48 protein-coding genes (2 of these 48 running past the window's edge) are annotated in these 56,583 nt (G+C 75.0%); 23 read left to right on the top strand and 25 right to left on the bottom strand.

Features of this window, described 5'->3' with window-relative positions; genetic code table 11:
* From OUQ99_RS21690 to OUQ99_RS21665, 6 genes are all read right to left on the bottom strand, one after another.
* Positions 1-2,391: the 5' portion of an AAA family ATPase gene (locus tag OUQ99_RS21690; protein WP_267945636.1), read on the bottom strand. 1,317 nt of this gene lie to the left of the window's left edge; 2,391 of the gene's 3,708 nt are visible here — the first part of the coding sequence; it begins with the start codon at positions 2,389-2,391; the stop codon falls past the left edge of the window.
* 255 nt (positions 2,392-2,646) lie between these two features.
* Positions 2,647-3,630, bottom strand: a complete 984-nt coding sequence (locus OUQ99_RS21685; RefSeq protein WP_267945635.1) for a sporulation protein — start codon at positions 3,628-3,630, stop codon at positions 2,647-2,649.
* Between the two features lie 385 nt (positions 3,631-4,015).
* A complete protein-coding gene (locus OUQ99_RS21680) occupies positions 4,016-6,265 on the bottom strand; it encodes a heavy metal translocating P-type ATPase (RefSeq protein ID WP_267945634.1) in 2,250 nt (749 codons plus the stop codon).
* A gap of 277 nt (positions 6,266-6,542) precedes the next feature.
* On the bottom strand, positions 6,543-7,295 hold the full coding sequence (locus OUQ99_RS21675) for a cupin domain-containing protein (protein WP_267945633.1): 753 nt from the start codon (positions 7,293-7,295) through the stop codon (positions 6,543-6,545).
* Positions 7,292-8,197, bottom strand: a complete 906-nt coding sequence (locus tag OUQ99_RS21670) for a PmoA family protein (RefSeq protein ID WP_267945632.1) — start codon at positions 8,195-8,197, stop codon at positions 7,292-7,294. The genes OUQ99_RS21675 and OUQ99_RS21670 overlap by 4 nt, the downstream gene beginning before the upstream one ends.
* 16 nt (positions 8,198-8,213) lie before the next feature.
* A complete protein-coding gene (locus OUQ99_RS21665) occupies positions 8,214-9,329 on the bottom strand; it encodes a Gfo/Idh/MocA family protein (protein ID WP_267945631.1) in 1,116 nt (371 codons plus the stop codon).
* Positions 9,330-9,443: 114 nt separating this feature from the next.
* Between OUQ99_RS21665 and OUQ99_RS21660 the strand changes: the two genes are divergently transcribed.
* Positions 9,444-10,463 (top strand): LacI family DNA-binding transcriptional regulator, encoded by a 1,020-nt coding sequence (locus OUQ99_RS21660; RefSeq protein ID WP_267945630.1) that lies wholly within the window; start codon positions 9,444-9,446, stop codon positions 10,461-10,463.
* A gap of 33 nt (positions 10,464-10,496) precedes the next feature.
* On the opposite strand, the gene OUQ99_RS21655 is transcribed toward OUQ99_RS21660, so the two are convergent.
* A complete protein-coding gene (locus OUQ99_RS21655) occupies positions 10,497-11,330 on the bottom strand; it encodes an SDR family oxidoreductase (RefSeq protein WP_267945629.1) in 834 nt (277 codons plus the stop codon).
* 251 nt (positions 11,331-11,581) lie between these two features.
* Between OUQ99_RS21655 and OUQ99_RS21650 the strand changes: the two genes are divergently transcribed.
* Both OUQ99_RS21650 and OUQ99_RS21645 read left to right on the top strand, forming a co-directional pair.
* Positions 11,582-12,757 (top strand): MFS transporter, encoded by a 1,176-nt coding sequence (locus tag OUQ99_RS21650; protein WP_267945628.1) that lies wholly within the window; start codon positions 11,582-11,584, stop codon positions 12,755-12,757.
* Positions 12,758-12,985: 228 nt separating this feature from the next.
* A complete protein-coding gene (locus tag OUQ99_RS21645; RefSeq protein WP_267945627.1) occupies positions 12,986-13,588 on the top strand; it encodes a DUF1707 SHOCT-like domain-containing protein in 603 nt (200 codons plus the stop codon).
* Positions 13,589-13,657: 69 nt separating this feature from the next.
* On the opposite strand, the gene OUQ99_RS21640 is transcribed toward OUQ99_RS21645, so the two are convergent.
* The 4 genes from OUQ99_RS21640 to OUQ99_RS21625 are packed head-to-tail and all read right to left on the bottom strand — an operon-like array spanning position 13,658 to position 17,575.
* On the bottom strand, positions 13,658-14,419 hold the full coding sequence (locus OUQ99_RS21640; protein ID WP_267945626.1) for a triose-phosphate isomerase: 762 nt from the start codon (positions 14,417-14,419) through the stop codon (positions 13,658-13,660).
* Positions 14,416-14,877: a ribose-5-phosphate isomerase gene (locus OUQ99_RS21635; protein WP_267945625.1), complete on the bottom strand. Its 462-nt coding sequence runs from the start codon at positions 14,875-14,877 to the stop codon at positions 14,416-14,418. The genes OUQ99_RS21640 and OUQ99_RS21635 overlap by 4 nt, the downstream gene beginning before the upstream one ends.
* A complete protein-coding gene (locus tag OUQ99_RS21630) occupies positions 14,877-16,607 on the bottom strand; it encodes a dihydroxyacetone kinase family protein (protein WP_267945624.1) in 1,731 nt (576 codons plus the stop codon). The genes OUQ99_RS21635 and OUQ99_RS21630 overlap by 1 nt, the downstream gene beginning before the upstream one ends.
* Positions 16,604-17,575, bottom strand: a complete 972-nt coding sequence (locus OUQ99_RS21625; RefSeq protein WP_267945623.1) for a sugar phosphate isomerase/epimerase family protein — start codon at positions 17,573-17,575, stop codon at positions 16,604-16,606. The genes OUQ99_RS21630 and OUQ99_RS21625 overlap by 4 nt, the downstream gene beginning before the upstream one ends.
* 175 nt (positions 17,576-17,750) lie before the next feature.
* On the opposite strand from OUQ99_RS21625, the gene OUQ99_RS21620 reads away from it, so the two are divergent.
* The 7 genes from OUQ99_RS21620 to OUQ99_RS21590 all read left to right on the top strand — a co-directional run bounded on the left by OUQ99_RS21620 (position 17,751) and on the right by OUQ99_RS21590 (position 24,188).
* Positions 17,751-18,485 carry a GntR family transcriptional regulator gene (locus tag OUQ99_RS21620; RefSeq protein ID WP_267945622.1) on the top strand — a complete coding sequence of 245 codons (735 nt, stop codon included), beginning with the start codon at positions 17,751-17,753 and terminating at the stop codon, positions 18,483-18,485.
* A 209-nt stretch (positions 18,486-18,694) separates the two neighbouring features.
* Positions 18,695-19,660 carry a tripartite tricarboxylate transporter substrate binding protein gene (locus tag OUQ99_RS21615; RefSeq protein ID WP_267945621.1) on the top strand — a complete coding sequence of 322 codons (966 nt, stop codon included), beginning with the start codon at positions 18,695-18,697 and terminating at the stop codon, positions 19,658-19,660.
* A complete protein-coding gene (locus tag OUQ99_RS21610) occupies positions 19,657-20,217 on the top strand; it encodes a tripartite tricarboxylate transporter TctB family protein (RefSeq protein ID WP_267945620.1) in 561 nt (186 codons plus the stop codon). The genes OUQ99_RS21615 and OUQ99_RS21610 overlap by 4 nt, the downstream gene beginning before the upstream one ends.
* Positions 20,214-21,809, top strand: coding sequence for a tripartite tricarboxylate transporter permease (locus OUQ99_RS21605; RefSeq protein WP_267945619.1), 1,596 nt, complete (start codon positions 20,214-20,216; stop codon positions 21,807-21,809). Before OUQ99_RS21610 ends, OUQ99_RS21605 begins: the two co-directional genes overlap by 4 nt.
* 70 nt (positions 21,810-21,879) lie before the next feature.
* Positions 21,880-22,890: a 4-hydroxythreonine-4-phosphate dehydrogenase PdxA gene (locus OUQ99_RS21600; RefSeq protein WP_267945618.1), complete on the top strand. Its 1,011-nt coding sequence runs from the start codon at positions 21,880-21,882 to the stop codon at positions 22,888-22,890.
* A 255-nt stretch (positions 22,891-23,145) separates the two neighbouring features.
* Positions 23,146-23,916, top strand: a complete 771-nt coding sequence (locus OUQ99_RS21595) for a hypothetical protein (protein ID WP_267945617.1) — start codon at positions 23,146-23,148, stop codon at positions 23,914-23,916.
* On the top strand, positions 23,865-24,188 hold the full coding sequence (locus OUQ99_RS21590) for a hypothetical protein (protein ID WP_267945616.1): 324 nt from the start codon (positions 23,865-23,867) through the stop codon (positions 24,186-24,188). Before OUQ99_RS21595 ends, OUQ99_RS21590 begins: the two co-directional genes overlap by 52 nt.
* 78 nt (positions 24,189-24,266) lie before the next feature.
* Here OUQ99_RS21590 and OUQ99_RS21585 read toward each other — a convergent pair whose 3' ends face one another.
* From OUQ99_RS21585 to OUQ99_RS21560, 6 genes are read right to left on the bottom strand one after another with little or no spacing between them, the layout of a single operon-like run.
* Positions 24,267-24,887 (bottom strand): bifunctional 4-hydroxy-2-oxoglutarate aldolase/2-dehydro-3-deoxy-phosphogluconate aldolase, encoded by a 621-nt coding sequence (locus OUQ99_RS21585; RefSeq protein ID WP_267945615.1) that lies wholly within the window; start codon positions 24,885-24,887, stop codon positions 24,267-24,269.
* A complete protein-coding gene (locus OUQ99_RS21580) occupies positions 24,884-26,341 on the bottom strand; it encodes a mannitol dehydrogenase family protein (RefSeq protein ID WP_267945614.1) in 1,458 nt (485 codons plus the stop codon). Before OUQ99_RS21580 ends, OUQ99_RS21585 begins: the two co-directional genes overlap by 4 nt.
* The gene (locus OUQ99_RS21575) at positions 26,338-27,279 is read right to left on the bottom strand and encodes a PfkB family carbohydrate kinase (protein WP_267945613.1); all 942 of its coding nucleotides are present in this window, start codon (positions 27,277-27,279) and stop codon (positions 26,338-26,340) included. Before OUQ99_RS21575 ends, OUQ99_RS21580 begins: the two co-directional genes overlap by 4 nt.
* Positions 27,276-28,487 (bottom strand): D-mannonate dehydratase ManD, encoded by a 1,212-nt coding sequence (gene manD / locus OUQ99_RS21570; RefSeq protein ID WP_267945612.1) that lies wholly within the window; start codon positions 28,485-28,487, stop codon positions 27,276-27,278. Before manD ends, OUQ99_RS21575 begins: the two co-directional genes overlap by 4 nt.
* On the bottom strand, positions 28,484-29,557 hold the full coding sequence (locus tag OUQ99_RS21565) for an L-idonate 5-dehydrogenase (protein WP_267945611.1): 1,074 nt from the start codon (positions 29,555-29,557) through the stop codon (positions 28,484-28,486). The genes manD and OUQ99_RS21565 overlap by 4 nt, the downstream gene beginning before the upstream one ends.
* Positions 29,554-30,936, bottom strand: coding sequence for an MFS transporter (locus OUQ99_RS21560; protein WP_267945610.1), 1,383 nt, complete (start codon positions 30,934-30,936; stop codon positions 29,554-29,556). The genes OUQ99_RS21565 and OUQ99_RS21560 overlap by 4 nt, the downstream gene beginning before the upstream one ends.
* Before the next feature lie 127 nt (positions 30,937-31,063).
* Here OUQ99_RS21560 and OUQ99_RS21555 point away from each other — a divergent pair, with 127 nt between their 5' ends.
* The 3 genes from OUQ99_RS21555 (at position 31,064) to OUQ99_RS21545 (ending at position 34,103) form a co-directional block, all read left to right on the top strand.
* Positions 31,064-31,795, top strand: coding sequence for a GntR family transcriptional regulator (locus OUQ99_RS21555; RefSeq protein ID WP_267945609.1), 732 nt, complete (start codon positions 31,064-31,066; stop codon positions 31,793-31,795).
* Between the two features lie 271 nt (positions 31,796-32,066).
* The gene (locus OUQ99_RS21550; RefSeq protein WP_267945608.1) at positions 32,067-32,996 is read left to right on the top strand and encodes an alpha/beta hydrolase; all 930 of its coding nucleotides are present in this window, start codon (positions 32,067-32,069) and stop codon (positions 32,994-32,996) included.
* 237 nt (positions 32,997-33,233) lie between these two features.
* Positions 33,234-34,103: an NAD(P)H-binding protein gene (locus tag OUQ99_RS21545; RefSeq protein WP_267945607.1), complete on the top strand. Its 870-nt coding sequence runs from the start codon at positions 33,234-33,236 to the stop codon at positions 34,101-34,103.
* Between the two features lie 170 nt (positions 34,104-34,273).
* Here OUQ99_RS21545 and OUQ99_RS21540 read toward each other — a convergent pair whose 3' ends face one another.
* Both OUQ99_RS21540 and OUQ99_RS21535 read right to left on the bottom strand, forming a co-directional pair.
* Entirely contained in the window at positions 34,274-35,548 is a 1,275-nt protein-coding gene (locus OUQ99_RS21540; RefSeq protein WP_267945606.1) for an ArgE/DapE family deacylase, read from the bottom strand.
* Between the two features lie 32 nt (positions 35,549-35,580).
* Entirely contained in the window at positions 35,581-36,897 is a 1,317-nt protein-coding gene (locus OUQ99_RS21535) for an MFS transporter (protein WP_267945605.1), read from the bottom strand.
* 215 nt (positions 36,898-37,112) lie between these two features.
* On the opposite strand from OUQ99_RS21535, the gene OUQ99_RS21530 reads away from it, so the two are divergent.
* Positions 37,113-38,279 (top strand): helix-turn-helix domain-containing protein, encoded by a 1,167-nt coding sequence (locus OUQ99_RS21530; protein ID WP_267945604.1) that lies wholly within the window; start codon positions 37,113-37,115, stop codon positions 38,277-38,279.
* Between the two features lie 33 nt (positions 38,280-38,312).
* On the opposite strand, the gene OUQ99_RS21525 is transcribed toward OUQ99_RS21530, so the two are convergent.
* A complete protein-coding gene (locus OUQ99_RS21525) occupies positions 38,313-39,488 on the bottom strand; it encodes a helix-turn-helix domain-containing protein (protein ID WP_267945603.1) in 1,176 nt (391 codons plus the stop codon).
* 273 nt (positions 39,489-39,761) lie between these two features.
* Here OUQ99_RS21525 and OUQ99_RS21520 point away from each other — a divergent pair, with 273 nt between their 5' ends.
* From OUQ99_RS21520 to OUQ99_RS21495, 6 genes are all read left to right on the top strand, one after another.
* A complete protein-coding gene (locus OUQ99_RS21520; protein ID WP_267945602.1) occupies positions 39,762-41,144 on the top strand; it encodes an MFS transporter in 1,383 nt (460 codons plus the stop codon).
* On the top strand, positions 41,141-41,551 hold the full coding sequence (locus tag OUQ99_RS21515; RefSeq protein ID WP_267945601.1) for a RidA family protein: 411 nt from the start codon (positions 41,141-41,143) through the stop codon (positions 41,549-41,551). Before OUQ99_RS21520 ends, OUQ99_RS21515 begins: the two co-directional genes overlap by 4 nt.
* The gene (locus OUQ99_RS21510; RefSeq protein ID WP_267945600.1) at positions 41,544-42,173 is read left to right on the top strand and encodes an RraA family protein; all 630 of its coding nucleotides are present in this window, start codon (positions 41,544-41,546) and stop codon (positions 42,171-42,173) included. The genes OUQ99_RS21515 and OUQ99_RS21510 overlap by 8 nt, the downstream gene beginning before the upstream one ends.
* Before the next feature lie 73 nt (positions 42,174-42,246).
* A complete protein-coding gene (locus OUQ99_RS21505) occupies positions 42,247-43,902 on the top strand; it encodes a thiamine pyrophosphate-dependent enzyme (RefSeq protein WP_267945599.1) in 1,656 nt (551 codons plus the stop codon).
* Between the two features lie 63 nt (positions 43,903-43,965).
* Positions 43,966-45,267 carry a M20 family metallo-hydrolase gene (locus tag OUQ99_RS21500; RefSeq protein ID WP_267950439.1) on the top strand — a complete coding sequence of 434 codons (1,302 nt, stop codon included), beginning with the start codon at positions 43,966-43,968 and terminating at the stop codon, positions 45,265-45,267.
* Positions 45,264-46,631, top strand: coding sequence for an NAD-dependent succinate-semialdehyde dehydrogenase (locus OUQ99_RS21495; RefSeq protein ID WP_267945598.1), 1,368 nt, complete (start codon positions 45,264-45,266; stop codon positions 46,629-46,631). The genes OUQ99_RS21500 and OUQ99_RS21495 overlap by 4 nt, the downstream gene beginning before the upstream one ends.
* Before the next feature lie 98 nt (positions 46,632-46,729).
* On the opposite strand, the gene OUQ99_RS21490 is transcribed toward OUQ99_RS21495, so the two are convergent.
* The 5 genes from OUQ99_RS21490 to OUQ99_RS21470 all read right to left on the bottom strand — a co-directional run bounded on the left by OUQ99_RS21490 (position 46,730) and on the right by OUQ99_RS21470 (position 53,276).
* Entirely contained in the window at positions 46,730-47,326 is a 597-nt protein-coding gene (locus tag OUQ99_RS21490; protein WP_267945597.1) for a GNAT family N-acetyltransferase, read from the bottom strand.
* Positions 47,327-47,700: 374 nt separating this feature from the next.
* Entirely contained in the window at positions 47,701-49,638 is a 1,938-nt protein-coding gene (locus tag OUQ99_RS21485) for an FAD/NAD(P)-binding protein (RefSeq protein WP_267945596.1), read from the bottom strand.
* A 162-nt stretch (positions 49,639-49,800) separates the two neighbouring features.
* A complete protein-coding gene (locus OUQ99_RS21480; protein ID WP_267945595.1) occupies positions 49,801-51,120 on the bottom strand; it encodes a winged helix-turn-helix domain-containing protein in 1,320 nt (439 codons plus the stop codon).
* 174 nt (positions 51,121-51,294) lie between these two features.
* The gene (locus OUQ99_RS21475; protein WP_267945594.1) at positions 51,295-52,236 is read right to left on the bottom strand and encodes an MBL fold metallo-hydrolase; all 942 of its coding nucleotides are present in this window, start codon (positions 52,234-52,236) and stop codon (positions 51,295-51,297) included.
* Positions 52,237-52,352: 116 nt separating this feature from the next.
* The gene (locus tag OUQ99_RS21470; RefSeq protein WP_267945593.1) at positions 52,353-53,276 is read right to left on the bottom strand and encodes a LysR substrate-binding domain-containing protein; all 924 of its coding nucleotides are present in this window, start codon (positions 53,274-53,276) and stop codon (positions 52,353-52,355) included.
* A 213-nt stretch (positions 53,277-53,489) separates the two neighbouring features.
* Between OUQ99_RS21470 and OUQ99_RS21465 the strand changes: the two genes are divergently transcribed.
* The 3 genes from OUQ99_RS21465 to OUQ99_RS21455 all read left to right on the top strand — a co-directional run.
* Positions 53,490-54,278 (top strand): enoyl-CoA hydratase/isomerase family protein, encoded by a 789-nt coding sequence (locus tag OUQ99_RS21465; RefSeq protein WP_267945592.1) that lies wholly within the window; start codon positions 53,490-53,492, stop codon positions 54,276-54,278.
* Positions 54,279-54,328: 50 nt separating this feature from the next.
* Positions 54,329-56,065: an acyl-CoA synthetase gene (locus tag OUQ99_RS21460; RefSeq protein ID WP_267945591.1), complete on the top strand. Its 1,737-nt coding sequence runs from the start codon at positions 54,329-54,331 to the stop codon at positions 56,063-56,065.
* Between the two features lie 136 nt (positions 56,066-56,201).
* On the top strand, positions 56,202-56,583 hold the 5' end (the start) of the coding sequence (locus OUQ99_RS21455) for an MFS transporter (RefSeq protein ID WP_267945590.1). 941 nt of this gene lie beyond the right edge of the window; the window shows 382 of its 1,323 coding nt (coding positions 1-382); it begins with the start codon at positions 56,202-56,204; the stop codon falls past the right edge of the window.

Here is a 56,583-nt window from a genome sequence, read left to right as displayed (position 1 = left end):
CGCCTCGTCGACGAACAGCACCCCGCCCAGCGCGCCGCGCACCACACGCTCCACCTTCGGCGCCGTCTGCCCGATGTACTCGCCCACCAGGTCGCCGCGTGAGACGTCCACCAGGTGCCCGGACGACAGCAGGCCCAGTTTCGCGTAGACCGCGCCGAGCATCCGGGCGACCATCGTCTTGGCCGTGCCCGGGCTGCCGGTGAACACCATGTGCCGGGCCGGCGCGGACACCGGGACCCCGGAGGCGGCGCGCAGCCGGTCGGCCTCGGCCTCGGCCGCGTACAGCCGCACCTCCCGCTTGACCGTCTCCAGGCCGACGAGCGCGTCCAGCTCGGCCAGCGGGTCCTCCGGAACCCTCGACGTCCCCCGTCCGACGGGGACCGCGGCGACCGACTCCGGGGTCTCGGGCAGGTCCTCGGCCAGTAGGCGGCGCAGCCGGTCGGTCTCGCCGTCCGAGGCGTCGGAGCCCGCCCCCAGACCCGCCGGAGAACCGGCGGGCGAGGCCGCCACCCGGACCGCCTGCCGCGACAGGGCGCGGTCCAGCAGCATCCGGGCCGTGCGGGCGCCGGCGGAACCGCGGCCGCGCGCGAGGCGTTCCAGCAGCCTCCCGGCCCCGGCCACGGTTTCCGGGTCGGCCTCCAGGCCCCCGTCCTCCACCATGGCGGCGAAGATCGCGGTGAGCTCCCCGCCGGTCGGATCGCCGAACGACAGCCGTCGGCCGATCCGGGCGGCCAGCCGTGGGTGGGCCGACAGCAGGCGGCCGAGGGACTGCTCGGTGTCGGCGAACACCACCACCAGTTCGTCGGCGTGCTCGTCCATCTTGCGCGCCAGCGCCGCCAGCGCTTCGGCACCCGGGTTGCGCCCGCTCTCGGACCCGGCCAGCGCCGCCGCCTCGTCCACGAGCAGCACGCCGCCCAGGGCGCCGCGCACCACCTGTGCGACCCGCTCGGCCACGCCGCCGGAGTGGTCGGCCACCAGGTCGGCCCGTCCCACCTCGGTCACCCGGCCCGTGCGCAGCAGTCCCGCGTCCGCGTAGAGCGACCCGATGATCCCGGCCACCGTGGACCTGCCCGTGCCGGGGGACCCGGCGAACACCATGTGCCTGCCGGGGGCGGCGACCGACAGCCCGGCGTGTGCCCGGCGGCGCGCGGTCTCGGCCTCGGCGGCCACGGCCCGGACCTCCCGCTTGACCTCCTCCAGGCCGACCAGCGCGTCCAACCGCTCCAGCGGGGTGGGGCCGAGGGCCGGGTCCGCGGTGCGCGGCCGCGAGGCCTGCTCCGGCCCGTCCGCGCCGGGCAGCCCCGGAACGGTCACGGGCGTGCTCGGCGGCCGGCAGTAGCGGCGCAGGTCGGTCTGGAACCCGCTGACCGGAAGGGGGCTGCTGAACCGGTTGGACTTGCGCACCTCGTTGCCGCTGGAGCTCAGGGCCAGCGCGCAGCGCGTGCCCATGTCCAGCCAGGTCCGGCAGGTGTCGGCCTCCCCGGCCACGACGCCCTGCCACAGCCAGGTGCGCACCCGGTCCTGCCACGCGGACAGGTCGAACGCCTTCCTGCGCCCGGCGAAGTCCGCCGACAGCTCCCGGTACTCGCCGGGGTCGAGGAGGGAGCTGGTCATCGGCGGCAGGCCGTACAGGCGCAGGCCCAGGCACAGGTCCACCAGGGTGTCGGACAGCGACGGGACGTCGTGTGCGACCGCGGCCAGCCGCGCGTGCGCGGGGGCGAACCTCTCGTGGGCCCAGGCCAGGAACCGCGCGGGCGGCGCGAACTCGGGGATGCGCTGGAAGTGCTCGGCGTCGATCGCCGCCGCCCAGGTGGTCCGCAGGTCGCGGGGGCTCGCCGACATGTCGAACTCCAGGTCGGCGGGGTGCGCGGCACGCCGGTCGAGCAGGTCCCGCCAGGCCCGGCGGCGCTCCTCCCAGGGCTCGACGCCCTCGGCCGCGTCCAGGACGTCGCCGATGAGGGCGAAGGCGGTGCGGCGGTGCTCCCGCTCCTTGGCCACCTCGATCAGGCCGTAGCACGGCGGCATGGTCAGGGTGTCCAGGAGCCACTGGTGGGGCTGCGACGTCAGGTTGTCCGCGGTGGAGTGGCGGCCGATGAGGATGGAGGGCATGCGCGAGCTGCTGCCGCCGACGACCCGCAGCGGTCCCTGGAGGGTGACCAGGTGGTCGACGACGTCGCCCCGGAGGCGCTTGTGCCGCTGCTGCTCCGTCCCGGAGGGCTGCCCGGGCGGGAACTCCCGGCCGCGCGGGTCCTCGATGACCAGGTCGAACAGCTCCACGAGTTCGTCGACGAGCCGGTTCGGCACCCGCCACGGCCCGTACTCGTAGATGTCGAGGACGGGTTCGTCGGTGAGCAGCAGTTCCAGATGCTCGGGCAGACGGATCGCCGACACACGGACTCCTTCGGGGGAGGGGGCGGGACAGGCGTTGACGCCGTGTGAGGATACGGTCCTGGTTACCGGGGACGACAGACATTTTCCGCCTGTGCCGGGGCGGCGACCCCGCCCGCGGCCGTCCGTGCGGCACCGCCCGGACGGGAGCGCCCGCGGCCCGCTGCGGCTGTACCCCCCGAGGGCACGGTCCGGCCCTCCGCGGTCCCGCGCGGGCGGGGGAGGGACCCCCGCCCGCGCGTGCTCACCGGGGCCGGGTCACTCCTCGTCGGACTCCTCTTCCTCCTCCTCGGCCTGCTCCTCCCCGTCGGAGTCCTCGCCGATCCCGTCCACGACCTCGGACACCACGTAACCCGCGGCCAGGCCGCCCACGACACCCGCGGCGGCCCCGCCGACGACGCCGAGCATGCCGCCGCCGCGCTCCTCCTCCTCGTGGTACCGCTCCCCGTAGCCGTGGTGCTGTCCGCCGAACAGCTCGCGGTGGCGCCCGAGCGACTCCTCGATCCAGGAATCCAGCGTCCCCGCCCAGTCCAGGCGGTCGGCGTCGTCGTGCCCGACACGGAACCCGCTGTGCACCTCCCCGCCCTCGGAGAACATCCCGCCGCGGCGGTCGAACTCCACCACCGCCGACACGCCCTCCGGGTCGGGGACGAGCGCGATCTCGACCTCGCCGATCTCGTGGGCGTACCGCTCGGAGGGGTGGAACTCGAACTCCTGGAAGAACGGGTACTCCTGCGCCGTCCCCGCCAGGTAGCCGCCCTCCACACCGGTGGACCCGAGCCCGAACCCCAGCTGGGCCAGACCCTCCAGCACGCGCTCCTGTACGGGCAGCGGATGGACGTGCAGCCGGTCCAGGTCGCCCTTGTCGGAGGCGCCGTCGACCACGACCTCGGTGCGCAGGCCCACCAGGACGCCCGGCAGGGGCCCGCCCCCGGCCTCGGTGAGCGGTGTCTGCCACGGGATGCCGAAGGCGAAGGGGACGGACAGGGTCTCCCCGGCGGCCAACCGGACCCCCGAGGCCACCGGGACCCGGGCGAACTCCACGCCCTCGTGCTCGTCGCCGTCCTGGGCGCTGACGACCAGGGCCAGGACGATCTCCGCGATCTCGGCGTCCCCGTCCCCGCCGCTCAGCTCGACGCGCCCCTCCAGGGCGGAGCCGGGACGGGTGTGGGGGTTCTCGACGACGGTGTCGATGCTGAGCCCGCCGATGCCGAAGGCCGCGAGCAGACGTTTGAAGACCATGGATTTCCTTCCGGGAGGGCCGCGTGCGTGGGATCGCCCGCGGGCGCGGGCGCCGAACGGCTCGTCACGTCCTGCGAACGCGGGGCCTCCCGGCCCGGTTCCGCCGGGGGAGCGGCGCTTCCGGGGACCGCCGCTTCGGGGACGTCCCAAATGGGAACGGGGCGGCGGCCGGGGCGCGCGGACCACGCGCGACCTGGGCGCCACCCCGTTCCCGTGCGGTGGGAAGACGGTGGAGGAGCCGGACCGGAAACCGCGGCGCCCGGAGCCCTCCCGGACGGCCGTGCCGGCAGGAGGGCGGACGCGCCCCCGCGGCCCCGGGGGTTCCGGGCGCGGACCTGATCCCGCCGGAGCGGTCGGCCGCCGGCCGGGCGTGCCGGGCCGACGCCTACGCCCCGATCCGCTCACGCGCGCCGGCCGACCGGAGCAGGGCCTCCGTGCTCGCCTCCGGACGGAGGTCGAGCCGGCGCAGCAGCTGCGCGTTCAGGGCGACCACGACCGTCGACAGCGACATCAGCACGGCGCCCACGGCCATCGGCAGCACGAATCCGACGGGGGCGAGCACACCCGCGGCCAGCGGCACCGACACCAGGTTGTACCCGGCGGCCCACCACAGGTTCTGCCGCATCTTCCGGTACCCCGCCCGCGACAGCTCGATCACCGACAGGACCGAACGCGGGTCGTCACTGGCCAGGATCACCCCGGCCGAGGCGATCGCGACGTCGGTCCCCGCGCCGATCGCCAGCCCGACGTCGGCCCGGGCGAGCGCCGGGGCGTCGTTGACGCCGTCCCCGACCATGACGACCTTGCGCCCCTCGTGCTGGAGCTCGGCGACCTTGGCCCCCTTGTCCTCGGGCCTGACACCGGCGAAGACCTGGTCGATGCCCAGTTCGGCGGCGACGGAGTTCGCGACCGCCTCGGCGTCCCCGGTGATCATGACGACCCTGACGCCGAGCGAGTGCAGGGCCTGCACCGCCTGCCGGGACTCCTCCCGGACCTCGTCGGCCAGGGCGAGCGCGCCGACGACCTCCCCGTCGGACAGCACGTGCAGGATGATCGCGCCCCGGTCCTTCCAGGTGTGCGCGACCGCCATCTCCTCGGCGCCGTGCGCCTCCAGCATGCCGGGACCGCCCACGTCGACCCTTCGGCCCCGGACGGTGCCGGAGACGCCCACGGCGGTGGAGGCGCGGAAGTCGGTGGCCCGGGGCACGTCGACGCCCCTGCGGCGCGCGGCGGCCACGACGGCCCTGGCGAGGGGGTGTTCGCTGTCGGCCTCCACGGCGGCGGCCAGGGCCAGGAGCTCGTCCTCGCCGAGCCCGGCGCCGGGGGCGATGTCGGTGACGGTGGGCTCGCCCTTGGTCAGGGTGCCGGTCTTGTCGAAGAGGACGGTGTCGGCGGTGCGCATGCTCTCCAGCGCCATGCGGTCCTTGACCAGGACGCCGCCCCTGGCGGCCCGCTCCGTGGCGATGGAGACCACCAGCGGGATGGCCAGGCCGAGGGCGTGGGGGCAGGCGATGACCAGCACGGTGATGGTGCGGACCAGGGCGTCGTCGGGCGACCCCAGGACCGACCAGGCGATGAGGGTGAGGACCGCCGCTCCCAGCGCGAACCAGAACAGCCAGGCCGCGGCTCTGTCCGCGAGGCGCTGCGCGCGCGACGAGGAGCTCTGGGCGTCGGATACCAGGCGCTGGATGCCGGCGAGCGCGGTGTCCTCGCCCACGGCGGTGACCCGCACCCGCAGCGCCGTGTCCGTGGCGACGGTTCCGGCGACGACGTGGTCCCCGGGTCCCCGGCTCACGGGGCGGGACTCGCCGGTGATCATCGACTCGTCGACGTCCGCGGTGCCCTCCGTGACCAGGCCGTCCGCGGGGACCCGTCCGCCGGGGCGGACGACGACCGTGTCACCGAGGACCAGGTCGGCGGGGGCGACGGTGACCACCTCGTCGCCGACGACCTTCTCCGCCTCGTCGGGCAGCAGCGCGGCCAGGGACTCCAGCGCGGACGAGGTCTGCGCCAGCGAGCGCATCTCGATCCAGTGGCCGAGGAGCATGATCACGACGAGCAGGGCCAGCTCCCACCAGAAGTCCAGCTCGTGGGAGAGGACGCCCAGGCTCGCCCCCCAGGAGGAGAAGAAGGCCACGGTGATGGCCAGGGCGATCAGCAGCATCATGCCCGGCCGGAGAGCCCTGATCTCGTCGACCGCGCCCGTCAGGAAGGGGCGGCCGCCCCAGAGGTACATGACGGTGCCGAGCACGGGTGAGACCCATCCGGCGCCGGGGAACTCCGGAACCGGGTAGCCCGCGATGGAGGCGAACATCGTGCTCAGGCCGACCGTGGGAACGGCCAGGACCAGCATGATCCAGAACAGCCGCCGGAACTGGCCCACGTGGTCGCCGTGGCCCGCGTGCCCGGAGTGCCCTCCGTGTTCCGAGTGGTCTGAGGGTCCTGCGTGTCCACTGTGGTCGGAGTGGTCGGACCCGGGGTGCCCGCCCTGTCCGTGCCCCGCGGGGGCGGCGTCGGCCGGGTGGTCGGAGTGGTCCGTGCGGGGTGTGCGGTCGTCGGGGGCGGCGTGCCCCGGGTGTTCCGAGGGGCCTGTGCGGTCGTGGTGCGGGTCGTGTTCTCGCGGTGTCTCGTCCATGGCGCCCACGGTATACCCCTAGGGGGTATGTGACAAGGAAAATGATCCCGTGTTCCACCGTGTCGTTCCGGCCCGTGCCGTCCCGGAGGGGCCCGGGCCGGGCGGTCGACCGGACCCCACGGCCTCCGCCCGTACGTCCATCCGGGCCGGGGCCCGCGCCCCGCCGGGGCCGCCGTCCCGGCTCGCGGAACCCGGAGGGCCGGGCGCGTAACCCGCGGCGCCCGCCCGGCCCCGGGGCGGGGGAGCGGCGGCCCCGCCGCACCGGCGGCGCGCCTGGTCAGCGCGCCGGGCCGTCCGCACCGCCGGAGGGTCTCGGCCGCCGCTTGCGGAGCCGGCCGCACATGCCGAAGTGCCGCGGCCCGGGAAGCGGTTCGGTGCGCACCACGGCCGCCTCCGCCATGGCACCGGGGTCGCCCCGCTCCAGCGAGGCCAGCTGCCGCCGGGTCAGCTCCGCCTCACGCTCCACCCCCTCGCGCCAGATCTCCCGCCACGCCTCCACCCGGGGGCGGACGATCTCCGCCGCGAGCCGGTGGAACTCCCGGAGGGCCTCCCCACCATCCTCCCCGGGCGCGGCGACGAGTTCCAGGTACCCCTCCACGGCGAGGTCGCGCCGGGCCCGGGCCAGCGCCGCCCGCTCCTCCTCCGGGGCGTCCTGGGAGAGGCGGGCGGCGGCCTCGTAGGCCGCGCGGTCGGCCAGCACCGCGCGCGGGAAGGTGAAGACGGCGTCACCCGCCTCCGGGAGGCCCGCGTTCTGCATGACCGTGGTGATCTCCAGTCCGCCGTGGTTGACCAGGCGGTGCACCGTGCCCGGACCGAACCACAGGACCGTCCCGGGGGCCAGGGCGTCGGCGGCGCTCCCCTCCGGGGTGACGGTGTGGACCTCCCCGCGGCCGGCGACCACGACGTACGCCTCGGACGAGGCGGTGTGCACGTGGGGCGTGCCGCCGTGGAGCCCGTCCGCGGCCTCCCAGTCGTAGACCCGGAGGTTGCTGACGGCCGCCCCTCCGGGGAACCCCGGGACGGCGCTCACGGCGCGAACTCCGCCGCGAGGGCCCCGACCTCGTCGGAGGCGCACATCCGGTCGACGAACACCAGCCGGTGGCGCAGGTCCAGGACGCGGCCCGGTTCGAGGACGACCGTCTCGTCGAAGGACGGCGAGGGGCTGAACACGGGGAACGGCTCGGAGCGCACGAACCACCGGATGGGCGCCGCGCCGCTCGACGTCCCCGCGAAGCAGAGGACGGTAGCCCCGCCGTCGATCTCGTCGTGCTGTCCGGTCAGGGCGATCCAGTCGGACCGGGTGCCCATGACGTCGCCCCCGGTGATCCCCGTCGCGCTCACCACGTCGCACCCCGTCCACGACCGGGGACCGCGCCAGAACAGCCCGGTGTAGCCTGCGGCGTCGCGGCCGTGCGTGGTGGGGCTGCCCAGTTCGAGGGCGCTGCCGCGCACGTTGGTCAGCGAGGTCGCGAAGTCCAGGGCCCAGATCCCCCGGGCGGGGTCCGCGGCGTGGAAGCGGTGCGTGCGCCTCTCCCCGATCCACCGCTCTCCGGTCGAGGTCGTCCAGGCGAGGCTCTCGGTGAACGCGGCCTCGCCGTCGCCCTCGACCACGGCCTCGAAGCGCTCGTGGCGGATCGTCCCGACGTTGTCGAGCCGCTGGTAGCCGCTGCCGCGCACGAAGGTCGGCCCGCCCCAGAAGTTCTGCCCGGAGACGTGGGACCAGGTCATCTGCAGGCCCTTGTGCCAGCGGTGGTCCCACGGCCGCACGGCCGTCAGGGGGGCGCCGCCGAGGGTGCGGAGCGGGTGGAGGAAGGGTTTGGGGGCCTCGACCGCCGGGGCGTCGGGCCGCAGGACGTAGCGGGCGATCTCGGTTCCCGCCGCCGTGACGGTGAGCGCGTCGGGGTCTCTGGACAGGGTGATCGTGTCGGGCACTGGTCCTCGCCTCGGGTCAGGTGAGGGCTGCCGCGGCCCTGGCCGCGTCGCCCCCGTGCATGGAGTGGTAGAAGCTGTCGTCCGGGGTCAGGTCCTGGCGCCGCACCGTCCCGCCGAGGAAGGCCGACCGGTACATGCCCGCGACGAGTTCGAGGGCCCGGCGCCCGTCGTGGCCGCCGGCGCGGGGCCGTTCGCCGCGCTCCATCGCGTCGAGGAGCGCCGCGAGCTGGATCCGGTGGGAACTCGGCACGTCCTCCTGCGGCTGCCAGGACGCGCCCGACCCGGCCCGCGCGGCGTGCGGCGCGGGGGTCCAGCGCCAGTGGGTGTTGTCGTAGCCGTAGAGGTGCTCCAGCTCGACCGTGGCGTCCTCGAAGTCGAAGCGCAGGTAGCTGGTCTCCCGAGGCGAGAGCAGGCTGTTGACCACGGAGAGCGTGGCGCCGGACTCCAGCCGCACGATCGCCGACGACACGTCCTCCGTCCGGGTGGACCGCGCGAGGGTGGACATCGAGGCCGTCACCTCGGACCAGTCGCCGAGCAGCGAGAGCGCGAGGTCCATCTGGTGGATGCCGTGGCCCATGCTCGGGCCCCCGCCCTCGGTCTCCCACCGGCCGCGCCAGGGGACCTCGAAGTAGGCCGGGTCCCGGTACCAGAGCGTGTGGCACACCCCGACGAGGGGGCGGCCGAGGGTGCCCTCGGCGATGTGGCGGCGCAGGCGCTCGGCGCCGGATCCGAAGCGGTGCTGGAACACGTAGCTGGCGAAGGGGCCGGTCCCGCCCCCCTCGTGGGCGACGACCTCGTCGTACTCCGCGAGGGAGAGGGCGGGCGGCTTCTCGCACCACACCCAGGCCCCGGCGTCCAGGGCGGCGACGGCCGCGCCCTTGTGCGCGGAGGGCGGTGTGCAGACGATCACGAGGTCGGGGGACTCCGCCGCGAGCATGGCGTCGACGTCCGTGTACCTGCCGGGGACGCCGTGCTCGTCCGCCGCCGCCTCCACGCGTGCTCCGTCGAGGTCGGCCAGGGCGGTCACGTCCACCCGGTCGCCCATGGCGGCGAGGGCGGGGAGGTGCCTGCCGGTGGCTATCGCGCCGCTGCCGACGACGGCCACGCGGATCGGGGGTCTGGAACCGGTCACGGGTGCTCCTGGGGGGTCGGAGAAATAGTGAACGTTCACTTTTTGTGGCCCGGCCTAAGGTATGAGCGTTGGCGCCGCGCGTCAAGACCCTCTCCGCCCGCGAAAGAAGGCCAGATGTCCACGTCCGGGACGCCGCGTCGGCCCACCATCATGGAGGTCGCCCGCCTTGCGGGGGTCTCCCACCAGACCGTCTCCCGGTACCTGCGCTCCGAGGGCGGGCTCAAGGAGTCGACGCGGGAGCGCGTGGGCGCCGCGGTCAGGGAGCTCGGCTACCGGCCCAACCTCATCGCGCGGTCGATGCGCACCCGGCGGACCGGGCGCCTCGCGGTCCTGCTGCCCGGCCTGGGCTCCTTCAGCCCCGACCGCATGCTCGTCGGGGCCATCGCCGCCGCACGCGCGGCGGGGTTCGCCGTCGAGGTGCAGAGCGTGGACGGCGGTTCCGGCGCGCGCGCCGAACGGGTGCTCGAACTCGCCGACTCCGGGCAGGTGGAGGGCATCCTGTCCCTGGCCCCGGTCGTCCACGAGGGCGACCGGATGCCGGCCGGGGAAGTCCCCGTGGTCGTCTGCGCCGGGTACGACGACCAGATGCGCGGTATCGGCGAACTCGCGGACGGGTCGGTCGTCGCCGACCTCGTCGCGGGCCTGGCCGCGGTGGGGCACCGGCGGTTCCTGCACGTGTCGGGCTCGTTGCGGTTCGCCTCGGCCCGGGGGCGCAAGGAGACCTTCCTCCGGACGGTCGAGCGCCTCGGCCTGGAGTCCCACGGCGTGGTCGACGGCGACTGGTCGGCCGAATCCGGCCGCGACGCCGTGCGCTCCCTCGCCGAGGACAGCGGGGTCACCGCGGTGATCGCGGCCAACGACGTGGTCGCCGCGGGGGTGGTCCGCGGAGCCCTCGAACGCGGCTGGGGCGTGCCGGACGACCTCAGCGTGACGGGGTGGGACAACAACCCGGTGGGCGCCTACCTCTCCCCGGCGCTCACGACGGTCGACGTCGACCGGGAGCGGCTGGGCCGCGACGCCATGGAGCGCCTGGTCGCCTCGGTCCGGGGGGCCGAGCCCGCGCTGTCGGACGGGCCGCTCAACAGGATCGTCTGGCGCGAGTCCACCGGTCCGGTGCCGCCGCGGTCCCGGTAGGGCCGCGGCTGGCGGCGCCGCGCCGCGGACCGCTCAGCGGAAGGCGGCGGCGTTCTCCGAGGCCCACCGCTCGAACGGGGCCGCCGGGGAGCCGGTGACCAGCTCCACCGTGTCGTGGATCCTGAGCAGCTCGTCGTTGGTGTCGCCCCCCATCAGGTCGAGCACCGCGGACGCGGTCTCGTCCCCCATGGACGGGGCCATCGCGCGGTGGGCCTCCTCGCGACCGGTCTCGACGAGGGCCAGCTCCCGGCCCAGGGCGGCGGCGACGGCCGCCAGCTGCTGCCGGGCCGTGACGCGCGCGGGGCCGGTCAGCGGGTACGTCCTGCCCCGGTGTTCCGGCCCGGTGAGCGCATGGAGGGCGACCGCCGCGATGTCCCCGGGGTGGACGGCGGGCAGCCCCGTGTCCGCGTACGGGACGCGGACCTCCCCGTGTTCGCGGATCGCCTCCGCCCACCAGAGGGCGTTGGACGCGAACTGCGTCGGCCGCAGGATCGTCCAGTCCATCCCCGACGCCCGCAGGGACTCCTCCGCTGCGAGGTTCCGGCCCGCGGCGGGCAGGTGCGGATGGGTCCGGACGGTGATGGAGGACACGAGGACCACGTGCTCCACGCCTGCCCGGCGGGCGGCCCCGACGACCTCGGCGTCGTCCCCCAGCCCGGCCGGGAGGAACAGGGACCGCACGCCCTCCAGGACCGGCCCGAGGGAGTCCGCGTCGGCGAGGTCCCCCTCGACCGCCTCCACGCCCCCGGGGAGGCCCGCGTTCGCGGCGTCACGTGTGAGGCCGCGCAGCCGGCCCGCGCCGCGTTCGGCCAGCTCCCTCAGGAGGACCCGTCCGATGTTCCCGGTGGCTCCGGTCACGAGGATCATGTGTGCGCTCTTCTCTTCCGCCGGGGTGTCCCGGGAGATGCTAGAACCTCGACCTTGGTTGAGATCAAGGGCGACCCCGGGCCCGCCGGAGCCCCGCGGGCGCGGGTGGAGCGGCCCGGGCCCGGGGCCGCCCGCCGGTACGCGAGGGGTGTCATGGGATGATCCGCTCACACCTGGGATTTCTGTGTCTCTTGGGATTATTGGGACTCTTGGTGTGCATGGAATGAAAGCGGTTGTCTGAAGGGGGCTTCATGGGGGTCGGGCGGTCACCGGGACAGGCATGGCTGTGGCCGCTCCTGGCAAGCGTGGTGCTGACCCACACCGCCCTCAACCTCGCCCGGCCGCTCATCTCCTACCGGACCATCGCCATCGGCGGGGACGCGGTGGCGGTCGGCCTGGTCACGGCCGCGTACGCCCTGCTCCCCCTGCTCATCGCGGTCCCCCTGGGCCGGGCCACGGACCGCTCCCGGCGCACCGCCTGGATCGTCGGGCTGGGGGCGCTCATCCTGGCCGTCGGCTGTGTGTTCCTGGCGGTCACGACGGGCCTGGTCTCCCTCGCGGTCGCCAGCACGGTGGTCGGCGTGGGCCACCTGCTGTGCATGGTCGCGGGCCAGGGGCTCATCGCGCGGTTCTCCCCGCCGGAGAACCTGGACCGCGACTTCGGCTGGTTCACGGCCGCCGCGTCGCTGGGCCAGCTCGTCGGCCCGCTGATCTCCGGCGCGGTCCTCGCCGACGCCTCCGGTCCGGCCCTGCTCTCCGCCACGTCGACGGCGCTCGTGATCGCCTGCGCCACCGCCGTCCTGGGCTTCCTGCCGATCCTCTTCCTGCTGCGCCTGCGCTCCCCGGCCCCCTCCGGGGGCGTCGCCCCCGGGCCCGTCCCGACCCTGTCCCTCCTGCGCAGGCCCGGTATGCCGTCCGCGCTCCTGGCCAGCCTGGCCCTGCTCTCGGCGGTGGACATCCTCACCGCGTACCTCCCGCTGATCGCCGAGAGCCGGGGCATCCCGCCCGTGCTCGTGGGGGTTCTGCTGAGCCTGCGGGCGGGAAGCTCCCTGCTCTCGCGGCTGATGCTCTCCCGGCTGCTCACGCGCTGGTCGCGCAAGCAGCTGATCGTGGCGAGCACCGCCGTGGCGGCGCTCGCCCTGGCGCTGGTCGCGGTGCCGAACGGCGGGCCGGTCGCCCTGGGGGCCGTGCTCGTCGCGGGCGGGTTCCTGCTGGGACTGGGGCAGCCCCTGACCATGGCGGAGGTCGCCACCGCGGCGCCGAAGCAGGCGAAGGGCGCGGCCCTGGCCCTGCGCATCTGGGGGAACCGGCTCGGCCAGGTGGCCATCCCCGCCGCCGCCGCGGCGATGGCGGGGACCGCCGGAGCGCCCGGGGCGCTGCTGTTCTCGGCCGCGGTCCTGTTGGCGGCGGCGGTCACGGCCGCCTGAGCGGGGCCCGCGGCGGAAAGCGCGTCCCCGACCGGGTCGCCCCGCGCGGCACCGCCCCCACGCCTGCCGGGGACGACGAGCGGGCGGCGGACGGAGTGCCGCCGCACGTGCGGGCCGCCTCCGCCCGTGTGCGCGAGGGCGCCCTCGCGCACCCGCGGGCACTCCCGGCGGTCCGGACAGCGGTCGGCATGTGTCGTCCCGGTCCGCCGCCTGTCTATCCTTGTGGCCATGACCTCCCAGCCTTCGGAACCCTCTCCGCGCCCCGCCCCCACAGGAGGGCTCCGCGCCTCCCACGACGACCGGGAAGCGGTGGTGGAGCAGCTGCGCGACGCGGCGGCCGAGGGCCGCATCGACCTCGACGAGCTGGACTCGCGCCTGGAGCAGGCGCTGAGCTCCAAGACCCACGCGGAGCTGGCTGTCCTGACCGCCGACCTGCCGAGGCCGGAGTCCGCCGTGGACCTGCCGCCGCTGGAGCTCAACGGCGGCATGCACGGCGCGTCCCGGGGCCCGGGACGCTGGGAGGTCCCCGGGCACGTGATCGCCCACGGAGGCATGGGCGGCGTGAAGATCGACTTCTCCCGGGCCGAGTGCCGCCTCCCGGAGGTCGTGGTGGAGGCGTACGGTGAGGCGGCCGGTGTCACGATCGTCGTCCCCGACGGCTGGGCCGCGGAGACCGGCGGGATGAACCCCGGGCTCGGCGGCCTGAAGGACAAGACCACCCCCGACCGGCTTCCGGGAACCCCCTTGATCCGCCTCACCGGTTCCGGCGGCATGGCGGGGGTGGTCATCCGCCACCCCAACCGCTGGGAACGGCGCAAGCTGCAGGGCTGACCGGGATCCGGGAAGAGCCCGGGGCCCACGCCGGTCTCCTGGCGCGGGTCCCGGGCCCGCCGGCGGCCGTCACGCCCTCGCGCCCGCGTGCCGCCGCCCGGCCTCCAGGATCCGCAGGTACCCCTCGACCTCCCAGGCGGCCCGGCCCACGAAGAGGCCTCCCACCCCGGGCACGCCGAGCAGGCCGGCGGCGTTGTCCGGGGAGACGGAGCCGCCGTACAGGATCCCGCCCACCCGGCCGCCCCACTCGGCGGCCAGCGCCTCGTGCACCGGGGCCACCTCCTCCGGGCGCGGCTCACGGCCGTGCTCCCCGATGGCCCACACCGGTTCGTAGGCGATCAGGGCCCGCTCCAGGCCGTCGGCCAGGTCGGCGAAGGCCGCCTCCGCCTGGCGGAGCACGTGCCCGACCGATCCTCCGCGCTCGAACACCTCCGCGCTCTCCCCGCAGCACACCAGCGGTGTCAGTCCGTGGCGCAGGACCGCACCGACCTTGAGGCGTACCGTCCCGTCCGTCTCGGCGAAGTGCGCCCGCCTCTCGGAGTGGCCGATCTCGACGATCCGCGCGCCCGCGTCGGCTGCCTGGGGGACGGAGAGCTCGCCCGTCCAGGCGCCCCCGTCCGCCCAGTGGGCGTTCTGGACGCCCGTGCGGACGGGGGACCCGTCGAGGACCGCCGACACCTCGGCCAGGGCGGTCGCCGGGGGGATGACGAACGCCCGCACCCCGGGCACGCCGTCGCCGAGCGCCGAGCGCAGGCGCGTCGCGTAGGCGACCGACTCGGCCCGCGTCTTGTTCATCTTGAAGCTGGTGCCGATCCAGAGGGGGTGCGTCACGGGCCCTCCGCCCCGGGCTCGTAGGAGCACAGGGCGCGCACCTTCTCCGCGGAGGGGGAGGACGCGTCGAAGGTGTAGGTCAGCCACTCGCGCACCAGCCTGCGGGCGAGCTCCCGGCCCACGACCCTCTGCCCCAGGCAGAGCACCTGGGCGTCGTTGGAGAGCACGGACCGCTCCACGGAGAACGAGTCGTGGGCGGTCACGGCCCGCACCCCCGGCACCTTGTTGGCGGCGATGGCCACGCCGAGGCCGGTCCCGCACACCAGGACGGCGCGGTCGACCCGGCCGTCGGCGACGAGCCGGGCCGCCTCGACCGCCACGTGCGGGTAGTCGGTGTCCTGGCCGGGGCCCACCCCGACGTCGATCACCTCCGTGACCGCCGCGGTGGCGGCGAGGTCGTTCCTGAAGGCCTCCTTGTAGTCGAAACCGGCGATGTCGGAACCGACGGCGACGCGCATCAGTGGTTCTCCTGTCCGAGGTGGGGTGTGAGTGCGGTGAGGACGAGTGCGAGGGAGACCGCGCCCGGGTCCGGGGTGCCGAGGCTGTTGTCGCCGTGGGCGCGCGCCCGGCCCAGGCGGGCGGGGATCGAGGCGGTCGCCTCCGCCGCCAGCCGCGCCGCCTCGGCCGCCGCGGCCCACGCCCGGGCCAGGCCGGGGCCGCCGGCCTCCGACTCCAGCCGGTCCGCGAAGGGGACGGCCGCGTCGACGAGCGTCTTGTCGCCGGGCCGGGCCCCGCCGAGCCGCACCACGGAGTCGACCGCGGCCCGCGCGCCCGCCGCGACCCGTGCCCGGTCGGCCCCGCCGCTGTCGCCCAGCGCCGAGCCGAACGCGGTCAGCGCCGCCCCCCAGAGCGCTCCGGACGTGCCGCCCGCCCGCTCCGACCAGGCCGCCCCGGCCCGGGCCAGGACCGTGCGGGCGCCCGCGCCGAGTCCGACGGCGTGCTCCGCCGCGGACAGGGCCGCCTCGGAGCCGCGCCGCATGCCGATCCCGTGGTCGCCGTCGCCGGCCACGGCGTCCAGCTCGCCGAGCCTGCGCTCGTGGGCGGCGACGGTGTCGCGCACGGTCCCCAGCGCCGAGGCGATCCGCGCCCCGAGTTCCCGCGAGGGCCCGTCGCCCGGGACCACCGGGGGAGTGCTGCGGGACTCGGTCGGGTCGTCGGTCCGGGGCGGGCGCGGCGGCAGGTGGCCGCGGCGGAAGGCCGGGGTCACGGCCGGAGCCGCCCACAGCCGCTCCAGCTCGGGGTCGAGGAACATGAGGGTGAGGGACAGCCCCGCCATGCCCAGGCTGGTGACCTGCTCGTCCACCACCGGGGCGATGACGGAGAGGCCCTCGGAGGAGAGGCGGTCGGCCACCCGGCGGTGGACGACGTACAGCTCCTCGTACTTGGTGGCGCCGAGCCCGTTGAGCACCAGCGCCACCCGGTCGGACCCGTCGACGGCTCCGGCGGCGGCGCCGCGCTCGGCCAGGATTCCGTCCACCAGGAGGTCGGCGACCTCGTCGGCGGTCGGCAGGGGGCGCTGCTCGATGCCGGGTTCGCCGTGGATGCCGAGTCCCACGCCCATCCGGCCGCCGTCGACGGTGAACAGGGGGCGCTCCGCCCCCGGGAGGGTGCAGCCGCCGAAGGCCACGCCCAGGGACCGGGTGGCGGCGTTGGCCCTCAGCCCCAGCCGGTGCACCTCGTCCAGGGTGTGTCCCGCCTCGGCCGCCGCGCCCAGGACCTTCAGGACCGGCAGGTCGCCGGCCACGCCCCGCCGCCGCGCGGTGTCGTGCGCGGGCCCCGACGCCACGTCGTCCGTGACGGCGAGCACCCGGACGTCCACGCCCTCGGCGCGCAGCTGCTCGGCGGCCTGGCCGAAGTGGAGCACGTCGCCCGCGTAGTTCCCGAAGCCGAGGACCACGCCGCCGCCGTTGTGCGCCGCGCGCGCCACCGAGCAGATCTGGGAGGCCGAGGGCGAGGAGAAGACGTTGCCGCACGCGGCGCCGTGGGCGAAGCCCGGCCCGACCCATCCCGCGAACGCGGGGTAGTGTCCGGTGCCGCCCCCGAGGACGGTGGCGACCTGGCCCTCGGGGGTCGCGGACGCGCGCACGACGCCCCCGTGCACGGCCCGGACCTCGTCCGGGTGGGCCGCGGCGAACCCCGCGAGGGACTCGTCGGCGAAGTCGGCGGGGTCGTTGACGAGGAGGGTCACGGCCGTCCCTCCCCGCGGGAGGCGTCGGCCGGGGGGAGCTTGGCGGCCAGGAGCCGCCGCAGGTAGTCCCTGTTGCGCGCGGACACGCCGAGTCCGTCACCGCCGTAGTGCTCGGTGCAGATCGGGCCCTCGAACCCCGCCCGCAGCACCAGTTCGACCGCGCGCCTGTAGTCGATGACCCCGCCCTCCAGGGGGGCGGGCACCGTGAAGTAGGCGCCGGTGGCCGGGTCGAAGTCGCGGTGGTAGTTCTTGACGTGCCAGTAGTCGACGTACGGGAGCACCGGGCGCAGCAGCTCCTCCCAGGGCCGGACCGGCCGGTGCAGGCGGACCAGGTTGCCGAGGTCGGGGTTGAGCCCGACGTCGGGCAGCCCGATGTCGCGGACCAGGCGCACCGCGCTCTCGGGGGTGCCGAGGTAGGTGTCCTCGTACATCTCCAGGGACAGGCGCAGCCCGTGGTGCGCCGCGCGCTCGCCCACGGCGCGCAGGCGTTCGACGGCCAGGGCCCAGGTGCGCTCGTCGCCCTCCGGGTCGGCGGCTCCGGGTTCGTGCCAGAACCACAGGGCGTCGCGCTGGGCCGGGGTCAGCGGCCGGTGCAGTCCCGCGCAGACGACGGTGGCGCCCAGGTCGGCCGCGGCGTCGACGGTGCGGAGCAGGTAGGCGAGGTTGTCCTCGGCGACGGCCGGATCGGGGTCGATCACGCTGCGCCTGGTCACCGAGACCGCCGAGATGCCGAGTTCGAGGCTCTTGAGGGTGTGCGCCAGCTCCTCCCGCCGGGAGGCGGAGAGGTCTCCGGGGCGCAGCCAGCTGTCGGTGAGGTCCACGTGGTCGAACCCCTCGGCGGCGACCTCGCCGAGCACGGCGGCCCAGGTCGAGGCCGGGGCGTCCTGGACGGATCCGCCCTCGGGGGAGGAGCCGGGGAACTGGAGGAGCGCGGCGCCGATCGGCCAGTCCTCTGCGGTGTGGGGCATGCTCGTCTCCGGGGGGTCGCGGGCCGGGAGGCCGTTCGGTCCGGGGGCGGTGGCGGACGCCGAGCGAGGGCACCACCTCTTCCGCCTTGGAATCATAGAACCTATAGGATATTTCCGATACTGGACAGTCCCTGTTTCGCGAGAAGGCGCGCCCCCGGGCTAGGATCGGGAGGAGATGAACGACAGAGAGACCACCTCCCCCGCCGGGGCTACGCCCGCCAAGAGCGCCGTGGTGGCCCGCCGTGCCCTGCGCGACGGCGTGTACGACGCGATCCTGGAGAAGCTCCTGGACGGCTCGGCGCCGCCCGGGAGCTCCCTCGGCATCGACCCGCTCGCCCGCGAGCTGCAGGTCTCGCCGACCCCGGTCCGCGAGGCGCTGGTGCAGCTGGAGCACACCGGCCTGGTGTCGAGGGTCGCCCTGAAGGGCTACCGCGTGGCCCCTCCGCTCTCGCCGGAGCAGCTGCGCGAGCTCTTCGACATGCGCGGGATCCTGGAGGTCGCCGCGGTGGAGCGCGCCGCCGAGCGCGCCGAGGACCTGCTCCCGGAGCTGCGCGTGGCCCACGCCCAGCACGTCCTGGCCGCCCACAACGTGCGGCAGCGCAGGGGGGACGGCGAGCGGCCCCCCGACTACGCCGACATGCGCGAGTACTTCGCCGCCGACTGGGAGTTCCACCTGACGATCATCAGGGCCGCCGGCAACCGCTTCCTGACCGAGGCGGCGGAGTCCTTGAACACCCACGTCCACCGGCTCCGCCAGACCGCCCACCACGGGATCCTGGACATGGACCAGGCCCTGAGCGAGCACGCCGCGATCCTCGCGGCCTTCGAGTCCGGGGACCGCGAGCTCCTGCGCTCGACCATGCGGGACCACCTGTCCGCCGTGGCCCACCGGGTGTCCGTCGACGGCTGACCGGAGCGGTACGACACCGTCGCGGCCGGGGGGCGCGTTCCGTACGGAACGCGCCCCCCGGCCGCTTCACATTCCGTTCACTTTGTTTCGCCCTCTTGTCAACACCAGTTCAGAGCCCTAGCTTGTTCCCATATCCAATAGGATCTTCGATGTTGCGCAGGTTGCGCCTCGGAGAAGTCCGTCCACCCCCCGGACGCAAGAGGGCCGACATGAAGCCACCACTGCGCATGGCACTGGCCGCGTCGAGCGCCTGCACCCTGCTCGCGGGGTGCTCGATGCTGAACACCACCCCCGCGATCCCCGACGACTGGACCCCCCGGGGCTCGGTCTCCGCACTCGTCGCCTTCGCCCCGGGCGGGGGCAGCGACCGCTCCGCCCGCGTCGTCGCCGAGTCGCTCAACGACCTCGACGCGGATTTCAACGTCAACGTGCAGAACCGGGAGGGCGGCTCGGGCGCGGTCGGCTGGGCCACCTTCCTGGCCGAACAGGGCAACGGCAACGCGCTGCTGGTCGCCGAGAGCGCGCTCAACACGCTGCCCCTCGTCTACGACGTGCCCTTCACCTACCGCGACTTCACCCCCCTGGTGATGTTCGCCGAGGACTCCCGCATGGTCGTCGCCGACGCCGACGCACCCTACGAGACCTGCGCCGACCTCGTCGAGGCCGGCCGGGACGCGCCCGTCAGGACCGGCTCCAGCGGTCGGACCGGCGCCGACGCCCTGGTCACCGCGGAGTTCGAGAGGAACGGCGGACAGTTCTCCGTCGTGCCCTACGGCTCCACCGGCGAGGTCCTGACCGCCCTCATGGGCGGGCAGATCGAGGTGGCTCCCGCCAGCGCCGCCTCGGTCAGGCCCTACCTGGAGAGCGGCGACTTCAAGGCCCTGTGCACCCTCACCCCCGAACGCTACGACGACCCGCTCATGGGCGGGGTCCCCACCGCCCTCGAACAGGGCCTGGACGCCGAGGTCACCATCTGGCGCGGGGTCCTCGCCCCCGACGGCATCTCGCGGGTCCAGCGCGACTACTGGGTCGACGCGATCCTCGACGCCATGGACTCCGACCTGTACCGGGACTACATCGAGGACGACCTCCTCCTCCCCGCCGACCTCGCGGGCGAGGAGTTCGAGGACTACCTGGACGACTACGACGCGCAGATGCAGGAGGTGTTCCGATGAGCGGCCCCGCGACCGGCGCGCCCCGGGGGGAGACGGCCCCGGCCCGGGCCAGGCCCTCCGTGCTCGCCACCCACGCGGTCCTCGCCTGTCTCGGCGGGTTCTTCTTCCTCGGGTCGTTCTCCTACCCGTGGACCACCGTGGAGGACGGCACCGTCGGCCCCGGGGCGCTGCCCCGCGTCGCCGGACTGGCCCTCCTGCTGATCGGGCTCGCCATGCTGCGCCGGGAGGCGCGCACCGGGACGGTCCTGGAGGGCGACGGCCACGTCGAGGAGGAGACCGAGCGCACGGACGCGGAGCACAGGACGGTCCGCCGCAAGCTGGCCGTCGTCTCCGCCGCGCTGGTGGCCACGGCGGTGCTGATCCCGTTCCTGGGCATGCTGCCGACCCTCGCCGCCCTGACCCTGTTCCTGACGATCTCCGTCGAACGGCTCCGGTGGCCGGTCGCCCTCACCGCCTCCCTGGGGGTCCTGGTCGTGTGCTACCTGCTGTTCGGCGTCCTCCTGCGGGTCCCCCTGCCGCTCGGCGTGTTCGACCCGGCCCTGTGGGGTGCGGTGTGATCGACAACCTCACCCTCGGCTTCGCCGCGGCGCTCACCCCCGAGAACCTGCTGTGGTGCTTCGTCGGCGTCCTGCTCGGCACCGTCATCGGCATCCTCCCGGGCCTCGGGTCGGCCACGGGCGTGGCCATCCTGATCCCCGTCACCCTCACCTTCGAGCCCCTGACGGCGCTCATCATGCTGGCCGGCATCTACCACGGCTCGCAGTTCGGGGCCACGATCACCGCCATCCTGGTCGCCACCCCGGGCGAGGCCTCGTCGGTGGTCTCGACGTTCGACGGCTACCGCATGGCGCGCGCCGGCCGGGCCGGACCCGCGCTGGCCATCTCCGCCCTGGGCTCCTTCGCGGCCGCGTTCATCGCCCTCGTCGCCCTGACCACGCTGGCGCCCGTCTTCGCCGACGCCGCCCTCGGGTTCGGGCCGCCCGAGATCCTGGCGGTCATGGCCCTCGGACTGTGCACCATCATGGTCTTCTCCGGCCGCAACCTCATGATGGGCGCCGCCCTCGGACTGGCCGGCATCCTGGTCTCCAGCGTCGGCGTGGACGTCGGGTCGGGGACGCCCCGGTACACCTTCGACCAGGTCTCCCTCTTCGGAGGGCTGCCCTACGTCGAGGTCATGATCGGCCTCTTCGCCATCGGGGAGCTCCTCAACCAGCTGCACCGGGGCATGGCCACACCGATCCGCGCCCGCTTCCGCGACCTCCTCCTGACCAGGGAGGACATCAGGCGCTCCGTTCCCGCCACCGCGCGTGGAACGCTCGTCGGCTTCGTCCTGGGCTGTCTGCCGGGCGCCGGGACCACGCTCGCCTCCTTCATGGCCTACGGGGTGGAGAAGCGCTTCTCCAGGAACCGCGACCAGCTCGGCACCGGCGCCATCGAGGGCGTCGTGGCCCCGGACGCCGCCACGAGTTCGGGCTCCAACGCCAACTTCATCCCCACACTGGTCCTGGGCGTGCCGGGCGGGGCCACGACGGCGGTCCTCCTCGGCGCGTTCCTGGTCTACGGCATCCAACCGGGCCCGCTGCTCTTCGAGGAGCAGCCCACCCTGGTCTGGGGCCTGCTGGCGTCGTTCTTCATCGGCAACGCCCTCCTGCTCCTGCTGAACCTGCCGCTCGCGCCGGTCTTCGCCCAGCTCCTGCGCATCAGGTACTCGGTCCTCTACCCGCTCATCATCGTCACGAGCCTGGTCGGGGCCTACTCGGTCAAGAACAGCATGCTGAGCGTGTGGATCGTGGTCGTGTTCGGCTTCGTCGGGTACGCGATGAAGCGCATGAACCTCCCCGTCGCGCCGTTCGTCCTGGGCCTGGTCATCGGTCCGCTGTTCGAGACGGCGCTGGTCCAGACGTCGGCGCTCGGCGAGGGGGAGATCCTTCCCCTGCTCGCCTCCAGCGGCCCCGCGGTCGCCATCCTCGCGCTGGCGCTCGCGCTCGTCGTCGGCCCCGCTGCGGTGCGCGCCGTCCGGAGCCGGACACGGGCGCGCCGCTCCCCGGAGGCGTCCGCCGGGGCGGGAGGCGGAGCCCCCGACGCGGGGGCCGGTCCGGCCCCGGGCGGGGAGGAGGTCCTGGACGCTCCCCGGCGCCCGGACGACTGACACGACGACCCGGGCCCGGACCGGGCCCGCCCCCGAAGCACAGAGCACGAGCCCCACCGGAAAGGCAGCCATGACCACCACCCCCATCACGCGCCCCCGCGTCGCGATCACCCTCGGGGACCCGGCCGGCATCGGCCCCGAACTGATCGCCGGACTGCTGTCGCGGCGGGAGAACACCGAGGCCGCCGACATCGTCCTGGTCTCCGACGCGGCCGAGCTGAGGGCGGCGGGAGAGGACGCCGGGGCGCCCGTCGCCTACGGTGACGCGCCCGGCACGGGACTCCCCGTCCTGTACGACAACGGCGCCGCCCGGCCGCCCGGGACGGCCGACGGCTTCGAGCGCGGCAGGGCCACCAGGAACGGAGGGCTCTGGGCGCTCGCCAACCTCTCCACCGCCCTCGACATGGCGAAGGACGGCACGGTGGACGCCATCCTGTTCGCGCCCCTCAACAAGTCCTCGCTGCACCTGGCGGGGATGACCGAGAACGACGAGCTGCGCTGGTTCGAGGAGGTCCTGGGGGTGGAGTCCTTCACCTCCGAGCTGAACGTGCTGCCCGGCCTGTGGACCGCCCGCGTCACCTCGCACGTCTCCGTCGCCGAGGTCGACGCGGGCATCACCCGCGGCAACGTGGTGGAGGCGGGCCTCCTCCTGGACCGCGTCCTGCGCGGATCGGGGTTCGAGGCCCCGCGGATCGGCGTGTGCGCCCTCAACCCGCACGCGGGGGAGAACGGGAGGTTCGGCCGCCACGAGATCGACGTCATCGGCCCCGCGGTGGGAGACCTGGCGGCCCGGGGCGTGGACGCGACGGGCCCGTTCCCGTCGGACACGATCTTCCTGCGGGCCAGGGCGGGCGAATTCGACGGGATCCTGACGATGTACCACGACCAGGGGCAGATCGCCATGAAGCTGATGGGCTTCGACGGCGGGGTCACCATCGCGGGCGGCCTCCCGGTCCCCATCTGCACCCCGGCCCACGGCACCGCGTTCGACGTGGTCGGCAAGGGCGTGGCCGCCACCGGGTCGGTGCAGAACGCCTTCGACCTGGCGGTCGCCCTCGGAGGACGGAGGTCTCCGGCCTGAACCCCGGTCCGCGGACGCCCCGGCCGTCCGCGGCCGGGGCGTCCACGGCTGCCCGCCGGCTGTCCCGCCCCCGGCAGGTCCGCCGCCCGCCGACCGGCTGGTATCGTGCCGAACCCGCTGATCCCCCCGGAACCGGGCACGCGATCGGGACGTGCGCGGCGCAGCGGACCACCGAACCACCGAACCGGCGCGGCGGCGGCCCCACCGGGTCGCGCCCCGGCCGTTCCGGTGCGAGAGACGAGGGACGGGGCCGACATGGCGGGCAGCGCGGAGGACCGGGTCGCCCCGGTCCCGGGGGAGGACGAGGCCCCGGGCCTGCTGGGGGAGGCGCTGGCGACCACCGTCCGCCTCCGGCGCCCCCTGTACGGCTCCGCCCTGGCCGTGACGGCCCTGGCCGCCTGCGGAGTGGCCGCGATCGCCGTCCTGGGCCTCGCCCTGACCTGGGACGCCTTCGAGCTCCTGCGGGAGCGCGTGCGGTCCAACCAGGAGGCGGAGGTCCCCCCGTTCTCCGCCACGGGCGACATCGACGTCGCGTTCACGCTGAACGGGATGCTCGTGGTGTCCCTGCTGCTCCTGCTCGCGGCCGCGGTCCTCACCCTGCTGTACACCGCGCACGCCGTCGCCGTGCGGGACGCCCGGTCCGGCCGCGGGACCCCTCCCGCCGACGGCCTGTGGCGGCGCGCCCGTCCGTACATGCTCCGCGTCCTCGCGACGCAGCTGGCCGTCGGGCTGGGCGTCGTCGTCGCCGTCCTGGTGGGGGCCTTCCTGTTCGACTCCCTGGCGAGCGGCCTGATCCCCGGAATCGAGCGGCCGGGCGCCCCCTTCACCGGCTTCGGCGCGGCGGACTGGGCGGTGGGCCTGGGCCTGCCCCTCGCCGCCGGGGGCGTGGGTCCCTACCTCGTGGTCCGCCTCTCCCTCGCTCCCGCCGCCGTGGTGTTCGAGGACGTGCGGACGGCAGGGGCGCTGCGCCGCTCGTGGAGGCTGACGGGCGGCGCGCGGGCGGGGCCCTCGGCCTCTGGCTGCTGATCGCGGCGGCCGTCGCGATCGCGTTCACGCTCCTCCTGGTCGCGGCCTCGCCCCTCGCCGCCCCGGCGGGGGAGGCCATGATGCGGCTCAGCGACGGGAACAGGTTCACCACCGCGACCCTGGTCCACTACCTCCCGGCCGCGATCGCGCTCGTCCTGCTCCCCCTGGCGGTCGTGCCGCCGGTGGGGGCCGCGCTCCCCGTGCTCTACGCGCGCCTGCGCGCCCGCGAGGAGGGGCGGGCCCCGCACCCGGTCCCGCCGCCACCGTCCTGAGGCCCCCGGAGGGGTCGTCCGCGGCGGCGGAACCGCCGGGACGCCGGCCGGAGACGCCGCCTCCGGCCGGGCAGCGGGTCAGCGGAGCGCGGCCGCTCCGGCGGCGAGCCGGGTGACGCGCTCCCAGTCCCCGTCCCGGACCGCGTCCGGCGGGGTGAGCCAGCTCCCGCCCACGCACGCCGCGTTGGGCGCCGCCAGGTAGTCGGGGGCGCTGTCGGCCGTGATCCCGCCGGTCGGGCAGAAGACGACGTCGGGGACCGGCCCGGCCACCGCCCGGAGGAACCCCGGACCCAGGACCGAGGCGGGGAAGGCCTTCTGCGCCAGGAACCCCTCGTCCCGGGCCGCCAGGACCTCGCTCACGGTCGCCACCCCGGGCAGGGCGGTGATCCCGCTCCGGGCGAGGTGCCGCAGCAGGCCCGGCGTGGTGCCCGGGGTGACGAGGAAGTCGGCCCCGGCCTCGACGGCGTCGTCCGCCTGGCGGGGCGTGAGCACCGTCCCGACCCCGACGAGCATGCCGGGCACCCCACGGGCGACCGCGCGGACGGCGGCGAGGGCCCCGGGGGTGCGCAGGGTGAGCTCGACGATCCCCACACCGCCCGCCAGGAGCGCCTCCGCCAGGGGGACGGCCCGGCCGGGGTCCTCGACCGTGACCACGGGGATGACCGGAGAGCGGTCCAGGACGGTTTCCGTCGGCGTCACAGCGCGATCTCCTTGCCCAGCGCGAGGGTGTCCGCGGAGTCGATGACCCCGTACCAGTGGGCCACGAGCCCGGTGAAGAGCCCGTCGGCGACGAGCTCCCCGGGGAAGATCCCCGCCTCCATCAGCCGGGGGACCACGTCCGCCGCGCGCCTGCGGTCGGGCAGCAGTCCGGCCAGGGTGGCGGCCAGGGGGTCCTCCACCCGGGGGCCGGCCGCGGCGACGTGGTGCATCCAGGCCGCCACCGCCAGGGCGCTCCAGCGGGGCTCGTCTCCCCGGTCCAGCACCGCCCGGACCGTGGGGAGCAGGCGCGGCCCGATCTTCTGGGAGCCGTCGGCCGCGACCTTGGCGGTCGTGTGGCCCAGGGCGGGGTTGGCGAACCGGGCCAGGACCGACTCCGCGTAGGCGGGGCCGTCGAGGCCGTCCGGCAGGCGCAGCGAGGGCAGGGCCTCCTCGTGGACGAGCCGGTGCGCCGCCTCCGCCGCGACGGGGTCCGCCGCGCACGCGGCGATGGTGCGGTGCCCGAGGGCGAGCCCCAGGTAGGCCAGCAGCGAGTGGCCGGCGTTGAGGACGCGGAGCTTGGCCTCCTCCCAGGGGCGGACGTCGCCGGTCAGGAGAGCCCCCGCGCGCTCCCACGGGGGGCGGGCCGCCGCGAAGCGGTCCTCGACCACCCACTGGCGGAAGGGCTCGGCGATCACGGCGGCCTCGTCGCGCAGGCCCAGGGCCCCCTCGACCAGGTCGAGGTCCTCCGCGGTGGTCGCCGGGACCATCCGGTCGACCATCGTGTCGGGGAAGGAGACCGACTCCGCCGTCCAGGCCCGCAGCCGCTCGCCCTCGGCCCCGGGCAGGGCGTCGGCGAAGTCCGCGACCAGCGACCCCAGGCGGTCCCCGTTCCCGGACAGGTTGTCGCAGGAGACCACGGAGACCGGGCCCGCGTCGCGGAGCATGCGCAGCTGGAGGCCCCGCGCGATCCGGCCGACCGCGGTGAGCGGGGGAGCGCCCTCCAGGTCCGCGCGCACCGCCGGGTCCCGCACGTCCAGGCGCCCGGTCAGGGGGTCGGCCCGGTAGCCCTTCTCGGTGACGGTGAGGGTCACGACCCGGGTGCCCGGGGCCGCGACGCGCTCCACCACGGCCAGGGGGTCGCGCGGCCCGGCGAGCGTCTCGGTGACGGCGGAGACCACGCGGGAGGCCCCGCTCCCCGGGCCGCGCTCCGTGACGGTGAACAGCCCGTCCTGCGGGGCCATCTGCTCCCACACGCGTGCCGAGCGCCCGGTCACCGCGCTGATTCCCCAGGAGGTGTCCCCGGTGGCCAGCATGGCGTCCTCGGTGTAGACGGCCGTGTGGGCGCGGAAGAAGGCCCCCGCGCCGAGGTGGACCACCCCGGTGCGCAGGGCGCCGCGGTCCAGGGACGGGGAGCGCCCGGAGCGGACGAGCGAGTCCAGGGTCAGTCTGCTCATCGCCGTGCTCCCGTCCGCGCGGCGTGGGCGCGCGCCTGCTCCAGGGTGGGGAGCAGCCCCGTCCCGCCGCGGCCGCCCACGTTGAGGCTGGCGGCGGCCGCGGCGAGCCGGGCGGCGTTCGCGAACCCGTCGCCCAGGACCATGCGCGCGGCCAGGGTTCCCAGGAACGCGTCCCCGGCGCCGGTCTGGTCCAGGACCACGGGCGCCGGGACCGCGTCGACCCAGGTCTCGCCCTCCGCGGTGGCCAGGTGCACGCCGCGCGAGCCGCACGTCACCGCCACGTGCCGGGTCCCCGACTCCAGGAGGCGCCGGGCGGCCTCCGCCGGGGAGGCGCTCCGCAGCAGGGACGAGGTCTCCCCCGGATGGGAGGGGGTGACGAGGTGGGCGAGGGGCGCGAACTCGGCCAGGACCGCGGCCGCGGCCTCCCGCGTGGTCAGCGCCGGCCGGTGGTTGGGGTCGAACACGAACCTGCGGGCCAGGCGCGCCGCGGCCCGGACGGCCTCGTGCGCGCTCCCGGAGACGGCGCAGGCGATGCCCGAGGCCACGACCGCCCCGGCGGCGGCCAGGGCCTGTTCGTCCAGGTCGGCGGGGCACAGCGTCGATCCGACGCTCCCGCTGCGGGCGTAGGAGAACGCCCGCTCCCCCTCGGGGTCGCTGTGGACCAGGTAGACGCCCTGCTGTCCGGGACGGAAGCGCAGCAGCGCCGTGGAGACCCCCAGTTCGGCGACGCGGTCGGCGATCGACCGCCCCAGGGGGTCGTCGGTCAGGACCGCGGCCAGGCCGGTCCGGGCGCCGGCCCGGGCGGCCGCCGCGGCGACGTTGAGGGCGTCGCCGGACACCCCGAGGCGGGCGGGGACCCCGTGGGCCACCGGCTCGTCGGTGGCCACCTCCAGGAGGATCTCCCCCAGGACGACGACGTCGAGTTCGTGAGCGCTCACCAGTCGTGCACCGTTCCGTCCAGACGCCGGTTGACCGGCAGGTACCGGGGGTCGTAGGGGTGGCGGGAGGCCGCCTCCTCGTCGAACTCCACGCCGAGGCCCGGCGCCTCGCCCGGGTGCATGTACCCGTCGGAGAAGGTGTAGCCGGTGCGGAACACCTCCTCGAAGGGGCCCGTGTGGCCCATGTACTCCTGGATACCGAAGTTGGGGATGCTCAGGTCGACGTGCAGCGCCGCCGCCATGGCGACCGGCGACAGGTCACCGGCGCCGTGGGACCCCGACCGCACCCCGTACAGGTCCGCCAGCGAGAACACGCGGCGCAGGTGGGTGATGCCCCCGGTGTGGGAGACCGAGGTGCGGATGTAGTCGATGAGCCGTTCGGTGATCAGCTGCTGGCAGTCCCAGACCGAGTTGAAGACCTCGCCGACCGCGACGGGGGTGGTGGTGTGCTGCCGGATCAGGCGGAAGGCCGACTGGTCCTCCGCCGGCGTCGGGTCCTCCATCCAGAACGGCCGGTAGGGTTCGAGCGCCGCGCCCAGGCGGCCCGCCTCGATCGGGCTGAGCCGGTGGTGGACGTCGTGGAGCACGTGCGTGCCGTAGCCGAACTCCTCGCGGATGTGCCGGAGCATCTCCGGCGCGAAGTCGAGGTAGAGCGAGGTCTCCCAGGAGTCCTCCTGGGGCCGGTTGGCGTTGGCGGGCTCGTACACCCGGCCGCCGGCCCCCGCGATGCCGTAGGTCTTGTCCAGCCCGGGCACCGCCGCCTGGACGCGGATCGCCTTGTACCCCAGGTCGAGGTGGCGCTGGAAGTCCTGGGACAGGTCGTCGAGCGAGGATCCGCTGGCGTGGCCGTAGACCATGACGCCGTCGCGTGCGGCGCCGCCGAGCAGCTGGTAGACGGGCATCCCGGCGGCCTTGCCCTTGATGTCCCACAGGGCCACGTCCACGGCCGCGATCGCGGTCATCGTGACCGGGCCGCGCCGCCAGTAGGCGCCCTTGTAGAGGTACTGCCAGGTGTCCTCGATGCGGCGCGCGTCGCGGCCGATGAGGAGCGGGCACAGGTGGTCGCGCAGGTAGGAGGCGACCGACAGCTCGCGCCCGTTCAGGGTGGCGTCGCCGACGCCGGTGACGCCGTCCTCGGTCTCGATGACCAGGGTGACGTAGTTGCGGCCGGGCGAGGAGACGACGACGCGCGCGTCCGTGATCTTCACAGGAGGTCCTTCCGGGGGTGTGCGGGATCGGTGGGGTCGGGGTCCGGGCCGAACCGCAGCATGACCTTGCTGCTTCCCGAGGCGGGGTCGGCGGCGACCCGCATCGCCTCCTCGGCGCGGTCCAGGGGGAAAGTGTGGGTCATCAGCGGGCGGACGTCGAGGCCCTCGGCCATCGCGGTGAGGGCGTCGTCGATCTCGTGGGAGAAGCGGTAGGAGCCCTTCCACGTGATCTCCCTGGTGACGAGGTCGCCCAGGACCGCGGCGGCCTCCGTGCCGGGGAGGTTGCCCACCTGGACGACCGTCCCGCCCCGGGCGGTCGAGCGCAGCACGGGGCCGAGCGCCCCCGGCGCCCCGGACGCCTCGATGACGATCTCGGCGTCCTCGGGGAGCGGCTCGCCCAGCGAGACGTCGCGGAGCCCGTCCGCGCCCATGGCCCGGGCGACCGCCAGCGACGCGGGACTGATGTCGGCGACGGTGACCCGTCCGGCCCCGGCGTGCTTGAGGGCCGCGGCCACGAGGCAGCCGATGGGCCCGGCGCCGTTCACGGTGACGTCCCTGCCGGCGACGTCCCCGGCTCGGGACACGGCGTGCAGGGCCACGGCCAGGGGCTCGGCCAGAGCCCCCTCGCGGGTGCCGACCCCCGCGGGGAGGGGGCGCAGCTGGTCGGCGCGCACCGCCCTGAACTCGCTGAAGCCGCCGTCGGTGTGCGGGTGGAACGCGGCCGATCCGAAGTACCGCACCCGCGGGTACAGGTTGGTGCGTCCGGCCAGCCTCTCGGGCATGCGCCCGTCGCCGACGAGTTCGGCCGGATGCACGGTGACGGGCAGGCCCTCCTCGACGCCGCTCACGCCGGGGCCGACGCGGGCGACGCGTCCGGCGATCTCGTGTCCCAGGACCAGGGGGTCGCGCAGGACGGCGGTGCCGGAGCGCCCGTGGCGCCAGTAGGCGAGGTCGGACCCGCAGATCCCGCCCCATTCGACGGCGACGACCACGTGCCCCTCCGGGGCGACGGGGTCGGGGCGCTCGTCGACCCGCAGGTCTCCGGCCCCGTGGACGGTCACGGCCCTCATACGGCGTCCTCCAGTCGGACCAGGTCGCGTCCGCGCACCTCGGGCATGAGGTACGTGGAGACGAGCGTGATCAGCGAGTAGGCGATGATCATGGCGGCCAGGGGCCACCAGGACCCGGTCACGGCGGTGAGCGTCGCGGCGAGCACCGGGCCGATGGCCGTGGCGAGGACGCCCCCGATCTCCTTGGCCAGGGCCAGCTGGGTGAAGCGGGTGCGCGCCCCGAACAGCTCGGCCATGGTGACGCTCTCCACGGAGAACAGGCCGAGGACCGAGAGGTTGAGCCCGACGACCATCGCGACGGTCACGAGGACGACGTCGCCGGAGTTGATCATCAGCATCATGGGCACGGCGAACAGCATGCTCGCGATCGTCAGGCAGAAGTAGAGGGGGCGGCGGCCGAAGCGGTCGCCCAGCACACCGACCAGGGGGACGGTGACGAAGCCGAGCAGGGAGCCGTACACGATGGCGGAGGTGCCGACCGAGCCGTCCATCAGCAGGGTGGCGCTGAGGTAGCCGACCAGGAACGTCTGCACGATGCCGGAGTTGCCCGCCTGGCCGAAGCGCAGGCCCAGGGCGATCAGGAAGGCGCGGCCCTTGCGCTGGTGGAGCGCGGCCTCCAGGGTGCTCTTGTCCTTCTCGACGGCGGTGGCCGCGAGTTCCTCGCGGGACATGGCCACGCCGTCGACGATGTCCTCGCGCTGCTCGAAGACGGGGCTCTCCTTGACGGAGTGGCGGATCCACAGGGCCAGGAGCAGGAGGAGCGCACTGGCCAGGAACGGGATGCGCCAGCCCCAGGCCAGCAGTTCGGCCTCGGAGAGGGCGAACACCAGGACGGCCCAGATCGCCGAGGCGGCCAGGGTGCCGGAGTTGGTCCCCAGGCACACCAGGGAGGCGATGAACCCGCGCCGCCGGGCGGGCGCGTACTCCGCGAGCATCACCGTGGCGCCCGCGATCTCGGCGCCCGCGCCGAAGCCCTGCGCCAGCCGCAGGCCCACGAGCATGATCGGGGCCAGGAGCCCCACCTGCTGGTAGGTCGGCAGGGCGCCGATCAGCGTGGTGGAGACGCCCATGAGCGCGACGGTGATGAACAGGACCTTCTTCGGCCCCAGGCGGTCGCCCATCCGGCCGAAGTAGACCGCTCCGGCGAGGCGGGCGACGTACCCGACGCCGTAGGTGCCCATCGCCGCGATCAGGCCGACCGCCGGGTTGAGGTCGGGGAAGAAGATCTGGTTGAAGACCAGGGCTGCGGCCAGGGAGTAGAGCTGGAAGTCCATGAACTCCATGGCTGTGCCGAGCCATCCGGAGACCGAGGCCTTCGTGAGGTCCCGTGTGCTGCGTTCGCCCTGCCCCACGGGGGTGGGAGGCGCCTGTTCGGTCATGGGAGGTTCCTTCGTCGGGCGGCTTCGACCTGCGGTGACATCGCCGGGAAACCGGATGTGAACGTCGTCGCAACTGGCATACAAGCACTGGTATACCAGTGGAGTCAATGGCGGTAGACTTCCGGACATGGCTGACGACACCCGATCCGGGGGACCACTGCTGTCCGCGCGGGACCGCACCTTGGACACCCTCCGTCGCGCGGTCATCACCCTGGAGCTCAAGCCCGGGGCGCCGCTTTCCGAGAACGAGCTCGCCGCCGAGCTCGCGGTGAGCCGCACGCCTGTGCGCGAGAGCCTCATCCTCCTGCGGGAGGAGGGCCTGGTGGAGGTGTACCCGCAGGTCGGGAGCTTCGTCTCGCTCGTGGACCCCGAACGCGTCGCCCAGGCGCAGTTCATCCGGGAGGCGGTCGAGTGCACCTCCCTCGCCCAGGCGCGGCCCCCCTTCTCGCCCGAGCACATCGCCGACCTGCGGTCCAACCTCCAAACGCAGCTCGACGCCGAGGCCGCGGGGGACCACGACCGGTTCTTCGAGCTGGACGAGGAGTTCCACCGGGCCCTCCTGGCCCTGGCCGGGCACGAGAGCGCCTGGGGGACGGTGAACGCGGCCAAGGCCCACCTGGACCGCGCGCGCAGGCTGAGCCTGATCGACACCCGGCCGATGGGGGTGCTCGCCGAGCAGCACACGCAGGTGGTGGACGCGATCGAGGCGGGCGACCTCGACGACGCGGTCCGGGCGCTCCGCTCGCACCTGCGCGCCGTCTTCGAGGACGTCGAGCGCATCCGGGCGGTCTCGCCCGAGTACTTCTCGGACGGGCGCCCCCGGCGCCCGGTCCGGCGGAGCGTGTCCTCGCTGAGGTAGGGGCGCTCCCGCGCCGAACGGGGGACGCGAGGTTCCCGCCCCGGCGCCGCACCCCCGGCACCCCGGTCCGCGCGACCGCACGGCATCCCCGTCCGGAGCGGACCGCGCCCGCCGTACCCCGGCCCGCGGGGGTCCCGCGCCCCGGGAGCGGGTACGCGGAAGGGGACGGATCCCTGAGCCGGTGACCGGTCGCGGGCCCGGCGGACGCGGGCAGTAGGTTGGCGGTGACGAGGCGGGGCCGCGTGGGAGCGGCGGTCGACGGGAGCGGTCCATGGAACTGGCGAAGGTGCACCCCGAACTGCGGCAGGCGGTGAAGCGGGTGCCCGCCCTGCCCCTGCACCGGCCCCGGCTGCGCAACCTGCTCAGGGCGGCCCAGCGCGGCCTCGGCCGCGACGCGGTCGTCGACGGCGTGCGGTTCCGGGACCTGTCCGAGGAAGGCGTCGACGTGCGCGTCTACGAGCCGGAGGCCGGCGCGTCCGGCGCCGGGCTGCTGTGGATCCACGGCGGGGGGCTGGTCATCGGCCAGCCCTCGCAGGACGACCGGTTCTGCTCCACCGCCGCGCGCGACACGGGCCTGGTCGTGGTCTCGGTCGACTACCGGCTCGCGCCGGAGCACCCCTTCCCGGCCGCGTCCGACGACTGCGTCGCCGCCTGGGACTGGTTCCAGCGCTCGTGCGAGCGGTTCGGGGTGGACGCGGACCGGATCGTCGTCGGCGGGCAGAGCGCGGGCGGCGGACTCGCCGCGTGCCTGGTGCAGAGGCTCCACGACCGCGGCGGGGTGCAGCCCCGCGCGCAGCTGCTCGGCTGCCCGATGCTCGACGACCGGACCGCGGCCCGGAGCGAGCTGGACGGCGAGCGGCACTGGGTCTGGAACAACCGCCTGAACCGGTTCGGCTGGCGCGCCTACCTGGGCCGGGAGCCGGGAGGAGAGGCCGAGCCCTACGCGGCGGCCGCCCGGCGCGACGACCTCCGGGGCCTGCCCCCGGCGTGGATCGGCGTGGGCGACATCGACCTGTTCTTCGAGGAGGCCACCGGCTACGCGCGCCGGCTGCGCGAGGCGGGGGTGGACTGCGAGCTGGAGGTCGCCCCCGGCGCGCCCCACGGCTTCGAGGCCTGGGCGCCCGATGCCCCCGTGTCCGAGGACTTCTCCCGCCGGAGCAGGGGATGGCTCGCCCGGGTGGTCTCGGCCGGGAACGCGTAGCGCGCTTCGGCCCCGGAGCGCGAAGGCCCGCGGCCCCGGAACCGCCGCCGGAGTCCGCCCACGGGCGGTCCGGGGCCGCCCGCCGGCCTCCGCCCGGCCTCCGTCACGGCCGGGAGCCCCGGGGCCGCCGGACCGATCCGCCGGCCTCCCGTGTTGTGGCCGGATTCCGGCCGCAACCCCTCGTACCGTGCGAGGCGAACCGCGACCCCGCGGAACACGAGCACGAGGAGACACCTGATGCGCATCGCCGTGACCACCCCCACCGGCACCGTGGGCCGCCACGTCGTCAACGGCCTCGTCCGGGCCGGAGCGCGGCCGCTGCTGCTCATGCGCGACCCCGCCCGCCTTGCCCCGGCCCTCGCCGGCCTGGTGGAACCGGTCGCCGTGGACCAGGGCGACGAGGCCGCGGTCGTGGCCGCGACCGCGGGCGTCGACACCCTGTTCTGGGTCGATCCGCCCACCCGCACGGACGACCCGGTCGCCGCGTACGCCCGCTTCGGTGCGCACGCCGCGCGCGCCGTCACCGCCAACGGGATCCGCCGCGTCGTCTTCCTGAGCAGCGTGGGCGCGGAGCGCCGCTCGGGCGCGGGGGAGATCGACGGGCTGGCCCGCACCGAGCAGCTGCTGGACGACACCGGCGCGGACGTGGTGCACCTCAGGTGCGGCTTCTTCTTCAGCAACCTGCTGATGGAGCTGGACTCCATCCGGTCCGGCGCCATCCGGGTCGTGCTGCCGGTGGACCACCCGATGCCGTGGGTCGCGCCGCGCGACATCGCCGAGGTGGCCGTGGGCCGACTCCTCAACCCCGGGTGGGCCGGCCGGGTCGTCCAGGCCGTGCACGGCCCCGCCGACCTGTCCTGGGAGCAGGCCGCGGCGGTCGTCGCCGACGTCACCGGCCGTCCCGTGCGGGCGGAGCGCATCGCCGACGAGCGGATGCGCGACACCCTCGCGGGGGCGGGCCTGGGCCCCGGCCTGGTCGAGGCGGTGATGGGCATGTCCACCGGGCTGCGCGACGGCTTCAGGCCGGAGCAGTCGCGCACCGCGGCGACCACGACGCCGACCACCCTGGCCGCGTGGTGCCAGGACGAGCTGCGCCCCCTCCTCTGAGGGGCCGTCCCGGGCGCGCCCCCGAAGGACGGCGGAGGTGCGCCCGGAGGCCGTTCCCACCCACGGCGGAACGGCCTCCGCAAGGGCGGCCGTCCCGGGCGTGCCCGGAGGCCGCGCGTGTCCGCCCGCCCGGGCCGCCCGCCGACGCGGGCGGCCCGGGCGGGCGGGTGCTACGCCTGCGCGGTGCCGCACCAGTCGGCGATGAACAGGGCGATGCTCTTGGTGATCCGCCGGACGGACTCCACCTCCACGCGCTCGTCGAACCCGTGGATGGCCTCGGAGACGGGACCGTAGACGAGGGTGGGGATGTCGCCGTAGAGCGTGAAGACGCGGCCGTCCAGGTAGCCGGGGGTCGTGAAGCTCCGGAGCTCGGACCCGAACACCCGCTCGTGGGACCGGGCGAGCACGGCCTCGGCCTCACTGCCCTCCTCCAGGACGTAGCCCTCGGCGTAGAACCCGGTCCGGGTGGCCACGGCGGAGATCGGGTGGCCCTGGGCGTCGGACGTGACGGACTCCAGCGCGCCGGTCAGCTCCTCCCACGCCTGGTCGGCGGTGACGCCCGGGTAGAGGGCGGCCCGCACCTCGATCTCGCACCAGGCGGGCACGCTGGACGGCCAGTCGCCGCCCCTGATCGTGCCCAGGTTGAAGTTGATCGGGTGGTCGAGGTCCTCGAAGTGGCGGTGGGAGCCCCGTTCGGCGTTCCACCGCTCCTCCACGCGGCGCAGCTCGCCCATCACGTGGTGGGCGGCGTCGATGGCGTTGAAACCGGAGCTCATCTCGCGCGGGTGCGTGGGGACGCCCGCCACGCGGACCGTGAACCAGATGACCCCCGTGTTCGCGCGGACGAGCATGTCCTCCTCGGGCTCGGGGATGACGACGGCGTCCGCCGTGTACCCGCGCATGAGCGCGGACAGCGACCCGTTGCCCGTGCACTCCTCCTCGACCACCGACTGGAAGTGGATGGGCGCGGCGGGGGAGAGGCCCGCGGCGCGGACCGCGTCGAACGCGAACAGGTTGGCGACCAGGCCCGCCTTCATGTCCCCGCTGCCCCGGCCGTGGAGCCAGCCGTCGATGACGGGGGCGTCCCACGGGGAGCGCGACCACGCCTCCTCCGGGCCCTCGGGGACGACGTCCACGTGCCCGTTGAGGATGAGGGACCGCCCCGTGTGCTCGGTCGGCCGGTAGGTGCCGACCACGTTCGTCACGCCCTCGTAGGAGACCGTGCTCGGCCCGTAGCCCACGTGCTCGGAGAGCTGTGCGGCGTCCAGCTCCCACCGGTCCATCGCGAAGCCGCGCCGCTCCATCTCGGCGTACAGCAGGTCCTGGGCGGAGCCCTCGCGGGTGCGCAGGGACGGGTGGCGGACCAGTTCGGCCGTCAGCTCCAGCTGGGCGTCGAAGGCCGCGTCGACCGCGTCGCAGATCCTGCGGGCATCGTCGGCGTGCATGGGGTGGTTCCTCTCGTTCGGGGCGGTGCGGTTCAGGAGACGATGGACTTGTCGGTGATGCGCAGGCGCTCCCCGTAGGCGCCGCCGACCGCCGAGAGGAGCGCGATCACGACGAGGATGAGCGCGGCGGACCAGGAGGCGTTGCCGGAGGCTGCGAGGAAGGCGGTGGCGATCAGGGGCAGGAACCCGGTCAGCGCCCCCGCGAGGTTGTAGCCCAGGGAGACCCCGCTGTAGCGCAGGTGCGGCGGGAACAGGTCGGTGAGCAGGGCGCCGGTGACGGCGTAGGCGATGGTGACCAGGGCGATGCCGGCCGTGACCGCGAGGACGATGGCCAGGGGGTCCCGCGTGTCGATGAGCCAGAACAGCGGGAAGGCCGCGGCGGCGGTCGCCAGCGAGCCCGCCACGGTCATGCGGCCCGGTCCGAAGCGCTCGGCCAGGCGCCCGGCGAACACGGTGACGACGATCTGGAGGGCGGCGGCGACCAGGGTGGCGTTGACCATGACGCTCCGGTCGACGCCCAGGGTGTTGGTGCCGTAGCTGACCACGAACGTGGTGATCATGTAGAACCCGCCGACGCCCAGCATGGCCGCGGCGACGGCGACCAGCAGACGGCCGCCCGCCTGGCGGAAGACGTCCAGGGCGGGGATCCTGGAGCGCTCCTCCTGCTCGACGAGGTCCTGGAAGATGGGCGACTCCTCGACCTTGAGGCGGATGTACAGGGCGATGCCCAGGAGCGGGAACGCGGCGAGGAACGGCAGGCGCCACCCCCAGGCGTCGAAGGCCTCGCCGGGCAGCATCAGGACGAGGGCGAACGCGCCGGAGGACACGAGCGTGCCCACGGGGGAGCCGACCTGCACCAGGGCGGCGAACCGGCCCCGGGTCTCGATCGGGGCGTGCTCGACGGCGATGGTCACGGCGCCGCCCCACTCCCCGCCCACGGCCAGGCCCTGGAGGAGCCGCAGCACGGTGAGCATGACGGGCGCCGCCAGGCCGATGGAGCCGAAGTCGGGCAGCAGGCCGATCAGGCCGGTGGCGCAGCCGATCATGACGATCGTCGTGAGCAGGGCCGGCCGCCTGCCGAAGCGGTCGCCCATGTACCCGAAGAGCAGGGCGCCCAGGGGGCGCGCGGCGAACCCGACCCCGAAGGTGGCGAACGCGGCGAGCGTGGCCGCGGTGCTGTCCAGCTCCGTGAAGAACAGCCGGTTGAACACCAGGGCGGCGGCGGTGCCGAAGAGGAAGTAGTCGTACCACTCCAGCGCGGTGCCGACGAACGCCGCCCAGGCGATGCGGGAGGCGTCCGCTCCGGAGACGGTCTTCGTTCCGCCGGGGGGTTGTGCTGGGGAGTCCATTGGGGGCCTTTCGTTCGGCGGTGCTCTGCTCGGCACCCCTCGTCGGTTCACCGGATGTGCCGTCCCCCAACGGGAGGGGCGCACGGGGAGCGGGGGCGGCGTCGCGCCGCCCCCGCTGGTAGTCCATGATCAGGGGGATCGGGTGACCTGGACAATGGTCATCCCCAACCGCCTCGCGCGTTCGACTGTGCGAACACACAACGAGGAGAGTCCCCGTGTCCTGGTCCGAAGAAGGCTCCCCCGGGGCCGTGGCCCTGCGCGCGTGCCTGCGCGAGGTCGACGCCCTCGCCCGCGCCTACCTCCTGGAGGTGCGCGGGGTGACCGGGTACCCGGAGGCGGCGATCGCCGACGAGGAGCTGCTGGCCACCGCGCGCGAGTCCCTGGAGTACCTCCTCCGGCTGGTGGCCGGACTGCCCGTGACCTCGGACCGGCGCTCCCTGTCCCGGGAGGTGGGCCGGCGCCGCGCCCGCCAGGGCATCCCGCTGGAGTCCCTGCTGCGCGCGGTGCGGATGGACTTCCGGTTCATCTGGAACGCGTTGCGCGAGCACGTGTCCGACGAGGACCTGGTGGCGTTCAGCGACGGGGTGCTCCCGATCTGGGACGCGGTGGAGCTCCACCTCACCGACGTCCACTCCGGGTACCTCGCGGAGCTGACCGCGATGCGCAGGCAGGCCGAGCACGAGAGGGTCTTCCTGCTGCGCAGCCTGTTCGAGGCGGAGCGGCAGGACCCCCACCTGGTCCGGCAGGTCGCACGGGCCCTGGACGCGGACGCCCGGGACCTGTTCGCCGTCGCGGTCGCGGCGCCCGGCCGCGAGGCCGAGCTGCGGGCGGCGGCCGCCGGCGCGGGGGCGGACGACATGCTCGTGGACCTGGACAGCGAGGTCCTGGCCCTCCTGAGGTGCGCCGACCCGGGCGGCGCGCCCCCCGAGTGGCTGCTCGGCCTGCCCGTGGGGCTCGCGCCCACCGCCCGCGGCGTCGCCGAGATCCCCCGCATGCGCCGTGTCGCCGCCAGGCTCGCGAGGGCGGTGCGACCGGGGGACGGGCGCGCCCTGCGGGTGCGCTCGGACTGGCCCGCCGTCGTCGTCCGCGAGCTCGGCGACGTGGCGGAGGTCCTGGCGGAGGAGGTCCTCGCCCCGCTCGACGGGCTTCCGGAGAGGGAGCGGTCGGCCCTGGTCGAGACGGCCCTGGCGGTGCTGGAGCGGGGGTCGGTCAGCGAGGCGGCGCACGTGCTGTACTGCCACCGCAACACGGTCCTGAACCGCCTGCGCCGGTTCGAGGAGCTGACCGGCAGGAACCCCGCGCGTCCGGGCGACGGCGCGCTCGTCCTGCTGTCCCTGGAGGCGGCGCGCGGACGCGGGGCCGAGGCGGACCCGCCCTCCTGATGCCCGGCCGGGGACCCGGTCGGGCCGGCGCCGTCAGGGCCGGCCGGGCGGGTGCTCCGGTGCGAACAGGACCAGGGCGCGCGCCGCCTCACGGGGGACCGTGAGGTCCAGCCCCGTCACCTCGCGGAAGGCCTGGAGCCTGTTCACCACCGTGTTGCGGTGGCAGTACAGCGACGCCGCGGTGTCCTTGACCGAGCCCGTGGCCGTGTAGTGGGAGAGCGTCTCCATGAGCCTCGCCCTGGGCCCGGGCGGCAGCCGGGCCAGGCGCGCCGCGGCGCCGCCCCCGAACCCCGGCAGCACGCGGCGCACCTGGTCGCCCGCCACCGCGAACCACACGTCGTCCTCCCGGACCAGGCCGCCGCGCTCCCCGGCGTAGCGGGACAGGACCCTGGCCGCCCCGACGGCGGCGGGGACCGCGGCCAGCCCGGCCGCGTCGGCCACCAGGCCGCCCGCCACCCCCTCCAGGGAGGCCGCCCACCCGGGCCCGCCGACCTCCCTCACCAGTGCGATCCCGTCGTCGAACTCCCAGCTCAGGTGGCGTCCCCGCTCGCGCTCCCGGGTGATGCGGCCCTGCGCCCCGCCCCGGGCCGCGGAGGGCGCGGCCACGAAGGCGACCTCGAACCGGCCGTGCTCGGGCAGGCCGAGCACGGCCGCCACCTCCGAGGCGACCTCCGCCGACCGCTCCCCGGAGTTGAGCAGGCGGGAGAAGGCCTGCGCCGTCACGGCGCGCGAGTCCCGGGCCAGGACGGCCCGCTCCTCCAGGAAGGCGGCCTGCACGTCGCTGATGTACTCCTCCACCGTCGTCAGGATCTCCTCGGCGTGCAGCACCAGGACCTCCGACGACCCGGGGCCGCCCGCCCGCACCAGCCCCGCCCAGATCACGCGGAAGTCGAGCCGGACCGCCTCCAGCAGCTTCTCCCTGGGGACCCCCTGGCGCGCCCGGCGCACGCCGAGCCGCTCCGGCAGGCCGCGCAGGCGGGCGGGCAGCGGGGCGCCCGCGATCCGGCGGATCAGCATGTCGAGGGTGTCGGAGGCGGTCCTGCGCAGGTCGTCCTCGGGGACCGCGCCGCCGGTGTAGCCGCCGAGGTCCCCCAGCCGCCGCAGGAAGTCGTCCACGAGGTTCTCGCGGTCCTCGGCGAGGAGTTCGAGCATCCGCGCCCACGTCGGGGGGCCGGGCGCGGTGTGCGCGGGGCCGGGTTCGGCGGTCATCGGGCCCTCCGAAAACGTCATCTGGGCGATACATGGGAGAAATGCCAGGGGTCGGCGCCGGTGGGGGCGTGCCGGGAGTTCGCAAACCCCCCTCCACCTGGGCCTCTTCTGCTCGGTCGGCGGTTTCCCCCGCAAAAGGACCGTGGGCCCGTGTGCATTTACACAGTCTGGCGGGGAAATCGTGTGTGAATGCCGATTGAGCTCCGACCTGCGGCGCACCGAGTATGAGCCGAGACACACCGCGCTGTTTCCACAGCTCAACCGGAGACCTCCATGACCGCAAGCCCCACACCCCCCGTCGGCGCCGACCCCGCGGCAGCGGGCCGGGACCGCCTCGCGCCCGCGAAGATGAAGAGGATCGCGACCGCCAGCGTCATCGGCACCACCGTCGAGTGGTACGACCTCTTCCTGTTCGGCACCGCCTCCGCCCTCGTCTTCAACCAGGTCTTCTTCCCCGACCTCGACGGCGCGGTCGGCACCATCCTCGCCTTCCTGACCTTCGCGTCCGCCTACGTGGCGCGCACGGTCGGCGCGGTCCTCTTCGGCCACTTCGGCGACCGCCTCGGCCGCAAGTCGATGCTGCTCGTCTCCCTCATCACGATGGGCGCCGCGACCGTCGCCATCGGCCTGGTCCCCGACTACCGGGCCATCGGCGTCGCCGCCCCGCTGCTCCTGCTCACCCTCCGCCTCGTCCAGGGCCTGGCCCTGGGCGGCGAGTGGGGCGGCGCGGTCCTGATGACGGTGGAGCACGCGCCCCCGCACAAGCGGGGCTGGTTCGGCTCGCTCGTCCAGGTCGGCGTCCCGGCGGGAACCCTCATCGCCAACCTCGCCTTCCTCGGCGTCCTGGCCGCCGTCGACCACGACGCCCTGCTGACGTGGGGCTGGCGCGTGCCGTTCCTGCTGTCCGCCCTCCTCGTCGGCGTCGGCATCTACATCCGGCTCAACATCGAGGAGACCCCCAGCTTCCAGCAGGTCAAGGACCAGGGCGCCAAGGCGAAGCTCCCGTTCGCCCACCTGATGCGTCACTACTGGAAGCAGGTCCTCCTTGGCGGCGTGGCCACCCTGTCCACCGGTTCCACCTTCACGCTCCTGGTCACCTCCGGCGTCAACTACGGCACCGCCGAACTGGGGCACTCCGAGGACCTCATGCTGTGGGCGGTCCTGGTGGCCTGCACCCTGGCCTTCGTGGCCATCCCCGCCTTCGGGCGCCTCTCCGACCGCGTGGGGCGCAAGCCCGTGATCCTGGCCGGTGTGGCGGCCGAGGCCCTGCTGGCGTTCCCGTTCTTCTGGATGCTCGACACCGGCTCGGCCGCGCTCGTCTTCGCCGCCTACGCCCTGATGATGGTCGCCTTCTCCGCCAACTACGGCCCGATCGCCACCTTCCTCGCGGAGCAGTTCGGCTCCCGGATCCGCTACTCCGGCCTGTCCGTGGCGTACATGCTGTCCGGCCTCCTCGGCTCCGCGATCACGCCCGCCGTCACCGTCGGGCTGCTCTCGCTCACCGGGCAGAGCTCGTCGATCGCCTGGTACATCCTCGGCGCCTCCCTGCTGTCCCTCGTGGCGCTCCTGCTCCTGAAGTCCGTCGCAGGCGAGGACTTCGACGCCGCCGACGCCACCGGGGCGGACGGGACCGCGGGGACGGAGGTGCGGGCGTGACCCCCCGCAGACTCGGCGCGGTCGACGGACTCGCCGCACCCGTGGGCGCGTTCTCCCACGCGGTCGTCGCCAACGGCTTCGTGTACACCTCCGGGCAGCTGCCCTCCGACGAGCACGGCGCGACCCCCGCCACGTTCGAGGAGCAGCTCACGCGCACCCTCGACAACCTCCGCACCGTCCTGGAGGCGGCCGGGAGCTCCCTCGCCCACGTCGTCAAGGTCAACGGCTACCTCACCGACCCCGGCCACCTGGAGACCTACAACCGGGTCTACCGGGCGGCGTTCGGCGACGCGCTTCCCGCGCGCACGACCGTCTGCGTGTCCCTGTGGGGAGTCGCGCTGGAGATCGACTGCGTCGCGGTCCTCGCCGACCGCCCCGGCGGGGGGACCGGTGCCGCCGATGCCTGACACCGGACCCGACACCGCCGCGCTCCTGCGGGCGCTGGCCGGGGTGGAGCTGCCCACCCTCGGCCACGTCCTGGAGGAGGGGTTCTGCGACCCCGCCGTGCGCACCGTCACCCCGGGCGCCCCGCGCATGGGCGGTGAGGCGCTCACCGTCCACCTCGCCGAACCCGACGCCCTCGCGGTCAACCGCGCCCTCGTCCGGCTGCCCCGGGGCGGCGTCCTCGTCGTCGGGGTCGACGGCGGGGCGCACGCGCCCATCGGCGCCGTCACCGCCGCCGCGGTCGCCGCCCGCGGCGGCGCGGGGATCGTCGTGGACGGCCCCGTCACCGACCTCGCGGCGCTCAGGGACAGCGGTCTCCCCGTCTACGCGCGGGGCTCCACCTGCCGCACCACCAAGCGCCTGGGCACCGCCACCGGGGCGGTGGGCGCCCCCGTGACCGTCGGCGGGGTGCGCGTGCGGACCGGCGACCTCGTCCTGGGAGACGAGAACGGGCTCCTCGTGGTCGACCCGCGCACCTTCGACCGGTCCCTGGTCGAGGGCGCCCTGCGCTCCGACCGGGACGAGCCCGGCCTCGTGGCCCGCATCCGCGCGGGGGAACCCCTCACCGGCCTCCTCGCGCTCTGACCCGCCCCACCGGGGAGTCCGACGGCCTCCCCGCGCCCCGAACCGCCCCACCAGGAAGAAGGCACCGCCCCTCATGTCCACCACCGACCCCGCCCGCCCGCGCTCGGCGGGCCACCTCGTCGTCGCCCAGCTCGAACGCGAGGGGGTCCAGCGCGTCTACGGGGTACCGGGGGAGTCCTACCTCGACGTGCTCGACGGCCTGCACGACTCCTCCGTCACCACCGTGGTCACCCGCCACGAGGGCGGCGCCGGGTTCATGGCCCTGGCCGAGGGCCGGCTCACCGGCCTCCCGGGCGTCGCCATGGTCACCCGCGGGCCGGGCGCGGCGAACGCGTTCATCGCCGTGCACACCGCCCACCAGGACGCCACGCCGCTCGTGCTGTTCGTCGGGCTGATCCCCGTCGCCGACCGGGGGCGGGAGGCGTTCCAGGAGTTCGACCTCACCGCGTGGTTCGGCAGCACCGCCAAGGCCGTGGTCACCCTGGACGACCCGGCCGCGGCGGCCCGGGTGGTCTCCGACGCCGTGCGCCTCGCGCGCTCGGGCCGCCCCGGGCCGGTCGTGGTCGGCCTGCCCGAGGACGTGATCCGGCTCTCCGCCGGGGGAGCGGACACGGTGGAGCCCCGCGCGCTGCCGTCCGGCCGCCCGGACGCCGACGCGCTCGCCCGGGCCCTCGCCCGCGTCGACCGGGCCGAGCGGCCCGTCGTCGTCGTGGGCGGCGAGAACTGGACCGACGCGGACGGCGCGGCGCTGGCCGCCTGGGCCGCCGCCCGCGACATCCCGGTGCTCGCCGACTTCCGCGCCTACGACGCCGTGCCCCACCGGCTGGACGGCGCCGACAGCCCCTACGCGGGCTCGCTCGGCTACGGCCGCTCCGACGCCGCGGCCGCACTCCTCGACGACGCCGACCTCGCCCTCTTCGTCGGCGCCTGCCGCACCGACGTGCTCAGCGACGGCTACACCCGGGGCGGCCGGGCCGAGACCGTCGTCGTCCTCCCCGGCGAACCCCTCGGACACAGCGGGCGACTGGACCAGCACCTCGTCGCGGACCCCGCCGGGTTCGTCGCCGCCCTCGCCGAGGCCGGGGGCGCACCGGTCCGGCACGACCCCGGGCGCCTGGCCGGGGCCCGGGACGCCCACACCGCCTTCTCCACCCCGGTCGCGGCGGCCGACGACGGGGGCTTCGTCGACCTCACCGCCGCCATGGGCGTGCTGCGCGAGGAGCTCGACGACGACGCCGTCATCACCTACGGCGCGGGCAACCACGCGGTCTGGCCCGCCCGTTACCTGGAGCACCGGTCCGCCCGCTCCCTCCTGGCGCCCCGCAACGGCGCGATGGGGATGGGCATCCCGGCCGCCGTCGCCGCCTCCCTCGTGCAGCCCGGGCGCCAGGTGGTCTCCGTCGCCGGGGACGGGTGCTTCCTCATGAACGGCCAGGAGATCGCCACCGCGATCGGCTACGGTGCGGTGTTCACGGCGATCGTCGTCGACAACGGCGTCTTCGCGACCATCCGCGAACACCAGGAGCGGCACTACCCGGGGCGGCCCTCCGGCACCCACCTCACCAACCCCGACTTCGCCGCACTGGCACGCTCCTACGGCGGGTACGGGGAGACCGTGACCGCCACCGCCGACTTCCGGGGCGCCCTGCGCCGGGCCCTGGAGAGCGGGCTCCCCGCGGTCCTGCACGTCAGGCAGGACCCCGCGGTCCGCGCCCCCGGCGCCTCCTGACCCGGGGCCGGCGCCCCGCACCGACACCACCCACCCGTGCCCGACGAGCAGAGGAACGAGGCCATGACCTCCAGCCCGCCCCGACCGCCGCGCGACCCCGCGGCCGACGACGCCCGCTTCCTGCGGGACTTCGAGACCATGAGCTCCTTCGGCGCCACCCCCTCGGGCGGCGTCGACCGCCAGGCGGCGAGCGAGGCCGACAACGCCCAGCGCCGCTGGTTCGCGGGCCTGCTGGAGGAGAACGGGCTGCGCGTCGTCTACGACCGCGTCGGCAACCAGTTCGGACTCCTGGAGCGCGTGCCCGGCGCCCCCTACGTCGTGGTCGGGTCCCACATGGACTCGCAGCCCACCGCCGGGCGCTACGACGGCGCCTACGGGGTCCTGGCCGCGGCCCACGCCGTCTTCCGCATCGCCGCCGAGGACGGTGCGGAGGCGCCCCCCGTCCACAACCTGGCCGTGGTCAACTGGTTCAACGAGGAGGGCTCCCGGTTCACGCCGTCCATGATGGGCAGCGCCGTCTACACCGGCAAGCTGCCGCTGGAGACCGCCCTCGCCGCGAGCGACAGCTCGGGCACCACGGTCGCCGAGGCCCTGGCCCCCACCGGGTTCCTCGGTGACGGCGACGGGCCGGAGGCCGTCCTGTGCGCCGAGATCCACATCGAGCAGGGGCGCCTCCTGGAGAACTCCGGCACCACCATCGGCCTGGTCGGCGCCAGCTGGGCGGCGAGCAAGTACGAGATCACCGTCCACGGCGAACAGGCCCACTCCGGCGCCACCGCCATGGAGGACCGCCGCGACGCGCTCGTGGGCGCGTCCATGCTCGTCGTCGCCGCGCGCGAGCTCGCCGACCGGTTCCCCGGCGTCCTGCACACCGCCGTCGGCCGCCTCGACGTGTACCCCAACTCCCCGGTCGTGGTGCCCTCCCGCGCCACGCTCCTGCTCGACCTCCGCTCGCCCGACGAGGCCGTCCTCGCCGAGGCCGACGAGCTCCTGCTCGCCGAGGTCGCCCGCGTCGAGGCGGCCGCGAACGTCACCGTCGAGCGCACGCTCTCGCACTCCTGGGGCGTCAACCCCTACCAGCCCGAGGGCGTCGAACTGGCCCGTGCCAGCGCCGAGCGGCTCGGCCTGCGCAGCGGTGAGATCATGACCGTCGCCGGGCACGACTCGATCAACATGAAGGAGCGCGTGCCCACCGTGATGCTCTTCGTCCCCTCGGCGGGCGGGGTCTCCCACAACGAGGGCGAGTACACCGAGGACGCCGACCTCCTCGCCGGACTGGAGGTGCTCACCGACGTGACCCGCCGCCTGGGCGCCGGAGAGCTGGAGAACGCCGCACCCCACGTTCCCGGAAGGAACCGAGCATGACCGAGTACGCCGTCACCGACCCCGCCACGGGACGCCTCGTCAGGAGGTTCCCGACCGCCACGGACGCGGAGGTCGACACCGCCGTCGAAGCCGCGGGGAGGGCCTTCCGGACCTGGCGCCTCCGCCCCGTCGCGGAGCGCGCCGCGTACCTGGCCGCGGCGGCGGAGCGCTACCGGGCCGACCGCGAGCGCCTGGCCGGGATCATCACCCGGGAGATGGGCAAGACCACGGCGGAGGCGCTCGGGGAGGTCGACCTGTGCGCCCGGATCTACGACTACTACGCGCAGAACGCCGCCGCGTTCACCGCCGACCGGGTCCTGGACGTGTCCCACGGGACCGCGACCGTGCGCACGGAGCCCATCGGCGCGCTGCTCGGGATCATGCCGTGGAACTACCCCCACTACCAGGTGGCGAGGTTCGCGGCGCCCAACATCGCGCTCGGCAACACCGTCCTGCTCAAGCACGCGCCGAGCTGCCCGGAGTCGGCCGGGGCCGTCGCCGGCCTGCTCGCCGACGCGGGCCTCCCCGAGGGCGTCTACACCAACCTGTACGCCACCGAGGCGCAGTGCGTCCGGATCATCGAGCACCCGGCGGTCCAGGGGGTCTCGCTCACCGGCTCGGAGCGGGCGGGGCGCGCCGTCGGCGAGGTCGCCGGGCGCGCGATGAAGAAGACCGTGCTGGAGCTGGGGGGTTCCGACCCGTTCATCGTCCTGCCCGACGCCGACCTGGGGCGCGCGGTCCGCGCCGCCGTGGCCGGGCGGATGGGCAACGCGGGCCAGGCGTGCACCGCGTCCAAGCGGTTCATCGTGCTGGACGAGGTGTACGACGCGTTCGTGGAGGGGTTCGTGGACGCGGTCGCGCGCCTGAGGGTCGGCGACCCCACCGAGGAGGGGGTGGACCTGGGGCCGCTGTCCTCGGAGGCCGCGGCCGTGCACGTCGCCGGCCAGGTGGCGGACGCGGTCGCCCACGGCGCCACCGTCCTCACCGGCGGGGGGCGCCCCGACCGCCCGGGCGCGTTCGTCGAGCCCACGGTGCTCACCGGGGTCGCCCCCGGCACCCGCGCCTACCGGGAGGAGATCTTCGGCCCGGTGGCCGTGGTCCACCGGGTCGCCACCGTCGACGAGGCCGTGGAGCTGGCCAACGACACCCCCTACGGCCTGGGCAGCGTCGTGTTCGGGGAGGACGAGGAGGCGGCCCTGGCCGTGGCCGACCGGCTCGACGTGGGCATGGTGTCGGTCAACGCGCCGTCGCGGACCCAGGCCGACCTGCCGTTCGGCGGGGTGAAGGCGTCCGGGGTGGGGCGCGAGCTGGGCGAGTACGGCATGGCCGAGTTCGTCAACCGCAAGCTCCTCCGCACGCGCTGAGCACGTCCGGCCCGCCCGGGGCCGTGCGCCCGTCCCGTGCGCCCCTCCCACGCGCGGCCCCGTGCGGGTCCGCCGGGGGAGCGCGGGGCCGCGGCGTCTCAGCCCCCGGACTCCCACCGCACCTCGCCGTCGGCGTCCCGGCGCGGGGCCGGGGCCATGCCCAGCCGTCGCGCCACCCCCGCCGAGGCTCCGTGGCGGGGGTGGACCCACGCCCCGAACCGGCGGACTCCGCGGGCGGACAGCCAGTCGCGCATCCCGAGGGCCGCCTCGGCGGCCAGGCCCCGCCCCTGGTGGGGGACGCCGACCGCCCACGCCAGGTCCGCAGCCGGGCCCGGCGCCCCGAGCACCACGGTGGCCTGCACGAACCCCGCAGGGCCGCTCCCGTCGCGGGGGCACAGGATCCAGTTGAACCACGACTCCTCCCCGCCGGGGGACCGCCCGGCCGACTGGAGCTCGTAGCGGCGCCGGAGGCCGTCCGCGGTCGGCGGTCCCCCGCCGGTGAACGCGTACAGCGCCGGATCGGCCAGCACGGGGAGCATCGGGCCCGCGTGGTCCGGCGTGAGGGGTTCCAGCACCATCCGCGCGGTCGTGATCTCCTCCGGCGCGGGCGGGGACCACGGTGCGGGGGCACGCCCTCCGGAGCCGGGCCCCTCCGACGGGCGGGGCGGGTCCTCCGCCGGTCGCGCGTCCGCCATGTCCGACCTCCTGTCCGCGGCCCCTCCGGGGCGGCCGGCGGGCGCCGGACGTGACGGAGCCTCCCCCTCCGGGGCCGTCCGCGTCAACCGGGTTCCGTGGTCGCAGGGGTCGGCCGCTGCCGGACAAAAGGAATCTACAATGTAAACCTCCGGCCTGTGTCGGATACCGGTCGGGGGGTGAGGGACCGGGGAGGACCGGTGGCGGGCCGTTCCGGGAGGGAGCCGGCCCGGGCTCCCCGGAACTCCCGGACCCGGACGGAACCGCGACGCGAGGGGCGGGCCTCACGGGACGGGCGCGGTCGGGGCGGGCGTGGGTCGTGGCGGAGCGGCTCCGAGCGGACGGGCCTCAGGGGACGGGACCGCCGCCCGCCCCCTCACGGGCGCAGGCCGCCCAGGACGGCACGGGCGATCGCGTCGTTCTGCCGGAAGAACCCGGCGTTGGTGCGCGGACGGGAGAACCCGCCCGCTCCCACGCCGCCGGCGACCAGCGCGCCCGCGCCGAACCGGGCCGGGTGCGGCGTCCCGTCGGCGCCGCGCAGCCGCTGGTCGGCCGGGTCGGCGTCGACGAGCCCGGTGCCGGGCCGCTCGCGGATCTCCCCGCGCTGGAGCAGGGCCAGCAGCAGCGGGTCGGTCGTCCGGGACAGCGAGGGTTCGGGCAGCCTGGCCTCCAGGAGTACGGAGGCCCCGACCGTCGCGTCCGTGCTGGAGGACCTGGCCAGGAAAAGGCCCTCGGGGGTGTCCACCTCCATGTCGGCGCCGACGAACCGCAGGACCCCCGCCCGGGCCAGCGCCAGGAGCTCCTCCAGCCGGGGGCCGGGCGGCCCGCTGGCCAGGTAGCTGAAGAACCCGGTGAACCGGGGCAGGTCCCGCGCCGCGGACTCCTGGGAGATCCGTCCGGAGCCGATCGCCTCGGAGATCACCGTGAACACCGACAGCAGCGCGAAGAAGACCGCCAGGTCCATGCTGTACCGCTGGTCGCGCCGCCGTTCGAGGTCGGCGCCGATGTAACCGTCCAGCCACGCGCCGAGCGCGTCGTGGTCGGCGAACCTGAGTCCCGCCAGCGGCCGGTCGATCCGCCCGGCGTCGAACCGGTCCCCGTCCTCGCGCACCGCCTCGGAGACCAGTTCCTTGAGCTGGGCCCCCGACCAGTCCAGGGAGTCCAGCCGCCGGACGAACTCCTCCGCGCCGACGTCCAGCCGCTCGGGGTGCGACAGCGCCAGTTCCCGGTAATGGGCGTGGGCCAGCTCCCGCACGACGAGCGGCCACACGTCCTCCCGGAGGTCGAGGGGGTCGGGGCCGAGCGCGTCCAGGGCCCGCGTGCTCACGTGCCTCGGCAGTTCGGGGCGCGCCCCGGGCAGGTGGTAGCGGATCTTGGAATGGTAGGGCACCCCGCGCCGCGATCCGGCGTGGAGGACGGGCTCGGAGCCGGAGGGGGAGTAGCGCAGGGTCCCGTCCGGGTCCCTGCGGAAGACGCCGCCCCTCCCGGAGGTCAGCAGCACGACGGTGTCCACGAACGCCAGTCCCATGCCGCGCACCAGCGCGGGTTCGCCGGGCGGGACCGCGTCGAGGGAGATGTCGGCGGTGGAGGCGGTCGGTATGTGGACGAGGCCGTGCGCGGCGGCGTGCCGGGCGAGCTCGCGCTCCTCCTCGGTGGGGCCGGTGCCGGCGGAGCCCTGCGCCAGGACGACGGCGTCCGCGTCCAGGGTGTTCCCGGGAGCCGGCGGGCGGCCCGTGCCGGCGGTGCGGTCCGGGACCGGATACGGCGGGCGGTCGAGGAACAGGCGCTGGCGCCCGTCGGCCAGGTCGCGCAGGTCCACCACCCGTGCGGCCACGGAGCGGACGGCCACCCTCCCCGGGGCCCGCTCGGCCACGTGGTGGAAGACCCAGGACAGGTACCGGCTCTGGAACCTGCGGGTGGCGAACCAGCCGGGATGGACCCGGCGGGCCTCGGCGAGGTCGGCCGCGTCGGCCGTGAACCCGGGCGGCCTGTGCAGGCGTCCCGCAGCGAGGTCCTCGGCCCACTCGGTCAGCGTCGGTCCGGGGACGACGGGCCCGGAGCACACCACCGACGCGTCGGTGAACATCGTGCAGTCGTTCGCCGTGGTGTTCATCCACAGCCGGGGCGACTGCGCGCGCCGCCAGATCCGGCCGCCGCCGGGCGGGTGAGGATCTACGACGCAAACCTCGAGCATCGTGTCGGGGAGGAGTTCGTGGACATTGGCGGTGATCCGTTCGAGGAGGGAGGTGGCCCTGGGGCCCGCGCCGACGAGCGCGATACGGAGCGGACGCCGGGGGAGCGCTGTGGTGGTCACCCCCATGAGGCTAATGCATACTAAATAGGTAGTAAATATCGGAAATGAAGGATTGTTCGCGGTCCGGGAGCGGAACCGCTACGCGAGGGGCGGGTGGGCCCCAGGGGACGGGCGCGACCGGGGAGGTCAGGGGTCGTGGCGGAGCGCTCCGAGCGGGCGGCCTCAGGGGACGGGCGCCGCCTCGACCCGGCGCAGCGTCTCCCGCCAGGGCTCGGGCACCGCGCCCGAGCAGACCACCTCGCGCGCCCCCAGGAACCCGGCCAGGTCGGCGACCGCGCCCGCGACACCCTCCGCGGCGTCCGCGACCTCCTCGGCGGAGGCCGGGTCCGGGGACGGGGCGGCCCCGGCGTCCGGGCCCGCCGCCCGGACCCCGGCCGCGCCGGGCTCGGCGTACACGTTCTCCAGGTCCAGGACGCCGCGCCGCCTGTCGAACCTCGGCGCGATCCTGCCCACCAGCCGGTCGCCGTGCAGGACCGGCAGGACGTAGTAGCCGAACTCCCTCCGCGCCTTGGGCACGTACATCTCGGTGCGGAAGCGGAAACCCCACAGCAGCTCGGTCCGCTCGCGGTCGCAGAGCAGGTTGTCGAACGGGGACAGCAGCACGGTCCTGGGCCCCCACGCCTCCCCGCCCACGGTCTCCAGCAGCGGGAGGACGTCCGCGTGCACGAACCACGGCTCTCCCGGGTCGGCGCCCTCGACCCGGGCCCGCACCGCCCGGCCGTCCGCCACCAGCCGTTCGAGCGCCTCCGGCAGCGCGTCGTACCGGTCGCGGACGAAGTGGTTCGCGACGTCCCTCGCGCGTCCGGCGCCCAGGGCCCGCAGGGCGTGCTCGGCCGAGAGCGACACGATGTCCGCGTCCGGCAGCTCGGTCCGGTCGGTGCGCTCGGGCAGGCACCGTTCGGCCAGGTCCCACAGGCGCTTGCCGCCCTCCCGGCCCGCCACCATCACCCGTCCCTGGGTCCACAGCAGGTCGAGCATGCGCTCGACGTTGCGCCCCTTCGTCCATCCGCCCGACTCCCAGGGCAGCGCGGAGCGGTCCTCGAACCCGCCGACGGGCAGGGGCCCCTTGTCCTCCAGCCGCTGGAGGACGTGCTCGCGCAGTTCCGCGTTGGCCTCGACCCAGGCCACCAGCCGCCGTCCGTAGGCGGAGACGCCCCTCGGATAGCGGCGCATCAGCCCCCGGTGCAGCGCGTAGTCCTCGGTCAGCACGATCGACGCCGCGTGGGCCCAGTACTCGAACAGCCAGCGCTCGTCCCACAGGAGGGCGTCGAGGTCGGCCCCGTCGAACCGGCCCACCCTGCTCCACAGGACCAGCAGGTGGCTCCGGGCGACCACCGCGACGGGGTCCAGCTGGAGGCAGCGCAGCGCGCGCAGGACCTCGCGCAGCCCGTCGGCGTCGGCGGCGGGCCGGGGACCGGCCAGCCTCTGGCGGGTGATCGCGAGGCGGCGGACGGAGCGGCGGTCCAGGTCGAGGGGGCGCACGGAGGCTCCTGGGGAGAGGGGGTGGAGGGCGGGACGGGCGCCTCGTGAGGCGCCGCGTCCCCGCCAGTGAACCGCGCGCCGACGACGTTTTGGGGCCGGGAGGGCGGTCGGCGCGCTGTACGGGCTCCGGGAGGGGGCGGGGCGGTTCCTGTCGCGCCGGTCCCGGTGACCGCGTCAGAGCCGGGTGGGGAGCGGTCCGCCGTTCCACTCGACGGCGTCGGACAGCGCCGCCGTGAGGTCCATGGCGGTGCCGGTGAGGTCGGCGTGGGCGCGGTGCAGGTTCAGGGCGATGCGCTCGGCGTCGTCCCAGTCGCGGAACTCGCCCAGGTCGCAGGCGAGGGCGGTCTCCAGCGGTGTGTGCCCTCGGGCCACCCCGGCGCGCGCGGTCTCCAGGACGAACCGGTAGTAGCGCTCGTGGGCGCCCAGCACAGCGTCGAGCTCGGCGGCGCCGAACAGCGGCCCGTGTCCGGGGACCACGTGGTCGGGCGCGAAGGCGTGCAGCCACTCCAGGGAGCGCAGCGCGCCCTCCAGCGAGCCCATGAACACGAGCGGGGTGAGGCCGTGGAACACCAGGTCACCGGTGTACAGCACCCGCTCCTCCGGCAGCCACGCCACGACGTCGCCGGGGGTGTGCGCGGTGTACCCGGGGTGGAGCAGGTCCACGCGCCGCCGGCCGGTGTACACGGTCAGCCCCCGGTCGAGCACGATCGACGGGGCGCGCCTGCTGACCCCGCCCCAGTCGGGGGAGGGGGACCAGAACGGCGGGCAGGCGTCGAAGAACGGGTCGTGGAGCAGGGCCTCGCGCATGGCGGCCTGCCCGATGAGCGCGGTGGAGTCGGGCAGCAGGCTGTTGCCGTAGGCGTGGTCCCCGTGCTGGTGGGTGTTGACCGCCCACCGCACGGGGGCGCCGCCGGTGGCGCGTGCCAGGGCGCCGAGGAAGCGGCTGGTGCGGGCCTCGGTGGCGCAGGTGTCGATCACCAGGAGGCCGTCCTCGCCGGCGACCGCGCCCGCGTTGTTCACCCACCAGGTGCCGTCGGGCTGGACCCACGCGTACACGCCCTCGACGATCTCGGTCAGGGCCGCGGCCTCGGGGCCGGCCGGTGCGTTCGAGCCCATGGTGGTGGTCTCCTCACGGAACGTGCGTGCGGTCGGGGGAGCAGGTTACCGCCGGCGGGCGGGGGCCGGTGACGGGGAGTCCGGTCCCCGGACGCGGCCGGCCCCGGGGCGGTCCGCTAGTCCGGTCCCGGCCCGGGGTGGGGCTGGACCACGTGCCCGGCGGCCTCCAGGCCCGCCGTCGCGGCGGCCACGAAGACCGCCACGCTCGCGTGGCGCCGCCGGGGCGGCCACACCACCGACGTGCGCCAGGCCAGCGGGTTCCCCTCCAGAGGTGACCACACCAGGCCCTCGGGGAGCCCGCCCAGGGGCCTCTCGTTGAAGTGCACGCCCCGCCCGGCCATGACCAGGCCGTTGACGAACAGCGGGTTGCGGGCGTGCCGGATCGCCCCGGGGCGGAACCCCTCCGAGCTGCACGCGGACATGACCTGGTCGTAGAGCATCGGCGCCATCGCCCGGGGGAAGACCACCAGCGGCATCCCGTTGAGGTCGCGCAGCCGCACCGGCCCGCCCCCCGCCAGCGGGTGCTCGGCGGGCAGCAGGACCCCCAGGGCCCGGTGGGCCACCGGGCCCGACTCCAGGCCCGTGGTGTCGGAGGGGTGGCGCACCACCCCGGCGTCCAGGTCGCCCTCGCGCAGCGCCCGCAGCTGCTCGTCCGTGGTGAGCTCGTGCAGGTCCACCAGCACGTCGGGGGCGTTGCGCGCCAGCTCCGCGACCAGGGTGCGCAGCGTGGCGGGCATGGTGTCCGGCGGGATCCCCGCACGCAGGATCCCGCTCTCCCCGGGGCGGATGCGGCGCATGGCCTCCAGGGCCGACTCGGTGCTCTCCAGCACCGGCCGGGCGTGCTCCAGCAGCAGGGCCCCGGCCTCGGTCAACCGCACCTGGTTGCGGCCGCGGTCGAACAACCGCACGCCCAGTTCGCGCTCCAGGTCGCGGATGCGCTGGGACAGCGGCGGCTGGGCCATGTGCAGCCGGGCTGCGGCCCGGCCGAAGTGCAGCTCCTCGGCGAGCACCGTGAAGTAGCGCAGGTGGCGCAGTTCCATGCGGGGACCCTACCGGTCATATCACTGCGATATCGCGGGAGGTCCCAACTGGTGTTGGACGCCGGCGGCGGTGAGCTGTTGTGATGTCGTTCATAGGGCGGAGGGCCCGGGTTCGCCCGGGGACCACCGGGGAGCACCGGCTCCGCCCGATCCTCCGGCGTACGCGACCCCGTCCGCCGCACCCCTGCTTGTGAATTCGTGAAAGGCATCGGCATGTCACCGAACGACGACCTCGTCCTGGCGCACCGCGAACCCCTCGCCGAGGGCCACGCCACCGTCATCACCCTCAACCGCCCCGACAAGCTCAACGCGTGGACCGGCGCCATGCGCACCCGCCTGGTCGGGCTGTTCGAGGAGGCGGGCGCCGACGCCGACTGCCGCGCCGTCGTGCTGACCGGCGCCGGCGCCGCCTTCTGCGCGGGCCAGGACCTGGCCGAGACCCGGGACATCGACCCGGCCGACCACGCCGCCGCCGAGGCGTGGATCGACGACTTCGACCTGCTCTACAGGGCCCTGCGCGGCATCGACAAGCCCACCATCGCGGCGGTCAACGGCGTCGCCGCCGGCTCCGGGTTCCAGTTCGCGCTCCTCGCGGACCTGCGCGTCGGCCACCCCGGCGTGCGCATGGGCCAGCCCGAGGTCCGCTCCGGCATCCCCAGCGTCACCGGCATCTGGGCCATGTGGGACATCCTCGGCAAGGCCCGCACCATCGAGTTCACCCTCACCGGCGAGCTGGTCGACGGGGACGAGGCCCACCGTCTCGGCCTGCTCACCCGGCTCGTCCCCGGGCGGGACGAGGTGCTCCCCGCCGCACTCGCCCTCGCGGACTCCCTCGCCTCCCTGCCCCCCGGCGCCGTCGCCCTCACCAAGGCCCGCCTGCGCGAGATCGACGACGAGGCGCTGACCGACTCCATCACCGCGGCCAAGAGGGTCCACGCCCAGGCCTACGCCAGCGGCGAGCCCCAGCGGGAGATGGAGCGGTTCCTGGCCAAGCGCCGCTGAACCGCAGCTCCACCACCGACGCCACAGCAGGAAACAGGGGAGACCACCCGATGACCACCACCGGAACCGAGGACGGCACGCACTCCGGAGCCGGAGCCGGAGCCGGGGCCGCGGCCCCGGGCACCGCCGTCCCGGACCCCGCCCAGTCCCCGGCCGCACCCACCCCGGAGGCGCTCGCCGAGGGGGACCGCCTCTACCGGCTCCTGTGCGAGGAGCAGGACTGGGAGGCGCCCGAGCGCTACAACATGGCGGTCGACGTCGCCGACCACCACCCCGGCGACCGCGTCGCCCTCGTCTTCGAGGACCACACCGGCCACCGGGAGGAGGTCACCTGGGACCGGATCCGCGACCGGGCGGCCCGCGTCGCCGCCCACCTGCACGCCCTGGGCGTGCGCAAGGGCGACCGGGTGGCCGTGCTGCTGCCCCAGCGGCCCGACACCCCCGCCGCCTACCTGGGCGTCCTGCGCACCGGCGCCGTCCTGGTCACCATGTCCCCGCTGTGGGCCGACGACCCCATCGCCTACCGGCTCGCCGACTCCGGCAGCACCGTCCTCGTCACCGAGAACGCCTCCCTGGGGCGGGCCGCCGACGCGGTCGCGGCGGTCGCCTCCCTCGGCGGTGAGGGGGCCGGCGACGCGCCGTCCCCGGCCGACGTGCGGATCGTGGACGTGGACGACCCCGCGATCGCCGCGTGCGAGCCCCGGTACGAGGCGGCCGCCACCGCCGCCGACGACCCCGCCCTCATCTTCTACACCTCCGGCACCACGGGCCCCGCCAAGGGCATCGTGCACGCCCACCGCACCCTCCTCGGGCACAACGAGTTCCGGTACTGCCACGACCTGCGCCCCGGCGACGTGTTCTACGGCGCGGGCGACTGGGCGTGGTCCATGGCCAAGCTCATGGGTCCGCTGCGCGTCGGGGCCACCCACCTGGTCTACCGCCCCCGGGCGGGCTTCGACCCCGAGGGCCTGCTCGCCGCCATGTCCCGCAACCGGGTCACCACCGCCCTGGTCAACCCCACCCTGCTGCGCAAGCTCCGCGCCGACGTCCCCGACGCCGGGCGGCGCCACCCCCAGGCACTGCGCGTGGTGTGCTGTTCCAACGAGCCCCTCACCACCGACCTCATCGCCTGGTTCCGCGAGCAGTTCGGGGTGACCCCGCTCGACTACTACGGGTCCACCGAGTCCTACCCGCTGCTGGGCAACCTGCCCGGCGTGCCGGTCAAGCCCGGTTCGGTGGGGCGCCCGCTCCCCGGGTGGGAGGTCGCGCTCCTGGACGCCGACGGCAACGAGGTGCCCGAGGGCGAGCCGGGGGAGATCTGCCTCCGCGCGCGCAGCAACCCCCAGTTCCCCCTCGGCTACTGGAGGAGGCCCGACGCCTCCGCCGAGAGCTTCGGCGGCGACTGGTACCGCACCAAGGACCAGGCCACCCGCGACGCCGACGGCTACTACTGGTTCCTGGGCCGCACCGACGACGTCATCAAGACCTCCGGGTACCGGGTGGGCCCCTACGAGGTCGAGGCCGCCCTGCGCGAGCACCCGGCGGTCGCCGACGCGGGCGTGGTCGGCCTGCCCGACCCGCTGCGCGGACAGGTCGTCAAGGCGTGGATCGAACTCGCCGACGGGTACCGCCCCGGCGACGACCTCGCCGACGAGATCCGCGCCTTCGCCCGCGAACACCACTCGCGCTTCGCCTACCCGCGCCTGATCGCCTTCGCGGAACGCCTCCCCCGTTCCGCGACCGGCAAGGTCCAGCGCGCCGAGCTGCGACGACGCGACACGGTCTGAGAGACCGGTGCGGCGGCGGCCCCCGCCGCCGCACCCGGCCGCGCCAGGCCACCCCGGCGGGCCGCCCCGTCTCTTGTCCCCCCTAACATCGATCCCGGGCCAGGCCCGGGCAGTGAGAAAGAGGAGTTCGGGTACGGTGCTGAACGATCAGGAAGCCCCCGCGACGCCACCCCGGGACATGGGCGGCGTCCGCCGCCGCGTCACCGTGGCCACCGCCATCGGCAACTTCGTGGAGTGGTTCGACTCCGGCGCCTACGCCGTCATGTCGGCCACCATCGCGGTGCTGTTCTTCCCCAACTACGACCCCGCCGCCGCGCTGCTGGCGACCTGGGCGATCTTCGCGGCGGGGTTCGTCGCGAGGCCGATCGGCGCCCTGTTCTTCGGCCACTACGGCGACCGCATCGGCCGCAACCGCGCCCTCGCGCTGAGCGTGCTGTGCATGAGCGGCGCCACCCTCGGGATCGGCCTGCTGCCCACCTACGCGGCGATCGGCCTCGGCGCCCCGCTGCTGCTCCTGC

The sequence above is a fragment of the Streptomonospora nanhaiensis genome, from assembly GCF_026642255.1.
Lineage (GTDB): Bacteria > Actinomycetota > Actinomycetes > Streptosporangiales > Streptosporangiaceae > Nocardiopsis > Nocardiopsis tropica.
This window is presented reverse-complemented; position numbering and strand designations above follow the sequence as displayed.

What these genes read in the sequence shown, in the direction of transcription:
- OUQ99_RS21685 (WP_267945635.1), bottom strand. Translation starts at nt 3,630, where the DNA reads ATGGTCTTCAAACGTCTGCTCGCGGCCTTCGGCATCGGCGGGCTCAGC.
- OUQ99_RS21680 (WP_267945634.1), bottom strand. Translation starts at nt 6,265, where the DNA reads ATGGACGAGACACCGCGAGAACACGACCCGCACCACGACCGCACAGGC.
- OUQ99_RS21660 (WP_267945630.1), top strand. Translation starts at nt 9,444, where the DNA reads ATGTCCACGTCCGGGACGCCGCGTCGGCCCACCATCATGGAGGTCGCC.
- OUQ99_RS21655 (WP_267945629.1), bottom strand. Translation starts at nt 11,330, where the DNA reads ATGATCCTCGTGACCGGAGCCACCGGGAACATCGGACGGGTCCTCCTG.
- OUQ99_RS21650 (WP_267945628.1), top strand. Translation starts at nt 11,582, where the DNA reads ATGGGGGTCGGGCGGTCACCGGGACAGGCATGGCTGTGGCCGCTCCTG.
- OUQ99_RS21645 (WP_267945627.1), top strand. Translation starts at nt 12,986, where the DNA reads ATGACCTCCCAGCCTTCGGAACCCTCTCCGCGCCCCGCCCCCACAGGA.
- OUQ99_RS21635 (WP_267945625.1), bottom strand. Translation starts at nt 14,877, where the DNA reads ATGCGCGTCGCCGTCGGTTCCGACATCGCCGGTTTCGACTACAAGGAG.
- OUQ99_RS21625 (WP_267945623.1), bottom strand. Translation starts at nt 17,575, where the DNA reads ATGCCCCACACCGCAGAGGACTGGCCGATCGGCGCCGCGCTCCTCCAG.
- OUQ99_RS21620 (WP_267945622.1), top strand. Translation starts at nt 17,751, where the DNA reads ATGAACGACAGAGAGACCACCTCCCCCGCCGGGGCTACGCCCGCCAAG.
- OUQ99_RS21615 (WP_267945621.1), top strand. Translation starts at nt 18,695, where the DNA reads ATGAAGCCACCACTGCGCATGGCACTGGCCGCGTCGAGCGCCTGCACC.
- OUQ99_RS21610 (WP_267945620.1), top strand. Translation starts at nt 19,657, where the DNA reads ATGAGCGGCCCCGCGACCGGCGCGCCCCGGGGGGAGACGGCCCCGGCC.
- OUQ99_RS21600 (WP_267945618.1), top strand. Translation starts at nt 21,880, where the DNA reads ATGACCACCACCCCCATCACGCGCCCCCGCGTCGCGATCACCCTCGGG.
- OUQ99_RS21595 (WP_267945617.1), top strand. Translation starts at nt 23,146, where the DNA reads ATGGCGGGCAGCGCGGAGGACCGGGTCGCCCCGGTCCCGGGGGAGGAC.
- OUQ99_RS21580 (WP_267945614.1), bottom strand. Translation starts at nt 26,341, where the DNA reads ATGAGCAGACTGACCCTGGACTCGCTCGTCCGCTCCGGGCGCTCCCCG.
- OUQ99_RS21565 (WP_267945611.1), bottom strand. Translation starts at nt 29,557, where the DNA reads ATGAGGGCCGTGACCGTCCACGGGGCCGGAGACCTGCGGGTCGACGAG.
- OUQ99_RS21560 (WP_267945610.1), bottom strand. Translation starts at nt 30,936, where the DNA reads ATGACCGAACAGGCGCCTCCCACCCCCGTGGGGCAGGGCGAACGCAGC.
- OUQ99_RS21555 (WP_267945609.1), top strand. Translation starts at nt 31,064, where the DNA reads ATGGCTGACGACACCCGATCCGGGGGACCACTGCTGTCCGCGCGGGAC.
- OUQ99_RS21550 (WP_267945608.1), top strand. Translation starts at nt 32,067, where the DNA reads ATGGAACTGGCGAAGGTGCACCCCGAACTGCGGCAGGCGGTGAAGCGG.
- OUQ99_RS21545 (WP_267945607.1), top strand. Translation starts at nt 33,234, where the DNA reads ATGCGCATCGCCGTGACCACCCCCACCGGCACCGTGGGCCGCCACGTC.
- OUQ99_RS21540 (WP_267945606.1), bottom strand. Translation starts at nt 35,548, where the DNA reads ATGCACGCCGACGATGCCCGCAGGATCTGCGACGCGGTCGACGCGGCC.
- OUQ99_RS21535 (WP_267945605.1), bottom strand. Translation starts at nt 36,897, where the DNA reads ATGGACTCCCCAGCACAACCCCCCGGCGGAACGAAGACCGTCTCCGGA.
- OUQ99_RS21525 (WP_267945603.1), bottom strand. Translation starts at nt 39,488, where the DNA reads ATGACCGCCGAACCCGGCCCCGCGCACACCGCGCCCGGCCCCCCGACG.
- OUQ99_RS21520 (WP_267945602.1), top strand. Translation starts at nt 39,762, where the DNA reads ATGACCGCAAGCCCCACACCCCCCGTCGGCGCCGACCCCGCGGCAGCG.
- OUQ99_RS21510 (WP_267945600.1), top strand. Translation starts at nt 41,544, where the DNA reads ATGCCTGACACCGGACCCGACACCGCCGCGCTCCTGCGGGCGCTGGCC.
- OUQ99_RS21505 (WP_267945599.1), top strand. Translation starts at nt 42,247, where the DNA reads ATGTCCACCACCGACCCCGCCCGCCCGCGCTCGGCGGGCCACCTCGTC.
- OUQ99_RS21500 (WP_267950439.1), top strand. Translation starts at nt 43,966, where the DNA reads ATGACCTCCAGCCCGCCCCGACCGCCGCGCGACCCCGCGGCCGACGAC.
- OUQ99_RS21495 (WP_267945598.1), top strand. Translation starts at nt 45,264, where the DNA reads ATGACCGAGTACGCCGTCACCGACCCCGCCACGGGACGCCTCGTCAGG.
- OUQ99_RS21490 (WP_267945597.1), bottom strand. Translation starts at nt 47,326, where the DNA reads ATGGCGGACGCGCGACCGGCGGAGGACCCGCCCCGCCCGTCGGAGGGG.
- OUQ99_RS21475 (WP_267945594.1), bottom strand. Translation starts at nt 52,236, where the DNA reads ATGGGCTCGAACGCACCGGCCGGCCCCGAGGCCGCGGCCCTGACCGAG.
- OUQ99_RS21470 (WP_267945593.1), bottom strand. Translation starts at nt 53,276, where the DNA reads ATGGAACTGCGCCACCTGCGCTACTTCACGGTGCTCGCCGAGGAGCTG.
- OUQ99_RS21465 (WP_267945592.1), top strand. Translation starts at nt 53,490, where the DNA reads ATGTCACCGAACGACGACCTCGTCCTGGCGCACCGCGAACCCCTCGCC.
- OUQ99_RS21460 (WP_267945591.1), top strand. Translation starts at nt 54,329, where the DNA reads ATGACCACCACCGGAACCGAGGACGGCACGCACTCCGGAGCCGGAGCC.